At 47.1% G+C, this 57,025-nt stretch carries 55 protein-coding genes, 4 tRNA genes and 1 pseudogene (1 of these 60 only partly in view); 20 read left to right on the top strand and 40 right to left on the bottom strand.

Features of this window, described 5'->3' with window-relative positions; translation table 11 throughout:
* Window positions 1-1,861, top strand: partial view of an efflux RND transporter permease subunit gene (locus ACXAFQ_RS17830; protein ID WP_474824752.1) — the 3' portion only. Its footprint begins 1,433 nt before the window's first position; only the last 1,861 of its 3,294 coding nucleotides appear in the window; its start codon lies off the left edge, out of view; the stop codon is at window positions 1,859-1,861.
* Window positions 1,854-4,940: an efflux RND transporter permease subunit gene (locus tag ACXAFQ_RS17835; protein WP_474824753.1), complete on the top strand. Its 3,087-nt coding sequence runs from the start codon at window positions 1,854-1,856 to the stop codon at window positions 4,938-4,940. Before ACXAFQ_RS17830 ends, ACXAFQ_RS17835 begins: the two co-directional genes overlap by 8 nt.
* Window positions 4,941-5,019: 79 nt before the next feature.
* Here the strand turns inward: ACXAFQ_RS17835 and ACXAFQ_RS17840 are convergent, their stop codons facing one another.
* Window positions 5,020-5,340, bottom strand: coding sequence for a DUF3718 domain-containing protein (locus ACXAFQ_RS17840; RefSeq protein ID WP_070127770.1), 321 nt, complete (start codon window positions 5,338-5,340; stop codon window positions 5,020-5,022).
* A gap of 670 nt (window positions 5,341-6,010) precedes the next feature.
* Here ACXAFQ_RS17840 and ACXAFQ_RS17845 point away from each other — a divergent pair.
* From ACXAFQ_RS17845 to ACXAFQ_RS17875, 7 genes are all read left to right on the top strand, one after another.
* Window positions 6,011-7,240 (top strand): pyridoxal phosphate-dependent aminotransferase, encoded by a 1,230-nt coding sequence (locus ACXAFQ_RS17845; protein WP_474824754.1) that lies wholly within the window; start codon window positions 6,011-6,013, stop codon window positions 7,238-7,240.
* Window positions 7,241-7,298: 58 nt separating this feature from the next.
* Entirely contained in the window at window positions 7,299-7,904 is a 606-nt protein-coding gene (gene yfbR, locus ACXAFQ_RS17850; RefSeq protein ID WP_070127772.1) for a 5'-deoxynucleotidase, read from the top strand.
* 121 nt (window positions 7,905-8,025) lie between these two features.
* On the top strand, window positions 8,026-9,360 hold the full coding sequence (locus ACXAFQ_RS17855) for an anti-phage deoxyguanosine triphosphatase (protein ID WP_474824755.1): 1,335 nt from the start codon (window positions 8,026-8,028) through the stop codon (window positions 9,358-9,360).
* A gap of 132 nt (window positions 9,361-9,492) precedes the next feature.
* The gene (gene msrP / locus ACXAFQ_RS17860) at window positions 9,493-10,500 is read left to right on the top strand and encodes a protein-methionine-sulfoxide reductase catalytic subunit MsrP (protein ID WP_474824756.1); all 1,008 of its coding nucleotides are present in this window, start codon (window positions 9,493-9,495) and stop codon (window positions 10,498-10,500) included.
* Window positions 10,500-11,114 (top strand): protein-methionine-sulfoxide reductase heme-binding subunit MsrQ, encoded by a 615-nt coding sequence (locus ACXAFQ_RS17865; protein WP_474824757.1) that lies wholly within the window; start codon window positions 10,500-10,502, stop codon window positions 11,112-11,114. Before msrP ends, ACXAFQ_RS17865 begins: the two co-directional genes overlap by 1 nt.
* Window positions 11,115-11,251: 137 nt before the next feature.
* Complete coding sequence (locus tag ACXAFQ_RS17870; protein WP_474824758.1) at window positions 11,252-11,611, top strand: deoxyguanosinetriphosphate triphosphohydrolase; 360 nt, start codon at window positions 11,252-11,254, stop codon at window positions 11,609-11,611.
* A gap of 50 nt (window positions 11,612-11,661) precedes the next feature.
* Complete coding sequence (locus tag ACXAFQ_RS17875; protein WP_474824759.1) at window positions 11,662-12,123, top strand: YchJ family protein; 462 nt, start codon at window positions 11,662-11,664, stop codon at window positions 12,121-12,123.
* 6 nt (window positions 12,124-12,129) lie between these two features.
* Here the strand turns inward: ACXAFQ_RS17875 and ACXAFQ_RS17880 are convergent, their stop codons facing one another.
* The 4 genes from ACXAFQ_RS17880 to ACXAFQ_RS17895 all read right to left on the bottom strand — a co-directional run bounded on the left by ACXAFQ_RS17880 (window position 12,130) and on the right by ACXAFQ_RS17895 (window position 13,697).
* Window positions 12,130-12,438 (bottom strand): hypothetical protein, encoded by a 309-nt coding sequence (locus ACXAFQ_RS17880; protein WP_474824760.1) that lies wholly within the window; start codon window positions 12,436-12,438, stop codon window positions 12,130-12,132.
* Complete coding sequence (locus ACXAFQ_RS17885; protein WP_474824761.1) at window positions 12,438-12,986, bottom strand: YaeQ family protein; 549 nt, start codon at window positions 12,984-12,986, stop codon at window positions 12,438-12,440. The genes ACXAFQ_RS17880 and ACXAFQ_RS17885 overlap by 1 nt, the downstream gene beginning before the upstream one ends.
* Window positions 12,961-13,209 carry a hypothetical protein gene (locus tag ACXAFQ_RS17890; RefSeq protein ID WP_474824762.1) on the bottom strand — a complete coding sequence of 83 codons (249 nt, stop codon included), beginning with the start codon at window positions 13,207-13,209 and terminating at the stop codon, window positions 12,961-12,963. The genes ACXAFQ_RS17885 and ACXAFQ_RS17890 overlap by 26 nt, the downstream gene beginning before the upstream one ends.
* 68 nt (window positions 13,210-13,277) lie before the next feature.
* Complete coding sequence (locus tag ACXAFQ_RS17895; protein ID WP_474824763.1) at window positions 13,278-13,697, bottom strand: RrF2 family transcriptional regulator; 420 nt, start codon at window positions 13,695-13,697, stop codon at window positions 13,278-13,280.
* Window positions 13,698-13,814: 117 nt separating this feature from the next.
* Between ACXAFQ_RS17895 and ACXAFQ_RS17900 the strand changes: the two genes are divergently transcribed.
* Window positions 13,815-14,723, top strand: coding sequence for an NAD(P)/FAD-dependent oxidoreductase (locus ACXAFQ_RS17900; RefSeq protein WP_474824764.1), 909 nt, complete (start codon window positions 13,815-13,817; stop codon window positions 14,721-14,723).
* Between the two features lie 121 nt (window positions 14,724-14,844).
* On the opposite strand, the gene ACXAFQ_RS17905 is transcribed toward ACXAFQ_RS17900, so the two are convergent.
* The 17 genes from ACXAFQ_RS17905 to yceD all read right to left on the bottom strand — a co-directional run bounded on the left by ACXAFQ_RS17905 (window position 14,845) and on the right by yceD (window position 29,060).
* The gene (locus tag ACXAFQ_RS17905; RefSeq protein ID WP_474824765.1) at window positions 14,845-15,681 is read right to left on the bottom strand and encodes a nitrate- and nitrite sensing domain-containing protein; all 837 of its coding nucleotides are present in this window, start codon (window positions 15,679-15,681) and stop codon (window positions 14,845-14,847) included.
* Between the two features lie 6 nt (window positions 15,682-15,687).
* On the bottom strand, window positions 15,688-16,839 hold the full coding sequence (locus tag ACXAFQ_RS17910) for a methyl-accepting chemotaxis protein (protein ID WP_474824766.1): 1,152 nt from the start codon (window positions 16,837-16,839) through the stop codon (window positions 15,688-15,690).
* 189 nt (window positions 16,840-17,028) lie between these two features.
* A complete protein-coding gene (locus ACXAFQ_RS17915) occupies window positions 17,029-17,823 on the bottom strand; it encodes a DODA-type extradiol aromatic ring-opening family dioxygenase (RefSeq protein WP_474824767.1) in 795 nt (264 codons plus the stop codon).
* A 126-nt stretch (window positions 17,824-17,949) separates the two neighbouring features.
* Window positions 17,950-18,525, bottom strand: coding sequence for a pyridoxamine 5'-phosphate oxidase family protein (locus ACXAFQ_RS17920; protein ID WP_474824768.1), 576 nt, complete (start codon window positions 18,523-18,525; stop codon window positions 17,950-17,952).
* Entirely contained in the window at window positions 18,515-19,291 is a 777-nt protein-coding gene (locus ACXAFQ_RS17925) for a TatD family hydrolase (RefSeq protein ID WP_474824769.1), read from the bottom strand. The genes ACXAFQ_RS17920 and ACXAFQ_RS17925 overlap by 11 nt, the downstream gene beginning before the upstream one ends.
* Before the next feature lie 24 nt (window positions 19,292-19,315).
* Window positions 19,316-20,206: a DNA polymerase III subunit delta' gene (gene holB / locus ACXAFQ_RS17930; RefSeq protein WP_474824770.1), complete on the bottom strand. Its 891-nt coding sequence runs from the start codon at window positions 20,204-20,206 to the stop codon at window positions 19,316-19,318.
* Window positions 20,203-20,820, bottom strand: coding sequence for a dTMP kinase (gene tmk, locus ACXAFQ_RS17935; protein WP_474824771.1), 618 nt, complete (start codon window positions 20,818-20,820; stop codon window positions 20,203-20,205). The genes holB and tmk overlap by 4 nt, the downstream gene beginning before the upstream one ends.
* A gap of 3 nt (window positions 20,821-20,823) precedes the next feature.
* Window positions 20,824-21,858 (bottom strand): endolytic transglycosylase MltG, encoded by a 1,035-nt coding sequence (gene mltG / locus ACXAFQ_RS17940; protein WP_474824772.1) that lies wholly within the window; start codon window positions 21,856-21,858, stop codon window positions 20,824-20,826.
* Entirely contained in the window at window positions 21,842-22,648 is an 807-nt protein-coding gene (gene pabC, locus ACXAFQ_RS17945) for an aminodeoxychorismate lyase (RefSeq protein ID WP_474824773.1), read from the bottom strand. Before pabC ends, mltG begins: the two co-directional genes overlap by 17 nt.
* Window positions 22,649-22,857: 209 nt before the next feature.
* On the bottom strand, window positions 22,858-24,102 hold the full coding sequence (fabF, locus tag ACXAFQ_RS17950; protein ID WP_474824774.1) for a beta-ketoacyl-ACP synthase II: 1,245 nt from the start codon (window positions 24,100-24,102) through the stop codon (window positions 22,858-22,860).
* Window positions 24,103-24,184: 82 nt separating this feature from the next.
* On the bottom strand, window positions 24,185-24,424 hold the full coding sequence (acpP, locus tag ACXAFQ_RS17955; protein WP_070123232.1) for an acyl carrier protein: 240 nt from the start codon (window positions 24,422-24,424) through the stop codon (window positions 24,185-24,187).
* 190 nt (window positions 24,425-24,614) lie between these two features.
* The gene (gene fabG, locus ACXAFQ_RS17960; RefSeq protein ID WP_070123233.1) at window positions 24,615-25,355 is read right to left on the bottom strand and encodes a 3-oxoacyl-ACP reductase FabG; all 741 of its coding nucleotides are present in this window, start codon (window positions 25,353-25,355) and stop codon (window positions 24,615-24,617) included.
* Window positions 25,356-25,374: 19 nt separating this feature from the next.
* A complete protein-coding gene (fabD, locus tag ACXAFQ_RS17965; protein ID WP_474824775.1) occupies window positions 25,375-26,298 on the bottom strand; it encodes an ACP S-malonyltransferase in 924 nt (307 codons plus the stop codon).
* 49 nt (window positions 26,299-26,347) lie between these two features.
* Window positions 26,348-27,313 carry a beta-ketoacyl-ACP synthase III gene (locus ACXAFQ_RS17970; RefSeq protein ID WP_474824776.1) on the bottom strand — a complete coding sequence of 322 codons (966 nt, stop codon included), beginning with the start codon at window positions 27,311-27,313 and terminating at the stop codon, window positions 26,348-26,350.
* A complete protein-coding gene (plsX, locus tag ACXAFQ_RS17975) occupies window positions 27,310-28,335 on the bottom strand; it encodes a phosphate acyltransferase PlsX (protein ID WP_070123236.1) in 1,026 nt (341 codons plus the stop codon). The genes ACXAFQ_RS17970 and plsX overlap by 4 nt, the downstream gene beginning before the upstream one ends.
* A gap of 17 nt (window positions 28,336-28,352) precedes the next feature.
* Window positions 28,353-28,523: a 50S ribosomal protein L32 gene (rpmF, locus tag ACXAFQ_RS17980; protein ID WP_070123237.1), complete on the bottom strand. Its 171-nt coding sequence runs from the start codon at window positions 28,521-28,523 to the stop codon at window positions 28,353-28,355.
* A 3-nt stretch (window positions 28,524-28,526) separates the two neighbouring features.
* Window positions 28,527-29,060 (bottom strand): 23S rRNA accumulation protein YceD, encoded by a 534-nt coding sequence (yceD, locus tag ACXAFQ_RS17985; protein ID WP_474824777.1) that lies wholly within the window; start codon window positions 29,058-29,060, stop codon window positions 28,527-28,529.
* A gap of 172 nt (window positions 29,061-29,232) precedes the next feature.
* On the opposite strand from yceD, the gene ACXAFQ_RS17990 reads away from it, so the two are divergent.
* Window positions 29,233-29,871: a Maf family protein gene (locus ACXAFQ_RS17990; RefSeq protein ID WP_474824778.1), complete on the top strand. Its 639-nt coding sequence runs from the start codon at window positions 29,233-29,235 to the stop codon at window positions 29,869-29,871.
* Here ACXAFQ_RS17990 and ACXAFQ_RS17995 read toward each other — a convergent pair.
* Window positions 29,857-30,507, bottom strand: a complete 651-nt coding sequence (locus ACXAFQ_RS17995; RefSeq protein ID WP_474824779.1) for an HAD-IA family hydrolase — start codon at window positions 30,505-30,507, stop codon at window positions 29,857-29,859. The two genes, ACXAFQ_RS17990 and ACXAFQ_RS17995, sit on opposite strands and share 15 nt — an antisense overlap.
* Window positions 30,497-31,447: a 23S rRNA pseudouridine(955/2504/2580) synthase RluC gene (rluC, locus tag ACXAFQ_RS18000; RefSeq protein ID WP_474824780.1), complete on the bottom strand. Its 951-nt coding sequence runs from the start codon at window positions 31,445-31,447 to the stop codon at window positions 30,497-30,499. Before rluC ends, ACXAFQ_RS17995 begins: the two co-directional genes overlap by 11 nt.
* 378 nt (window positions 31,448-31,825) lie before the next feature.
* Between rluC and ACXAFQ_RS18005 the strand changes: the two genes are divergently transcribed.
* The 3 genes from ACXAFQ_RS18005 (at window position 31,826) to ACXAFQ_RS18015 (ending at window position 36,440) form a co-directional block, all read left to right on the top strand.
* Entirely contained in the window at window positions 31,826-32,020 is a 195-nt protein-coding gene (locus ACXAFQ_RS18005) for a hypothetical protein (RefSeq protein WP_474824781.1), read from the top strand.
* Window positions 32,021-32,155: 135 nt separating this feature from the next.
* Window positions 32,156-35,380 (top strand): ribonuclease E, encoded by a 3,225-nt coding sequence (gene rne / locus ACXAFQ_RS18010; protein WP_474824782.1) that lies wholly within the window; start codon window positions 32,156-32,158, stop codon window positions 35,378-35,380.
* Window positions 35,381-35,462: 82 nt separating this feature from the next.
* Window positions 35,463-36,440, top strand: a complete 978-nt coding sequence (locus ACXAFQ_RS18015) for a phosphotransferase (protein WP_474824783.1) — start codon at window positions 35,463-35,465, stop codon at window positions 36,438-36,440.
* Window positions 36,441-36,502: 62 nt separating this feature from the next.
* Here ACXAFQ_RS18015 and ACXAFQ_RS18020 read toward each other — a convergent pair whose 3' ends face one another.
* Both ACXAFQ_RS18020 and topA read right to left on the bottom strand, forming a co-directional pair.
* On the bottom strand, window positions 36,503-37,054 hold the full coding sequence (locus ACXAFQ_RS18020; RefSeq protein WP_474824784.1) for a DUF2058 domain-containing protein: 552 nt from the start codon (window positions 37,052-37,054) through the stop codon (window positions 36,503-36,505).
* Between the two features lie 7 nt (window positions 37,055-37,061).
* The gene (gene topA, locus ACXAFQ_RS18025; protein WP_474824785.1) at window positions 37,062-39,695 is read right to left on the bottom strand and encodes a type I DNA topoisomerase; all 2,634 of its coding nucleotides are present in this window, start codon (window positions 39,693-39,695) and stop codon (window positions 37,062-37,064) included.
* Between the two features lie 354 nt (window positions 39,696-40,049).
* Here topA and astB point away from each other — a divergent pair, with 354 nt between their 5' ends.
* Entirely contained in the window at window positions 40,050-41,390 is a 1,341-nt protein-coding gene (gene astB / locus ACXAFQ_RS18030; RefSeq protein ID WP_474824786.1) for an N-succinylarginine dihydrolase, read from the top strand.
* A 78-nt stretch (window positions 41,391-41,468) separates the two neighbouring features.
* Here the strand turns inward: astB and ACXAFQ_RS18035 are convergent, their stop codons facing one another.
* The gene (locus tag ACXAFQ_RS18035) at window positions 41,469-44,027 is read right to left on the bottom strand and encodes an Ig-like domain-containing protein (protein WP_474824787.1); all 2,559 of its coding nucleotides are present in this window, start codon (window positions 44,025-44,027) and stop codon (window positions 41,469-41,471) included.
* A gap of 122 nt (window positions 44,028-44,149) precedes the next feature.
* Between ACXAFQ_RS18035 and ACXAFQ_RS18040 the strand changes: the two genes are divergently transcribed.
* On the top strand, window positions 44,150-45,496 hold the full coding sequence (locus ACXAFQ_RS18040; RefSeq protein WP_474824788.1) for a dicarboxylate/amino acid:cation symporter: 1,347 nt from the start codon (window positions 44,150-44,152) through the stop codon (window positions 45,494-45,496).
* A gap of 68 nt (window positions 45,497-45,564) precedes the next feature.
* On the opposite strand, the gene lolE is transcribed toward ACXAFQ_RS18040, so the two are convergent.
* The 10 genes from lolE to dnaQ all read right to left on the bottom strand — a co-directional run bounded on the left by lolE (window position 45,565) and on the right by dnaQ (window position 51,797).
* The gene (gene lolE / locus ACXAFQ_RS18045; RefSeq protein ID WP_474824789.1) at window positions 45,565-46,800 is read right to left on the bottom strand and encodes a lipoprotein-releasing ABC transporter permease subunit LolE; all 1,236 of its coding nucleotides are present in this window, start codon (window positions 46,798-46,800) and stop codon (window positions 45,565-45,567) included.
* Complete coding sequence (gene lolD / locus ACXAFQ_RS18050) at window positions 46,797-47,483, bottom strand: lipoprotein-releasing ABC transporter ATP-binding protein LolD (protein WP_474824790.1); 687 nt, start codon at window positions 47,481-47,483, stop codon at window positions 46,797-46,799. Before lolD ends, lolE begins: the two co-directional genes overlap by 4 nt.
* A gap of 136 nt (window positions 47,484-47,619) precedes the next feature.
* Complete coding sequence (locus tag ACXAFQ_RS18055; RefSeq protein WP_474824791.1) at window positions 47,620-48,150, bottom strand: hypothetical protein; 531 nt, start codon at window positions 48,148-48,150, stop codon at window positions 47,620-47,622.
* 15 nt (window positions 48,151-48,165) lie between these two features.
* The gene (locus ACXAFQ_RS18060) at window positions 48,166-48,846 is read right to left on the bottom strand and encodes a HupE/UreJ family protein (RefSeq protein WP_474824805.1); all 681 of its coding nucleotides are present in this window, start codon (window positions 48,844-48,846) and stop codon (window positions 48,166-48,168) included.
* 184 nt (window positions 48,847-49,030) lie between these two features.
* Window positions 49,031-49,107 (bottom strand) — tRNA-Asp (locus ACXAFQ_RS18065).
* A 29-nt stretch (window positions 49,108-49,136) separates the two neighbouring features.
* Window positions 49,137-49,213, bottom strand: a tRNA-Asp gene (locus tag ACXAFQ_RS18070).
* A gap of 25 nt (window positions 49,214-49,238) precedes the next feature.
* A tRNA-Asp gene (locus ACXAFQ_RS18075) sits at window positions 49,239-49,315 on the bottom strand.
* Between the two features lie 30 nt (window positions 49,316-49,345).
* Window positions 49,346-49,422 (bottom strand) — tRNA-Asp (locus ACXAFQ_RS18080).
* 249 nt (window positions 49,423-49,671) lie between these two features.
* Window positions 49,672-51,108, bottom strand: coding sequence for a TIGR03503 family protein (locus ACXAFQ_RS18085; protein ID WP_474824792.1), 1,437 nt, complete (start codon window positions 51,106-51,108; stop codon window positions 49,672-49,674).
* The gene (gene dnaQ / locus ACXAFQ_RS18090) at window positions 51,081-51,797 is read right to left on the bottom strand and encodes a DNA polymerase III subunit epsilon (protein ID WP_474824793.1); all 717 of its coding nucleotides are present in this window, start codon (window positions 51,795-51,797) and stop codon (window positions 51,081-51,083) included. Before dnaQ ends, ACXAFQ_RS18085 begins: the two co-directional genes overlap by 28 nt.
* A gap of 139 nt (window positions 51,798-51,936) precedes the next feature.
* Here dnaQ and rnhA point away from each other — a divergent pair, with 139 nt between their 5' ends.
* The 3 genes from rnhA (at window position 51,937) to ACXAFQ_RS18105 (ending at window position 53,938) form a co-directional block, all read left to right on the top strand.
* On the top strand, window positions 51,937-52,401 hold the full coding sequence (gene rnhA / locus ACXAFQ_RS18095; RefSeq protein ID WP_070123253.1) for a ribonuclease HI: 465 nt from the start codon (window positions 51,937-51,939) through the stop codon (window positions 52,399-52,401).
* Between the two features lie 141 nt (window positions 52,402-52,542).
* Entirely contained in the window at window positions 52,543-53,544 is a 1,002-nt protein-coding gene (locus tag ACXAFQ_RS18100; protein ID WP_474824794.1) for a nucleoside hydrolase, read from the top strand.
* 55 nt (window positions 53,545-53,599) lie between these two features.
* Window positions 53,600-53,938, top strand: a complete 339-nt coding sequence (locus tag ACXAFQ_RS18105) for an FKBP-type peptidyl-prolyl cis-trans isomerase (protein WP_474824795.1) — start codon at window positions 53,600-53,602, stop codon at window positions 53,936-53,938.
* Between the two features lie 84 nt (window positions 53,939-54,022).
* Here ACXAFQ_RS18105 and ACXAFQ_RS18110 read toward each other — a convergent pair.
* Window positions 54,023-54,172: pseudogene (locus ACXAFQ_RS18110) on the bottom strand (nitronate monooxygenase); the annotation flags it as partial.
* A 70-nt stretch (window positions 54,173-54,242) separates the two neighbouring features.
* Between ACXAFQ_RS18110 and ACXAFQ_RS18115 the strand changes: the two are divergent.
* Window positions 54,243-54,995: an SDR family oxidoreductase gene (locus tag ACXAFQ_RS18115; protein ID WP_474824796.1), complete on the top strand. Its 753-nt coding sequence runs from the start codon at window positions 54,243-54,245 to the stop codon at window positions 54,993-54,995.
* 7 nt (window positions 54,996-55,002) lie between these two features.
* On the opposite strand, the gene ACXAFQ_RS18120 is transcribed toward ACXAFQ_RS18115, so the two are convergent.
* Complete coding sequence (locus ACXAFQ_RS18120) at window positions 55,003-56,166, bottom strand: alpha/beta hydrolase-fold protein (RefSeq protein ID WP_474824797.1); 1,164 nt, start codon at window positions 56,164-56,166, stop codon at window positions 55,003-55,005.
* 238 nt (window positions 56,167-56,404) lie between these two features.
* Window positions 56,405-56,791 (bottom strand): VOC family protein, encoded by a 387-nt coding sequence (locus tag ACXAFQ_RS18125; RefSeq protein ID WP_474824798.1) that lies wholly within the window; start codon window positions 56,789-56,791, stop codon window positions 56,405-56,407.
* Window positions 56,792-57,025 lie beyond the last annotated feature (234 nt).

Consider the following 57,025-nt stretch of genomic DNA (forward strand, 5'->3'; position numbering starts at 1 on the left):
TGCTCTCGCTGCGTCTTTGATAGTCGCATTAACTTTGATCCCAGCACTGGCGGCCCGTTCACGAAATACCTCGCCCGCCCACGCTGATACCTTTGAGACACCACCAAAGCCGCCACGACAGGGCTTTGTCGCCTGGGCAGTATTTGCGCTAACCTTGCCGTTTCGTGTGGTATTTGTTTATTTACCCTATGTACTAATGACACTTTGCCTGGGCCTGTGGCGGGTAACATCGATGGTACTGGGGTTTATATTTCGACCGCTTACCGCTTTTGTGGCAATAGGCTTTTCTGTGCTTGGACGCACTTACGATAGCATTATTCGTGCAGCACTCAAGCAACCCGTGCTAGTGCTTGGCATTGCTGCCCTGCTCACCGGTTCATCCTTATTGCTGATCCCTGGCATTGGCGTAGAGCTTATTCCTAAAATGTCGCAAGGTGAATTTTACGCAGAAGTAAATTTACCGGCTGGCTCCCGGGTTGAACGTACCGATGCGCTCTTGGCGGAACTGGCTGAGGTGACAAATGCACAACCCCATGTGGCACGTACGTATTCTCTTGCCGGAACCGGTAGTTTGCTAAGTGCTGCGCCCTCGCAAGGCGGCGATCATTGGGGACAGTTAAACGTAGTGATGCAGCCAGGCAGCAGTCAATTAAACATTGATGCCGTTAAACAAAGTATGCGTGTTTTTTTGGCGTCTAAAGCCGGTGTACAAAGCAAGTTTGGCGAGCCAGAACTCTTCAGTTTTGCCGCTCCACTGCAAATACAGCTTCAGGGGTATGAACTGTCACAATTGCAACGTTACAGTCAGTTAATCATGGACAGACTAGCACAAGACTCCCGATTTACCGATATTACAACGACGTTGCAGTCTGGTAATCCCGAGCTCAAAATTGCCTTCAATGAAGCTCGCCTGGCCAGATTAGAGCTCGATGCAAAAGCGGTATCTGATGTTATTGCTGCTCAGGTTGGCGGCACAGTGGCAACACAATACAGTCTTGAAGATCGAAAAATCGATGTATTGGTTCGCAACCAGCAGCGACAACGAGATAATGTAGACGACGTACGCAATATTATTGTTAATCCTGACAGTGATTATCCCGTACCGCTCTCTGCTGTAGCCGATGTTTTCATGAGCACCGGTCCGGGGGAAATTACCCGCGTGAGTCAACAACGTGTGGTGCTAATTAGCGCTAACCTGGCTTATGGCGATCTGGCTGAAGCCGTTAGCCAAGCTGAAGATCTCCTCGCTACAGTGTCACTCCCCTTATCCATGAAGGCCAAAGTAGCCGGTCAAAGCGAAGACATGGAAGAAAGCTTTGCCTCACTACAATTTGCACTCGCGCTGGCAGTATTCATGGTGTACCTGGTTATGGCCTCGCAGTTTGAGTCGCTTTTACACCCCTTACTTATTTTGTTTTCAGTACCTTTAGCCGGTGCCGGCTCCCTGTTCGGATTGTGGCTCACAGGTACCAATGTATCCGTGGTGGTGTTTATCGGTTTAATCATGCTATGCGGCATTGTGGTAAACAACGCTATTGTACTGGTGGACAAAATTAACCAATCGCGGGCAGCAGGCATGCAGAAACAAGCAGCCATTATCGACGCAGGCAAAAGCCGACTGCGCCCCATCATTATGACCACCCTCACCACTGTACTGGGGCTATTACCCATGGCTATTGGTTTTGGCGATGGCGCGGAAGTGCGCACACCAATGGCTGTAACGGTCATTTTTGGACTGGTGTTTGCCACCCTTCTCACACTGGTGTTAATTCCAGTTTTGTATCAATTGTTTGATACCAAAACGTTCCGTACGACAAACACGGAACTGGCGAACGAAAGCGGAGAGCGCACTTATGGATAAGCAAGAAGTACCGTCGCCGCGCAGTTCAGGAGCGGGTTTAGCCAGGTTTGCCCTGAGTCATCCGGTCACCGTGTGTATGTGCTTTTTATCAATGCTGATTTTCGGTGCCGTGGCGTCACGTTTACTGCCACTGGAAAAATTCCCAGGTATTGATATTCCACAAATCGTTGTGGAAGTCCCCTACGAAGATGCCACCCCCGCTGAAGTTGAGCGCATGATCACTCGTCCGCTTGAGGAGGTACTCGCTACCATGTCGGGTATCAAGCGCATACAGGCCACATCTTATGAAAACCGTGCCCAGGTGTTCATTGAATTCGACTGGGATGAGAACATCAAAGCCAAGAGCATCGAGGCCCGGGAGAAAATTGATACCATCCGCAACACCTTGCCAGACGATGTAGAACGCATTCTGGTGTTTAAATTCAACACCAATGATATGCCCGTTTTTCAGTTACGGGTGTCCAGTGAGCGAGATTTGAGTAACGCTTACGATTTATTAGATCGCAATCTTAAAAAGCCATTAGAACGCGTACCCGGCGTATCAAAAGTGGAACTCTATGGTGTACTGAAAAAGCAAATCGTGATCCATCTGAATCCCACCAAATTGGCTGCTATGAACATCGATACGCCAGCATTAGTGCAGCGCTTGCGTCAGGTTAATTTTTCAGCCAGCGCTGGTGCCCTCGGCACAGAAAATAAAGTGTTGGTGAATCCCATGGGCGAATTCACCCACATTGACGATTTCAAGAACTTTATCGTGCGTCCCGGCGTGAAATTAAAGGACATTGCCGACGTTGGACTTGAAAGTCCTGAACGCGACGAAGGGCGTCACCTTGATCGCACTTATGCCGTTGGCTTTAACATTTATCGTGAATCCGGAAGCAACCTGGTTGAAGTGGCCGACAGCGTGATGGCGGTCATTAAAAAAGCAGAAACGGACCCAGAATTTAACGGTATCAACTTATTTGTCATGGAAGATACTGCTAAAAGCGTGAGCTCCTCCCTTGGCGATCTCATTGCCGCCGGATTGCTAGGTGCGCTGCTATCGGTGATTGTTTTGTATGCCTTCCTCAGACAGCTGTCATCTACGCTTATCGTGGTGCTCTCTGTGCCCTTTTCAATTTGTATCACCCTTGGCCTCATGTACCTCATGGGTTACACGCTAAATATACTGTCACTGATGGGTTTAATGCTGGCCGTGGGCATGCTGGTAGACAATGCCGTTGTCGTCACCGAGAGTATTTTTCAGGCTCGTCAGACCGACAGCAACGCGCTGCGCGCAACACAAACCGGCATAAACCGGGTGAGCTTGGCAGTTATCGCGGGTACCGCCACCACCGCCATTGTGTTCTTGCCAAATATTGTTGGCGTCAAAATCGACATCACGATTTTCCTCGAACATGTGGCCATTGCGATTTGTATTTCTCTGTTTGCTTCGCTGTTATTGTCGCAAACATTGATCCCGTTACTGGTGTCAAAAATAAAAGTGCCGGAACAGAAAAGCCTGAGCCAACCTGGTTACATTATCCGCTATGGCAACGTACTAAGATGGTCGCTAAAGCACCAAAAAGTCACCGGGTTGATAGCCATGATTATTTTGATCAGCACGGCTATCCCCATGGGAGCTGTGAGTGGTGACGATGAAGGTAACGACGACGAAGACGGTTTCTGGCTAAACTACCACGTTACCCAGAATTATAGTTTGGAAGAAGTAGAACGCACCGTGGTTAAAATGGAAGAATTTCTGTATAGCCACCAGCAGGAATACCATATAAAGCAGGTTTATAGTTATTTCGAAGCGGGACACGCCACCTCCCGTATTACCCTGGAAGATGATCTGCCGATCCCGGCGTCAGACATTAAAGAAATGATCCGCGAAGATATGCCAAAGTTTGCTCGTGCTCGTCCGTCTTTTCAATGGAACAGCGGTGGTGGCGGTGGTGTTCGAGTAACGTTATTGGGCGATTCCACTACCCGCCTGCGAGAACTGGCTGACAATATCGTCCCCGTGCTCGCATCTATCGATGGGTTAGACGATGTGAAAGCCGACGTAGGTGCAGTAAAACAGGAATATCAAATTAAGGTTAACAGTGAAAAAGCCTGGCGCCTGGGCATAAAACCCAGAGATGTTGCCAGTCTTATCAGCACGGCATTACGTGGCAGTAACTTGCGAACTTTCCGCTACGGCGACAGTGGAGAAATAGGCGTTCAATTGAAGTTTGGTGAGCCTGCTGCAGCGTCGTTACAAACACTAAAAAGCGTTGTGATTAGCCAACAAGATGGTCGCCCAATAACCCTTGATATGGTGGCGAATATCACCATGAAGCCTCAACTTTCTGAGATCCGCCGTTTTTATCGCCAAACCGCTCTATCTATTGGCGCAAACCTCAGTGAAGATCTCACTGTTGAAGAAGCGCGCGAACGCATTGAAAATGCCATGCAATATATTGTCATGCCTACCGGCTATCAGTGGACGTTAGATGGCAGTTTCCGTAGGCAAGACGAAGCGGCTGCAGTGATGCAGATGAACATGCTGTTGGCCATCTGCATGATTTACATCGTTATGGCTGCCCTGTTTGAATCAATCTTGTTACCTACAGCGGTGATCACGTCGTTGTTGTTCTCGTTTACCGGCGTTTTTTGGGCCTTCTTGATTACAGGCACCGCTATGTCGGTAATGGGAATGATAGGGATGCTAATCTTAATGGGCATTGTGGTAAACAATGGCATTGTGCTGGTAGACCGTATCAACCAACTGATTGTTCAAGGTATGTCTTTATATGAAGCGGTCATTGAAGGTTGTATGACGCGTATTCGCCCGGTATTAATGACAGTAGCCACAACAATTTTGGGTCTGATCCCGCTCGCTGTAGGTACCACAAGAATTGGCGGCGATGGCCCCGCTTATTCACCGATGGCGATAGCAATCATTGGGGGTTTGGTGTTTTCAACGCTTACCAGCTTAATTCTGGTTCCACTCACGTATGTGGCGCTATTGCGTATGCGATATCAAGTGGGCAAGATGCTAAGAAGTAGCAAATTGAAAGTGGACAGATTGCTGAGCGCTAAGTCCGAGTAGAGAAAGTTGCGGTGCTATTGAGCAGGGCGAATATCCAACGGAGGAATGGTATTCACCCTGTTCTTTAGCCAACCCACAATTAGCTACGTGAAACCAGGAACTCGTGTACGTCTGATGCATCACGTTTTACTGAGAAATCAACCAGGTTTTCACCGTTACAAGTCAGACCGTCTTCAGCAGTAACCATACGCAGAACTTCACGTTCAGTAGCAGCGATACGACCTACGTTACGGCTCAGGTTAACGCGCAGTGCACGAACGTCGTTAGTTGCAACAGCTTTACAGAAACCAGCAAATTGCGTGTCACCTACAAAACGGTATTCTTTGTCAGCAGCAAGTGCAGGCGAAGATACAGCAGCAACAGTTAATACAGCAGCGATAGATTTTACGATAGCTTTCATAGTTATTTCCTCAGAAGTTTTGGCGAACTTGTTGTTATTGCCTCAAGGACCCTGTGCCCTCTCGACGTTTATATTTATCCTACAAAATGCGCGTAAATGCTGTTGTATTATTGTTTCAGGTGGGTAACAGGTTAGTAAAACCTAATGCGCTCATTTATTCACATTTGTAAGTAATTGAATTTACGAAACAAACAAGAGCCCGATATAACAATAGAGAATATAAAAATTTAATTAATGATAAATAAAATCTAAAAAATATGCTTGAAATGACACTTTTTGCCGTAGCCAAACTGAAAGTTTAACAAAATTTAACGGCTTTTACGGGGTCAAGGACCTATAAATAGCACCAAATTCTGTAATAAAACTACATTTCAACCCTACTTTTGACTAAGTAAAGTGGTATTTTTTTAGGCAAATATGCATCACGAGCGATATTGCCCTGGCTAAATTTTATGCGTTCCTGTTACTTAATTTCGTGTTTATAGCACCACTAATTCGCCCTCTAACGATGAAAGCTATCTGAGTCATTTGCTGGTAATCAAATCAATGGGTAAACACTATTTTGCAATATCAGTATAAAATGATGATAAAGATAACAAAATCCACTTAACATCCCCCTGCTCTATGGGATACCCTGTCTGACCTTATTTCACGACTAATCGATACCGCAATGAAACCTGTAGAACGCTCTCATAAACTGGACAATGTATGCTATGACATTCGAGGTCCAATTGCTGCGCAAGCACGCAAAATGGAAGATGAGGGGCATCGCATTTTAAAACTGAATATTGGTAACCCAGCGCCTTTCGGCTTCGAAGCGCCAGACGATATTCTTAAAGATGTGATTTATAATCTGCCCACATCCCAGGGATACTCAGATTCTTCAGGTATTTATGCTGCCCGTGTAGCGGTAATGCAGTATTACCAGCAGATGAACATTCAGGACATTCGCATTAACGATATCTTTATCGGTAATGGTGTGAGTGAAATGATCATGATGTCCATGCAGGCGCTGTTGAATACCGGCGATGAAGTATTGCTGCCTGCGCCAGATTATCCGCTGTGGACAGCTGCGGTTAGTTTGTCATCTGGCACACCGGTACACTACCGCTGCGACGAAGAAGCGGATTGGTTCCCGGATATCGACGATATTAAAAGTAAGATCACCAGTCGTACCCGTGCTATTGTGTTGATTAACCCGAACAACCCCACCGGTGCTGTTTACGATAAAGCACTGCTGCAACAAGTGGTCGATGTGGCGAAAGAGCATGGCCTGGTCATTTTCTCCGACGAGATCTACGACAAGATCCTTTACGACGGCTATAAGCATACCTGCATTGCGTCGCTAACCGACGAAGTCTTCTTTGTTACCCTTGGCGGGTTGTCTAAAAACTATCGTGTTGCGGGTTTCCGCGCAGGTTGGTTGCTGGTAAGTGGCAATAAGCGTGTCGCTAAAGACTATATTGAAGGGATCAGCATGCTCGCCTCTATGCGAATGTGTGCCAATGTGCCCTGTCAAAGTGCCATCCAAACGGCTTTAGGGGGTTACCAGAGTATTAATGACCTGGTACACGACGGTGGTCGCCTAAAAATGCAGCGTGACGTTGCTGCTAACATGCTTAACGATATTCCTGGCATTCACTGCGTGAAACCCAAAGGTGCCATGTATTGTTTCGCCCGGGTAGACGCGCAGAAATTCAACATCAGCAATGATGAGCAGATGATATTCGACCTGCTGAATGAAGAGAAAATCCTGTTAGTGCACGGTCGCGCCTTTAATCTACAGGAAGGCTGCTATTTTCGCCTGGTGTTTCTGCCCCATGCAGATATTCTGCAACCCGCCCTCGCCCGTATTGGTTCATTCTTTAAACACTATCGTCAGCACGGTCCGGCGGTATGATCGGTTAACGGGGAAAGTCAGTACCCGTTAACGTAACCTTCTTTACGGACAACCTGATATGAAAAAGCAAAGCACCTTCCTGGCCTGGATTTTACGCATGCCGCTGATCAAACGCTGGTCACTCATGCACACTGTGAAACAGGAAAATATAGCCGAGCACTCCCATCAGGTTGCTGTTATCGCGCATCTGCTGGCGGTGATCCGCAATGAACATTTCGGTGGTACCCTAAATCCGGACAGAGCAGCTACCGTAGCCCTGTATCATGAAGTTTCAGAAACCAAGTTATCTGATATTAACCATGTGACCAAATATCATAACCCCCATATTACTCGCGAGTTTAAGAAGCTTGAAGATGTGGCAGAACGGGAATGTATCGCCTCGTTACCAGCCTCACTGCAAAAGCACTTTTCCTCATTAGTCATACAACAGCAGGTTGATCCGGAATACAAAACACTGGTTAAAGCAGCCGATTTAATTTCTGCCTACCTCAAAGCCTGCGATGAAATTGCGTTTGGTAACCGTGAATTTATTCCCGTTCGCGATCGTCTCGACGGCATGCTGGCGCACTTTAAAGAAAAGTTGCCAGAAGTTCGGTTTCTGTTCGATACCTTCACCGATAATTGTTTAGTCAGCGTTGACGAACTGTCCCAGCAAGATATTTAAAACTTTTGCTTTGCCGATTTGATAATGCATGTACAAACCGCCAGTTGGTGTAAACCGTCAATCAGTGGTATGTTTTAATTTTAGCCAATTGCCTGAAAAGCAGTGACAGGTCAGTAACATAATGCTGGATTTTTCTTCTCCCTGGTGTGAACGACGCCTTCCCCGTAACCAATCTCGCGATGGTGATCATCGCAATCCTTATCAGCGTGACAAAGCACGGGTGCTACACTCCGCCGCATTCCGGCGTTTACAGGCAAAAACACAGGTTCTCGGTGCCGGTTTAAGCGACTTCTACCGTACCCGCCTCACCCATTCATTGGAAGCCGCGCAAATTGGTACCGGCATTACCGCCCAGTTACAAGGTAAGTTTCCAAAGCAAACGGAAGAGTTACAACTGGACGCCAGCTTAATTGAAACCCTGTGCCTGGCTCATGATATCGGCCATCCGCCGTTTGGTCATGGTGGAGAAATTGCCTTAAATTACATGATGCACGACCACGGAGGGTTCGAAGGGAACGGGCAAACGTTTCGTATCATTTGTGAACTTGAGCCCTACACCCAAAACCACGGTATGAATCTGTGTCGGCGCAGCGTACTTGGGCTGGTAAAGTATCCGAATTTTATCGACACCCTTACCAATCCAGCCTGTTTAGGCACACGGCCATCTTCATACCGACAATTACAGGCGTCACACTGGCATCCACCAAAGGGCTTGTATCGCTGCGATCAGCCCCTGTTTGACTGGTTACTGGAGCCTCTTGATCATCACGATCGTGAACAATTCATGGGCTTCACCCAATCGGATGTTAAACACGGCAAAACCCGCTTTAAATCGTTTGATTGCTCAATTATGGAACTGGCTGACGACATCGCTTACGGCATTCATGATCTTGAAGATGCCATTGTGATGAAGATGGTAAACCAAAGCACCTTTATGGAAGCCGTTGCGGTGCCATTGAACAAACTTGGTGTGCCTTGGCTTTCCGACAACATTTTATCGCTGACTGAGCGCTTATTCAGTAATACCCATCACAAGCGTAAAAATGCCATCGGCGCACTGGTGAACAGCTTTATCACCGCCATCGAAATTCGTAGCCTAGAGGTATTTACCCACCCTCTGCTGCGTTATCAGGCAGTAATGCCTGAAGACCACTCTGCTGCACTGGCGCTTTTTAAAGACTTCGTTCTTAAATTCGTGATCCGCAAAACCGAAGTACAAATTCTTGAGTTCAAAGGGCAACAAACCGTAATGGAATTGTTCGAAGCATTCAGTGCTGAGCCAGAACGATTATTACCAGACAACACCCGGGCACGCTGGCAGAGAGCGCAACAATTCGACAACGGTTTTAGAGTTATAGCGGATTACATTTCTGGCATGACTGACGATTTCGCAGCACGTATGTATGCTAGCCTGTTTTTGCCCAACCAAACGGCGCAGTTCGACGGATTTAACTAACCTGCCAGCGGTCAAGTCAAAGCTTAGAAGTAGCGGTTTATTCTGGATGACAGAAATTTAATTGAAATTTATCCGGTCTGTTTGTGGTCCATTGAGTATCAATGAGTAAATAGCACAACTAAAGGATTTCAGATGCCTCGCCTTTTCAAGCCATCAGTGAAGCTTACCGACAACGACGTTACCGATGAATCGGTATACGCTCAACGCAGACAGTTATTGAAGTCCATGGGTTTCATCGGACTGGGTTCGTTGATGAGCCAACCCGCATCGGCTTTCGGCTGGTTTACCGACGACGATGAGGAAAAGTCGGTCTTTCAAAGTCGTGATCTCGATTATACCCGTAATGAAAAGTTCGCTATTGATGAAACGTTAACGCCGTATGACAAGGTCAGCTCATTTAATAACTTCTATGAGTTCGGCACCGACAAAGGTGATCCGGTTGAAAACGCACAAGGCTTTAATGTTGATCCCTGGTCGCTCACCATCGATGGTCTGGTAGAGAAACCGCTTACTCTGAACTATGAAGATCTCTACAGTAAGTTCGCGCTTGAGGAGAGAATTTATCGCATGCGCTGTGTGGAAGCCTGGTCGATGGTGATCCCATGGACGGGCTTTCAGTTAAGTAGCGTACTTGCAGCCGTTAAGCCATTATCCAGCGCCAAATATGTCGCCTTCCAAACGTTGTACGATCCGAAACAAATGCCCGGGCAGAAAAGCCGCTTTGTCGGTGGTGGCATCGACTACCCCTATGTTGAAGGTTTACGTATCGATGAAGCTACTCACCCGCTGACTATGTTGTCGGTCGGTGTGTACGGTAAAACCCTTCCTCCGCAAAATGGCGCGCCCATTCGACTCGTTGTGCCATGGAAATACGGCTTTAAAAGCATCAAATCGGTGGTGAAAATTACGCTTACTGACAAAGAGCCCCCTACAACCTGGAAACGACTGGCCCATCAGGAATACGGTTTTTACGCAAACGTGAATCCTGCGGTAGATCACCCTCGATGGAGTCAGGCCAGTGAAAGACGTATCACGACAGGTGGCTTGTTTAACCAGAAGCGTATCCCAACGTTACCATTCAATGGTTATGAGGAAGTGGCAAGTTTGTATACCGGCATGGATTTAACCAGAAACTATTAATGAAAACGCTGTTTAACCGACCCGTCCGTTTAACAAAGTTGCAGGTAAATGGCATCAAGGCTCTTTATCACTGTCTGGCACTTGGCTATCTCGTTTGGCTATTCATGGCTGGGGTGAACGATAATCTTGGCGGCGACCCCGTTGAAGCATTGTTGCACTCAAGCGGCATTATTGCGTTGCTCATGTTGTTTTTCAGTCTTTGTCTTTCACAGCTCGCTCGGCGCCTTCCCTGCGGCGATTTAATAAAATGTCGGCGAATGGCAGGCGTATATGTGTTTGTGTATGGACTGTTTCACCTGTTTACCTATATTGCGTTTGAATTGCAGTTTGATATGTCGCTGGTGGCAGAGGAAATCGTTAGTCGGCCCTACATTCTTGTGGGCATGCTGGCACTGCTTATTCTGTTCGCTTTAACTATCACCTCCCCCATGATTGTGCGTAAAAAAATGCGACAGAAGTGGCAACCATTGCATAACTTAGTCTACCTCGCACTGGTGCTTATTGTGCTCCATTATACCTGGTCGCTGAAAACGGCTTGGCAAGAACCTGTATACTACTGGATAGCCGCAGTACTGCTCATCGCCTTACGATTTACAAAGCTAAAAAAATTTTAGATAAAAAATACCATTAAATCATAACCTTAAAAAACACCGCACAACCTGCGGTGTTTTTTTATGCAAAAAAAACTTGCCCAATATACAAACACAAAGTACTGTACACCTATACACTGTACAAACAAACAGGCATTGTTATGGCACATTCAAATAACGTAGTTCAATTAAGTTTTGCATTCGATGGTGAACCTAAAGAAGTAACCCGCATCCGCGGTTGGTCTTATCTACTTGCCGAATCTGTTGCGTTTAAAAAAGATGTTCCGCACACCATTCGCATGCAGAAGCCCGCCGAAGAACAAGTCCCAGCATGGATCTCCCGGTTGATCACTTCTGGTCAATGCACAACCATATATGTTGAGAACTTAGCATTAGATGAAGCACAACGGGTTATTATTAAACAGTTATGTCAGCGTTATGCGGTTTCTGTGGTTAACCTGAAAGTCACTAATGAAGAAAATGGCCAGCAACGTAAGAACGTTGTTATGGGCCCTTGGTAATTATCAGCCTAGCATGTACACTCGCCCCAGATTCTTCAGGAGTGTAAAACATGCTTTGTTACTGCAACAGTCAACGGGAATATAAGCAATGCTGCGGCCCATTATTAGACGATGGCATTGCCGCGCCTAACGCAGAACAATTAATGCGTTCCCGTTATAGTGCATACAAAGTCGGGCGATTTGATTATGTTCTGGCGACATACAGCCGAGAAAAACGAAGCCAGCTAACCACTCAGGATCTACAGGCCAGTGCAGCCAATACACATTGGTTACATCTCGATGTGTGTCACGCAGACACAGACACAGTGGAATTCAAAGCTTGGTTCAGCGAAGGAAAGAAACTCGGACTCATGCACGAAACTTCGTCTTTTGTGCAGGAAGATGGACACTGGCTTTACCATAACGGTGAAATGCATGACGATACTGGCAGTGTTAAAATGGGCCGGAACGATCCATGTTTTTGCGGCAGTGGCAAGAAACACAAACAATGTTGCATGACCAAGCTGCGGTAGATTTCGTTAGTCGTCAGGTCCTGCAACGGTAAACAACAAATGTCGACGCATATCTCTTAGTACCACACCCTTTTTAAGAAGCATAGCGCTTAGGCATCGTTGCCAGCTTTTCAATTCCGGCTCCGCCGATTGCAGCGCCTCTTCATTTTCAAACTGAAAACGCAACAACAGTGAGCCAGGAAACTGGTGATATTCAACACTGAACCAGCATTGAACAAATCCTGCCAGAGCCGCTCGCCCTTCGGATTCAATGGTATCGCAGACGTCAGCAACAATAGCCTGTTGCTTTAACTGTACTGAGGAGAGTTTTTTCATTACATGTGCTTCTGAATGTCGACTTCCAAACTCTGGCTCGTTTCCGAACCATCAATGGTTAACCACATTTGGCCATCTTGAATGGTAACCTGAATTTGCATTGAACGCTGAACAGCTTCAGCCAATTGCGCGGCCAAGCTTTCAGGCACAGTAAATACCGATAAATTCTTCCGCATTTGCAGTTTGCTGCTTTCTTTTTTCCACCACACATCAAAGCTATTGTCTGCATAGGCATAAATCATCATCTGTTGACTCTGATTACAGCCTTTCTTAATTCTCTGCTCAGACGGCTGACCCAGCTCAATCCAAAGCTCGATTTCATCACTGTAACTTTTCTGCCAGAGATCAGGCACATCGTCGTCAGAAAGCCCTTTTGTAAACTGCAGACGCTCGTGGGCATTAACAATAAAGGCAATCAGCCGCAGCATCATGCGCTCGTCGTTCTCAGAAGGATGTCGAGCAATGGTTAAGTTATGATCGTTATAGTAATTACGGTCCATATCGGTAATCGAAATGTCCGCTTTAAAGATGGTCGCTTTCAGTGCCATGGTATGTCCGAATAAGTGCTGATCCGGGCATCATAATTGGTTGATATTCTTGCCCGGTAATGTCGCCGCGTATAGTATCAGTAAAACTCAAGGTGCGCTGTAGTCGATTTGTTTTGATGAATTGCTGATGGCTTGGTTGAATCGCGCCGGTAAATTCGGAGGCGGGTTTGGTAGCGTTGAACGATATTTGAACGTTCATGCTCTCGCCCTGAGAAGCGGACATCCTGTTCACCTTGAATGGCTAGTCAATATAACCTAATTTCTATCGGTTGTTCGAGTAGGAAACAATAGTTAAGAATTAGGTTCAAAATCTTTACCCAACTCTGCTAACGTCACCTCTCCAAATCGCTGAAGGAGAACCGCTTCTGCATCATGCATAGCATCCGCTAATGCACGATTTACTGCATGCTCAATCAAACAATTATTGTGCTCATCAGTAAGACCGATTGTAAAAACGCTGCTTTCACCTAATGCCAGGTGTATATCCAATAAGGTAATTTCCGCTAGTGGACGATTCAGCGACCATCCACCATTGTGCCCTTTAATAGATTCAACATACCCGCACTTCCGCAATAGAGCCATTGTACGGCGAACAACGACAGGGTTGGTTGTGAGCATTTTTGCAATGCTCTCTGACGTCACTGGATGCTCATGCACATCCAGGTGAATCAACACATGTAGTACGCGTGAAAGTCGACTGTCTTTTCTCATTCTTGTTTCTCTTTGATATGCAGACAAATCTTAACACGAAACTTTTAAAGTTACATGAGTCATGTTAGCCTATCTCAAGTAACAACAATTGTTACATTAAAATATTGGAGCTTAGTAATGATGTATGACGTGATTATTGTAGGGGGTAGTTTTGCTGGTCTTGCCGCAGCTATGCAGTTAGTTCGTGCACAGCGAAAAGTCTTGGTGATTGATACCAACTTACCAAGGAATCGCTTTGCCACTGCATCGCACGGTGTATTTTGCCTGGACGGAAAAACACCTGCCGAAATTCGTAAAACTGCTCTAGAGCAACTTCTCGTTTATCCTACTTTCGAATTCTGGCAAGACGCTGTAACTACTGTCGAACAACAAGAAAACCAGTTTTCGATTCAAACGCAACAAGACATGAGAGCCAAGGCCAAACGGTTAATTCTGGCTTGTGGGATTACTGATAAATTGCCTGAATTGACCGGGCTTCAAAAGTATTGGGGAAAAAATGTAGTGCATTGTCCGTATTGTCATGGATATGAGTTGCGGAACACGGCGTTAGGTGTTCTGGCCACATCAGAATTGTCGATGCATCAAGCCGCGATGATCCCTGATTGGGGAGATACCACTTTGTTTACTCAAGGAGTTTATTTTCCGGAACCGGCTTTCGAGATGTTTCTACGTGGGCGCAATGTGAATTTCGAGCACTCGCCTGTTGTTGCGGTAAACGGCAACGATGAAAAGATGGAGTCAGTAGAACTCGCTGATGGAAGGATAATTCCACTAGGTGGATTGTACGTCGGCCCCAAGATACAGATAACCTCCCCTCTAGTGAATCAATTGGGTTTATCTTTGTCAGATGCTCCGCTAGGGAAAGTTGTCGAAGTGAATGAATTAAAAGAAAGTTCTGTAAAAGGCGTCTACGTTGCGGGAGACCTGTCCAACCCGATGCAGAGCGGTACACTAGCAATAGCATCTGGTACTGTAACCGGCATAAGCACACATCAATCATTGATTTTCGAAGGTTTAGGGCAATAAACTTATTCAGGGATAAACAACAAGTGATAGTAAACCGTCCAACCGGTGGTTTATGGTTTTAAGCTGCTATCACAGAGCGAATAGCGATTTCCGCTATTCGCTCAAACTAGCCCCACAACCACTACTGCCCCTTATTAATCAACGCGGTTATCTGTTCATCCAAAATTATATTCAGCTCGTCCATCACCAAGGTGGCGGTTTCAAAATAGGTTTTGGCAGGTACCGTCGTTTTATCACTGTCGATAAATTCGCGCTTAATGAGGGCGAGGAAATCATTGCAGTTTTCTCTTGCGTGACGCACCTGGCTTAAGTTTTCTGATAGAGATCGTGTTTCAATTTGCCGGAAAACCCGATCGGTAAGGTTGGCTATTTTTTCTTGCAGGTAGCCAAGTTTCACTTTATCAATTTGCGTGCTACCGCCTTTAGTGGCGACAGCCGAACCTGTTGCCCTGGCCTGCCCGACGAACTCAATGGCGAATGGAAAATCATGCCACACAAACTGGCTGAGTTCCGGGTCTTGCTCGTTTGAAAGGAACTGAAATTCTTCGGCTACATCTTCAAGAATGTACAGCAGGTTTTCGATTAGGTTTGTATGTTGTAAAAAACTGTTTGGTACCGTGAGTGTCATATAGGTACCGCTCAAGCGCTGCCAATGGTCCATGTAGCTTTGCCATCGGGATTGCTTAATAAGGTCGGTGGATGTGCTCAATCGTTGAATGGTTTGTTGGATGCTTTCCTGCAGCGCGATGATATGTTGTTCCGACTCGGCATTTCCTTGCAGAAACGTGGCGGTGTGCCCTCTGTGCTTTTGCGAAAACCCTATCAGACTTTTCACATCTCTTGCGTAAATCAATACTTGCTGAGCCCGCTTTTTATCTTCCCTTTTACGATACTGGCGCTGAAACACAATTAAGGCCACCAGAAGTAAAACCATAAACGCGATAATGGCAATTAACATAGTGCATCAGTCCTTTAAAGCGAGTGAACGGAGGTATTCAGCAACGGCTGACGTCTGTTTTGCCAATTGTGCGTTATCATTCGAACTTTCTACTACCTTCTCAATATTCCTGGATATCTCTTCGGTTGCCAGGCTTTGTTGACTGGTAATATCTGCAATATCCGCAACTTGCTGCTGCACTATTTCTGATTCGTGGCTAATACTGTCTAAAAGTGTACTGGCCTCTTCGGCTTTAATAAAACACGCCCTCGCCCGTTCAGTCACCGATTCCATGCTTGCCAGTACCAAATCACGCTCGTTAACCAATTCTCCCACTCTGCTGTTTATAACTTCAGCCGATTGGCGGCAATCTTCTGCGAGGTTTCTCACTTCATCTGCCACCACGGCAAAACCTCTTCCGGCTTCTCCGGCCCGGGCGGCTTCGATAGAGGCGTTCAGGGCGAGTAGATTGGTTTGCTCGGCTATTTTTTGAATAGAGCCGGTAAGCTCCATTACTTTTTCCATACTGTTGTTCAGTCGTTCGAGTGCGCCTTGCGTATTAATTACGTCAGATTCCACCTGAGCAAACTCAGTGGTTAACGATGCCACCCGCTTTTTACCGGCTTCGGAATGGGTTCTGGCGTTAATAGCAGCCCGATTGACTTGCTCAAAGGTATCAACAACGCCAGCGAGGGATTGGGTTAACTCATTCACAGCTGCAGCGGTAGAGGTAGTTGCGGCTGACTGTGTAGTGGCATTATCGGCCACTTTCATCACTGAAGTGATCATCTGGTCGGCGGAATAGCGCATTTCAGATAAGAACTCTTCAAGATGCTCACGCTTACGACTCATCTCTTTAAGTACGTCAAATATTACTTTCACATGAGCCGGCAATAGCCATTCGTTGGCGGGTAAGTTCCGATAACTTTCAGGATCACTCTGTGTGCTTGTCAGTAAGTTGTCCAGGGAATGAAGCTGATTAGCGAGTAAAAATGAATGAGAAGCACTGAGCCAAATCATCAATACAGCGCAAATTATAGGGGCAAAAAGAAAGTCAGGCGGGGCGATAAGAATAAACACAAAACCCGCCGCGATGATAAAAGAAACCAATGCTGTGGCGTGTTTCAGACCAAATCCATTAATAATGGATTTGCTCGGCCACAGTAAAAATGTCGGCATAGGCAAAGGAAACCTGTAATGAGAAATTTAGCACTACTGCAATGCAGCAATTGTCATTCCAGATCAGGGTGTCAAAAAAACCTTTAAAATCATCAAATAAAAATACAGCGAATGCTTTTATTAATATCAATGCACTAACATGGACATACTAGTGCACTGAAATGATACTGAAAGTTTAACCGTTTTCGTTTACCAAAGCGCTAAGGTGGCCGTTTTGCCTGCAATATCTGTTTGTTCTACCCTACTCGCTTTTCGGTTAGCTAGGCCATAACACACATGCAGCGGCAATAAATGCTCTTCTCTGGGATGGCAGAATCGGGCATGGGGCGCTGTGGTCTCCCAATTGATTAATCGCTCAGCACGCTGCCCTTCGGTCAGTGATTCGCTTTCAACGGTTTCTTTAAGCCAGTGTTGGAACGCATCGTTTTGTTCATCGGCACCGGGTATGTGTCTAAAAAACGCTTTCATGTTGTGAAAAGAGAAGCCAGAACCAATCACCAGGGTATCAGTCAGGTCGGCAGCTTGCAGCGCTTCACCCAGCCGCACATGCAACGACGCATTCAGACTGGCAGCCAGCGAAAGCTGCACAACCGGAATATCTGCATCGGGATACATAAGTTTTAACGGCACAAACATACCGTGATCGTAACCTCGCTTCGCATCGATGGCTATCTTCGTACCACTTTTCCAGGCCGCCTCGCTTAATGCTGCGGCAAAGTCAGGATCACCTTTTGCGGGATACTGGATGCGATACGCTTCCTCAGGAAAACCGTAATAATCGTAAATCAGCTCGGGCTGCGGATTACCGGTAACGGTAAAACTGGATTCTTCCCAGTGCGCACTGATCAACAAAATTCGCTTCGGTTTCGCTATCGTTGCGGTTACCGCTTTTAACTGCTCTACCATATGCTGGTGCGATGGCTCACCGAGCAAGGGAAATGGGCCGCCGCCGTGGGATAGATAAAGAATATTTGATGGCGTCATTATCATGGTGTTACCTCATGGTTTAGCTGATCCACATCAGCCTGTTCATGTAACAAATGATACGCCACTGATGACAATTGTCTTTGTCCTAAAATCGGACATAAAAGTCTATTTAATGGAATGATGTCAGGGAATGACAGACACTGAAGACCACTGCCCGTCTTGTAATTGATGAAGTTCTCGATACTGCGGGTTAGCTTTTAGATTAAGGTAATCAACTTCGGCAACATGAAAGTTAATCTGGCAAAAATGCGGCGGTGGAGACGAATTGTCTGGCACAATAGCCTGCAATGGGCCGTCATCCACACGAAGCGTTCTAGGCTCGCCCCAAAGAAATTGCTTTTTCCCCTGCGCTGATAGCGCCTTCCACTGGGAAGTGAGATCCACACCATTAATACCGTGCACCAAAATGGTAGTAGAACAAGTGAAACGGAATTGCTCTCTGCTGCGGGTGAAATACCAGCAAATGGACGCACGCGGATCGCCCTTCAATTCTGCGATTTTTGGTGTACGGTGATCTGAAATCACCGACAGCACAGCGCTGTCGGCATCTAAAGAACGAAAAACCAATGTACGGTTTTGTGGCACACCAGACTCATCACTTGTCGCCACCTGGAGAAAGCGACTTTCCGGTATGTCTTTACTGATCTGCAAACTTTTTTGCAATCGCGTAGCCCAAAGCGGTTGGGTATTAATCAGCACGTTGAGTCCGGTTGAACAAGCGGTAAAAGTTTTCAGTGGTCTGACGGGCCAATTCTTCTGCCGTTACCCCTTTCAGTTCGGCGATAAACTCAGCCACTTCTACCACATAGCCAGGCTGATTCTGTTTACCACGATGCGGCACCGGAGCCAGCCAGGGTGAGTCGGTTTCAATTAATAACCTGTCTAGCGGTAATGCTTTCACCACTTCACGCAATTCATCGGCAGAATTAAACGTAACGATGCCTGAAATCGACACATAGAAACCCATTTCAATAGCTGCTTGTGCCATTTCCAGGCTTTCGGTGAAGCAATGCAACACGCCGATGGTGTCAGGATCTTTATATTCCTTTAGAAGATTCAGCGTATCTTCCCTGGCGTCACGAGTATGAATGATCAAAGGCTTTTTGAGCGCGTTAGCCACTTTGATGTGGTCGATAAACGAACTGAGTTGTACTTCACGGGTATCGGCGCTGTAAAAGTAATCCAGCCCAGTTTCGCCAATAGCGACAACTTCAGGTTTATCAGCTTTTTCTAATAGCGTCTGATAATCGCAGGCATCCTCCTGATGAAGCGGATGCACACCACAGGACACCGATACATCGGGATACCCTTTTACCTTGTCATACATGTCGTCGAAATCGTTCACCGCTACGCAAACACAAAGAAAATGCTCGACGCCACGCTGGCGAGCGAATTTCAGGGTTTCTCCAAGCTCAGCATCGTCCATTTTTAAACGGTCTAAGTGACAGTGAGAATCTACAAACAAAATGACTTACCTTATTATAAAAATTTAAAGAGGATTTACCGCGAATACATCCAGCACGCCGGTAAGAATAACGGTTTTATTCACACCCGGGTGCTCAAAATGTTTCAGCGCCTGCTGACAGTAAGAATACGCGTCGTAATCGGCTGGCAAATAACTTTGTACGTACTTTTCATGGGCAGCGGATTGCAGCCAACTTACCACTTGCTTACCACTATCCTGCCATTTGGATGCGAGCTGCACAGACGAATCAGTCCCCGACATCAACCTACCAATGCCTTCCTGGAATTCACTGAATGAGAGCCCTTTTGACTCATCTTCCAAACTGGCTTTCACTAAAAACGGCGCATTGCCATATGCTTTTATTGTGGCAGGCGTGACATCGTTGTGCCCCTGCCCGGCTAGCCAGCTCAGTGTTTCACCTTCTGCTGGTAACTTGAGTATGTGCTTCTCAGAACGACTAAGAATTGTGGGTAGCAACGCATTTAATTTACTGGCTAAGAGTATGAGATAGGTATTAGTGGTCGGTTCTTCAAGGGTTTTTAACAAGGCATTTGAAGCGGCTTCTGTCATGGTATCGGCGTGATGTATGACTAGTACCTTGTTGTGACCGAGCTGCGCGGTGCCTGAGAGTTTTGCAATGCCGCCACGAATGGTATCTACCCCAATTTGCTTTTCACTAACCAAAGGGTGAAAGTCTGGGTGGTTCCCGGCAGCAAACAACTGACAGCTTTGACACGCGCCGCAACTGCCCTGCGCAGTTAATTGTTTACACAGCAGTGATTTGGCCAATTCATCGGCCAATGCAGCCTTACCCAATCCTACTGGACCAGAAAGTAGTAACGCATGGTGCAATGTCTGCGACTGAAGACGACGTATAAACTGCGAATAAACCGATTGGAACCAGGGCAGCATCATGCCAATCGAGCCTCCAACGCGGCAACCACATCCTCGTGTACCTTTGCCATAGGCTGCATGGCATTAATTGTAACGGTACTGGAAGATGCTTGCGCGAGTTGCAAATACTTGTCACGGGTTCGCTGGAAGAAATCCATACCCGAACGTTCAATACGATCGAGTTCACCACGGCCCCGGGCACGTTTCAAACCTTCTTCGGGCTCGACATCAAGATACAATGTTAAGTCTGGTTCAAAGCCCTGCAAACACAATGTACGAAGTGCCATCAATTTATCTTCAGGTATTTGTCTGCCACCGCCCTGATAAGCCAATGAGCTCATATCGTGGCGGTCACCGAGCACCCATTCGCCTTTGGCCATTGCCGGATGAATCACATTCACCAGCAACTGTCTGCGAGCGGCATACATCAGCATCAGCTCCGTTTCTTCGACAACGGTTTCCTGCCAATCGCCTTTCACGCACTCTCGAATGGCTTCAGCCATAGGCGTGCCGCCGGGCTCACGGGTGCAAACACACGTTTGACCCAGTGCCTGAATAAAGTTGCGTACGACCTCAATAACAGAGCTTTTACCTGCGCCTTCTAGGCCTTCAATGACAATAAATTTACCTGACATAGTTTACTTACTACTCATGTTTCGTTGATATTCGTTCACGGCCTGATTGTGCTGCTCTAACGTGGCAGAAAAAACATGAGTGCCATCGCCTCTGGATACAAAATACAGCGCATCGGTCACAGCAGGATGCAAGGCTGCATCAATCGCGGGTTTACCTGGCATCGCGATGGGCGTTGGTGGCAAACCACTTACCGTATACGTGTTATAGGGGTTTTTCTCGCGCAGGTGTCGACGGGTTATGTTGCCATCGAAGTTATCACCTAATCCATAGATCACCGTGGGGTCGGTTTGCAGCCGCATATCTTTCTGTAAACGGTTGATAAACACCCCGGAAATAAGCGGTCGCTCGTCTGCAACAGCGGTTTCCTTTTCAATAATAGACGCCATGATTAGCGCTTCATACGGCGTATCGTACGGCAGTCCTGGCTGACGTTGTTCCCATGCAGTTTGCAGGTATGCAGACATGGCGTTATTTGCACGTTTCAAAATACCGGAAACCGAAGCACCTGCGGTGTAATGATAGGTATCGGCAAGAAACAGTCCTTCCGGGTAACTATCAACCGACGCGCCCTCTGAAGTGACAACGTCTGTGGCTGCGACTAATCCGCTCACCTCGTCAACCGAGGCAATGTCTTGCTTAAGCGATGGCACATTCTCTAGTACGGCTAACCATTGCTTGAGTGTAAAGCCTTCGACAAGTCCTACGGAAAACTGAAATTCCTCGTTACGCGCAATCAGATACAGGGCATCGAGTAGCGACATATCAGGCTGAAGCTGGTAGGTACCGGCTTTAACGGCGCGGGCCTGCTCATCAAGCTTCAACCAGATTTTGGCCACCACTTCCGGGGTATCAGCATAACCTTCGTTATCCAGCTTTCGCACTACCGAAATAGCAGAACTGCCTGGTTCCACAACAAATAATGCAGGTTCGCTAACGGTGAGCGGCGCATTCACAGATTTAAGCACCCAGAATGCCAGCGCAGAACCAAATGCCAGCAGCGTAAACAATATCGCTGTAATACTAATCAGTCGCTTCATTTTCCCTCTCGTAAGCGGCTTTAATCTTGTCTTGTAAATCTAATACAGGCGACTTGTCGAAACGGGTTAATGTAGAGTGATGCTCGACGGCATTGACGGGCACAACCCCCATCAAGGTATTACAAAGAAACACCGCAGATGCGTGCGCCAGTGATGCAACATCAAAATGACCGGTTTGTACTGCAGTTCCCTGCGCTTTAAGTACATCAAGAACAAATGCCCGGTACACGCCAGCAACACCGCATTGGTCAAGGGCGGGCGTCACCCACTGACCGTCCATCATCCAGAACAAATTGCTGGCACTGCCTTCTATGAGGTGATTATGGATATCGCACACAATGGCATCATCACACCGCATTTGTTGCTTAATTAATACTTGCTCGAGCCGGTTCAGATGTTTTATCCCCGCCAGCAATGGTTGTAAGCCGAGCTTAACCTTGCTCACTTCGGTAGTGATGCCCTCAGTTCGCCATTTCGCGTAATGGGCCGGTACAGCATGCTCTGAAAGACGATATTGCATATCCGGATGTTCAGGTCGTGCGTAACCTCGGCCACCCACGCCAGAAGAAATATGTAACTTGAGTACACCGTTACTAAGCTGGTCAGCTGCTGCTGCAACGTTTTGCGATAAATATGATAAATCGAGCTTTAAACCAAGACGAGAACTGTCGTGCTCTAAACGCGCCAAATGATAACGCCAAAGGCTCACCCTGCCGTTTTCCACTCGCATGGTGGTAAATAATCCGTCGCCGTAATGGAATGCCCTGTCCTGATATAGCTTTTGCGTCATTTGAATGTGAAATAAATAAATATGGGAGGGAGTATATCAGTACAAGCTGTTAATTACAGTGTGCGGAGTAGGCAATCAAACCGATGGCACTGAGATTGATGTTACTTCCCACTGAATGCATCAGGGAGCGGCGGAGAATGGTTACGCATAACCCATTAAGGTACAAAAAAGGCAGCGTTTAGCTGCCTTTCAATGCTTTCGCCTTTAAATTAGTCGTCGAGACGTTTAAAGACCAGTGAGCCGTTCGTTCCGCCGAAGCCAAACGAGTTACACAGTGCCAGTGATTCATTGAATGCTTTGGCTTTGTGAGGCACAAAATCCAGGTCGCACCCTTCACCTGGATTGTCCAGGTTAATCGTTGGCGGTGCCATTCTGTCGCGCAGCGCCAGTACGGTGAAGATAGCTTCAACAGAACCTGCCGCACCCAGAAGGTGACCCGTCATGGACTTGGTAGAGCTAACCAGCACCTTCTTGGCGTGGTCGCCGAATACACGCTTAACCGCAGCAACTTCTGCGATATCACCTGCAGGCGTAGAGGTACCGTGGGCATTGATATAACCAATGTCTGCAGCATCGATGTTGCCATCACGCAGTGCATTCTCCATAGAGCGTGCCGCGCCATCACCGTCTTCCGGTGGCGACGTCATGTGATAGGCATCGCCGCTCATGCCAAAACCAACCAGCTCAGCGTAGATTTTTGCACCACGGGCTACTGCCGAATCATAAGATTCCAGCATCATCACACCAGCGCCCTCGCCCATGACAAAACCATCACGGTCTTTATCCCATGGACGGCTCGCTTGCTGTGGCGCGTCATTGTTTGAAGACAATGCACGGGCTGCAGCGAATCCGGCAACACCTAACGGTGTGATAGACGCTTCAGCACCACCGGCCAGCATGGCATCGGCATCACCGTAAGCGATGGTACGGGCCGCAACACCAATATTGTGAACACCTGTAGTACACGCTGTCACGATATTCAGGTTCGGACCTTTCAGACCTTCCATAATAGACAGAAAGCCAGAAATCATATTCGTAATCGTAGAAGGCACAAAGAATGGCGAAACGCGTTTTGGACCGCTGTTCGTCAGCTTAGTGTGGTTCTGTTCGATTTGTTCGAGACCACCAATACCTGAACCAATTGCTACACCTACACGGTATGCATTGTCGTCAGTGATTGCTAAGCCTGAATCGGCCAAAGCTTGTTTACCCGCTGCAATACCCAGCTGAATAAACCGATCCATCTTTTTTGCTTCTTTTTTTTCGATGTAATCTTGCGGGTCGAAATCGTTGACCTGACCGGCAAAACGAGTGGAATAGTTACTGCAATCGAATAAGGTGATATCACCGATACCGCTTTCGCCTTTTAACAGACGAGCCCAGGTTCCTTCAACAGAAGAATCCAACGGTGACAGCATACCCATGCCAGTAACCACTACGCGACGTTTTGTCACAAAAAGCCCTCGTATTGGATTGAACGTTAGATACGAAAACGGCTCTTAACAGAGCCGTTTTCGCAAATCTCAAGACAGCTAATTAAGCGTCTTTGTTTGCGTTGATGTAATCTACAGCAGATTGAACGGTAGTGATCTTCTCTGCTTCTTCATCAGGAATTTCAGTATCGAACTCTTCTTCTAAAGCCATTACCAGCTCAACAGTGTCGAGTGAATCTGCGCCCAAATCATCAACGAAGGAAGCTTCAGCTTTTACTTCTTCTTCTTTAACGCCCAGCTGTTCTACGATGATCTTTTTTACGCGCTCTTCGATGTTACTCATAATTCTAGGTTTCCCTTAACGTCACTAGATAAAAAAGTGCCGCTAGTTTATTTTGCAAGGTCTCTCCTTGCAAGTACCAAGTCATGTAAAAACTGTGGTCAAACCAGCAACTAACCAATACTTATACAAATTTTTAACACCAACACCCTGTTAAAACAAGACCTTGGCTCGAAAATGCTGCAAATGCAGCTTAGTTCATATACATTCCACCGTTAACGTGGATTGTTTCGCCAGTGATATAGGCAGCGCCATCACTGACTAAAAAAGCAACCGTTGATGCAATTTCTTCAGGTGCGCCCAGACGGTTCGCCGGGATGTCCTTAAAGATCGCTTCTCGCTGGTCATCTGTCAATGCTTTCGTCATATCTGTGTCGATAAAACCAGGGGCAACCACGTTAATCGTGATACCACGGGAAGCAACTTCACGGGCCATCGACTTAGAGAAGCCAATCACACCGGCTTTCGCTGCCGCGTAGTTTGCCTGTCCGGCGTTACCCGAACTACCTACAACAGAACCTACGTTCACAATGCGGCCATAACGCTTTTTCATCATGCCGCGCAGCACTGCTTTAGACAGTGTGAAAATAGAGCTCAGGTTAGTATCAATGATATCCTGCCACTCGTCATCTTTCATCCGCATTAGCAGGTTATCGCGGGTAATGCCCGCATTGTTGATCAAGATATCAATGCCACCAAACTCGTCAGCAATCGCTTTCAGAGACGCTTCTACAGACGCTTTGTCAGTCACATTCAGCGCCAGTCCTTTTCCGCCACTGGCAGCCAGGTACTCACTGATAGCCGCTGCACCGTTTTCACTGGTTGCGGTACCAATTACGGTCGCCCCCTGTGCAGCAAGTGCTTCGGCAATCGCTTTACCAATGCCGCGGCTCGCACCTGTTACCAGGGCAATTTTTCCAGATAATTGAGTCATGTTTTTCCTACATGTCAGATTATAGATCAGCCAGTGTTTCTGGTGTATTCACCGCTACACTGGTCAATGCTTTATCGATGCGTTTGGTCAGACCGGTAAGCACTTTACCCGGGCCGACTTCAATGATTTTTTCAACGCCTTGCGCCGCTAGAAACTCTACAGTACTGGTCCACTGTACCGGACAATAAAGCTGACGCACCAATGCATCTTTAATAGCAGCTGCTGAAGATTCAACGCTCACATCAACGTTATTAACCACCTGAATAACAGGCTCGCTAATGGTAATGGCAGCCAGTGCATCGTCAAGCTGATCAGCAGCAGGACGCATTAATTCACAGTGTGAAGGCACGCTCACGGCGAGTGGTAAAGCGCGTTTAGCCCCCGCTTCTTTACACGCATTGGCGGCTTGCTCTGCGGCTACTTTCTCACCGGCGATAACCACCTGACCTGGTGAGTTATAGTTAACTGGAGCGACTACATCACCCGTAGCGATAGCCGTTTGCTGACAACAATCCGCAATGGTCTCGTCGTCAAGACCGATGATGGCGTACATAGCACCCGCACCTGCAGGCACTGCCTGTTGCATGAACTGTCCACGAGCTTCAACCAGTTTAACGGCGTCTTTGAATTCAATGGCACCGGCACAAACTAGCGCTGAATATTCACCCAAGCTGTGACCAGCCAGGTAGTCAACCTCTATACCCTTCTCCTGAAGAACACGCCAAATTGCGAAACTCGCTGTCAGCAATGCGGGTTGAGTAATATGGGTTTCGTTCAATTTGCCATCGGCATCGTTCTGAACCAGATCCCACAGATCATAACCCAGCACATCTGAAGCTTCAGCAAAAGTCTCGATAACAACTGGGTAATTTTCCGCCAGTTCTTTTAACATGCCTACAGATTGGGAGCCTTGTCCCGGAAATACACAGGCTGTACGAGTCATAAAGTTTCCTTATTCTTATCGTTATATCAGCAGGATATGTTGCGTGGGCTCAATATCTGACAAGTGCAGAAGCCCAGGCAAAACCGCCACCAAACGCCTCAAGCAGTAAATGCTGGCCACGTTTAATGCGGCCATCTCTGATCGCGGTATCTAATGCAGTGGGTACCGTCGCTGCTGAGGTATTGCCATATTTTTCTAGAGTAAGCACGACCTGGTCAAGAGACATGTCCAGTTTTCTTGCCGTGGCTTTAATAATTCGGAAGTTTGCCTGATGTGGTACTAACCAGTCCAGATCAGATTTAGCCATGTTATTGGCCGCCAGTGTCTGTTCTACGGTTTCAGATAACTTGGTAACGGCGACTTTGAAAGTCTCGTTGCCTTTCATAGAACACCAATTTTCTTCTACAGACGCCGCATTACCACGTTGTGGATTACCGGCATACAGCAGCTCTCCGTATGACCCGGCAGCATGAATATGGGTAGATAAAATGCCTGGCTCATCACTGGCTTCGATGATTGTTGCCCCCGCACCATCACCGAATAAGATAATAGTACCGCGATCGGTGGGGTCCATCATTCGAGTAAGGCAGTCAGTACCAATTACCAGAATGCGCTTTGCCATGCCTGTTTTGATGTACTGGTCAGCAACACTTAACGCATAGCAGTAGCCTGCACATGCCGCTGCTACGTCAAAAGCAGGAATACCGTTGATATCTAACATAGCCTGAATTTCACAGGCTGTACTTGGGAAGGCATGGGCACCACTGGTCGTGGCACACACTATCATATCAATAGATTTGGGGTCGATTTGCGCCGCTTCGATGGCGTGCTTACTGGCTTCGAATCCCATGGTGGCTGCAGTCTCGTCTGCACCAATAATACGTCTTTCTTTTATGCCCGTGCGTTCAGTGATCCATTCGTCACTGGTATCGACCATTTTTTCCAGGTCGGCGTTGGTTCGCACTTCACTTGGATAATAACTGCCGGTCCCGATAATTCGTGAATAATTGCTCAAAGCTGCTCCAACAATACCGTTTCTATTTTACTTTTTATTTTCTCAGGGATGCCCATTTTGGCTTCACGCATACCCTGATGAATCGCGTAGTAAAAAGCGTCAGCGGAAGCGTTTCCGTGACTCTTGATTACAATGCCGCGCAATCCTAACAGACTCGCCCCATTATACTGGTCGGGGTTCACCCTGTTGTAGATGCTTTTGAGTAGCGGCAACGCTATTCTGGCCATCAAACGACTCAAAAGGTTCATTTGAGATTGCCTTTTTACTTCATTTATAACCAGTTTTGCTAAACCTTCGGTAGATTTAAGCGCCACATTGCCGGTAAAACCGTCGGTTACCACTACATCAGCATGGTCAGTAAAAATATCATCGCCTTCTACATAGCCAATGTAATTCAGCGCTTCTGCATCGCGGAACATCTGATCTGCAATTTTAACCTGCGCATTGCCCTTAATGTCTTCTTCACCCACATTCAGCAACGCGACTCTGGGCTTTTCAATGCCCGACACTTCCTGAGCCAGTACGCTGCCCATCACCCCATATTGAAACAAGGTTTCTGAGGTACAGTTTACGTTCGCGCCGAGGTCGAGCAAAAACACCTTGTGCTGGCTTGCTGTGGGCATGGCCGATACCAGCGCGGGTCTGTCGATGCCCGGTAATGTTTTAAGGAAGTAATAAGCCAGTGCTAAAAGTGCACCGGTATTTCCCGCACTCACACACGCGTCGGCTTCACCAGATTCCACCAGCTCGATAATGCGTCGCATCGAAGAATGTTTTTTATTACGTAACGCAAAAGCGGGGGCATCACCCATTTCGACCACATCTTCACAATGCTCGATGGTGACTCTGGCACGTTGCTCAGGCAATAGATCGGCTACAACAGGTTCAATAATTTCCTGCTTGCCGCAAAGAATGAAATTAAAATCTGGGTGTTGCCGGATGGCTTTGAGGGATGCGGAAAGGATAACAGGGGGACCATGATCGCCCCCCATGATATCTAACGCGATGGTTAGCTTAGACAAAAGTTGTCACCTACTGATTAGCGGGCGATTACTTTTTTGCCTTTATAGTAACCGTCTTCGGTCACGTGATGACGACGGTGTGTTTCACCCGACGTTGAATCGACAGACAAAGTCGCGCCTGTCAATGCATCGTGTGAACGACGCATGCCACGCTTAGAGCGTGTTTTACGATTTTGTTGTACTGCCATAACTTACTCCTGGTCTCGCTTAAGTTCTTTCAAAACCGCGAAAGGGTTTGGTCGCTCATTAGCCGGGTCGATTTTACCAAATGTCATATCGTCTTCACCCACTTCGCAATCCTCCTCTGCATGAAGGGCTACGATAGGTAATGAGATAATCAATTCATCTTCAAATAATTGAAATAAATCAACTTCTCCGTGGTCGTTGACCTCTACCGGTTCATAAGCTTCGGGTAATGCATCTGCCTGTTCCTGATCTTTCCCCTGCACCGGGCTAAAACAGAATTCAGTATAAAGGGAGTGGTTAAACTCGCCATTACACCGTTGGCAGACAAGTGTTACCTGTGTATCCAGATGACCGTGAAAGACAGTAAGACCCTGCGCGTCTTTTTCGAACTGTACTTCGGCGTTCACCCATTCATCACAGCTGACAACAGCTTCATTCAATCGTTCCAACTCTTTGGTGGCGATAACGCCTCGATAATCGGAGCGTTTAACGGCACTTTTGACCGGATCGACGGTATGAGGTAATTTCACTTTTTGCATAGGGCGCGCATATTATAGATTTGGTTAGTCTGTGTCAAAAGATTAATCGCCAATCACCGCTATTAACCACGGTTCCAACGGGTTTTGCATGTTTACAAAGCCCAATATTAGCAATAATCCATGAAATATGGCCTACTAGCGGCCTGTTAACTAGTTTCTTTCCCGGTCTGCTATGCCCTCGCTAACAACAAAACAATATCCGAATTTTATTCTTGCTAGTTCATCGAAATATCGTCAGGCACAGTTTGCCTCGCTAGGTATTACCGCTGAAGCCATTGCCCCAGACATCGATGAATCTGCCCATGATCACGAATTGCCACAGGCATTAGCGGAAAGACTCGCGAACGTCAAAGCGGCAAAAATTGCAGGCCATCATGCCGATAGCATTATTATAGCCAGCGACCAGGTTGCTGTGGTTTGCGTAAACGATAAGCTTCATCAGTTAGGTAAACCAGGCAGCTTTGAAAAAGCCCGCGAACAATTACAAATGTGTAGTGGACGTTGCGTTACCTTTTATTCAGCATTAACCGTACATCATGCCCAAACGAGTAAAGTTATCACCGATACCGATGTGACACAGGTTTGGTTTAGGGAACTGAGCGATGCACAGATAGATGCTTATCTTCACAATGAGCAGCCTTACGATTGCGCTGGCAGTTTTAAATCCGAGGGCAAAGGCGTGCTGCTGTTCGAACGCATCGATTCAAGAGATCCCAATGCGCTTATTGGGCTTCCGGTTATGCTACTGCGTGACATGCTGGCCGAATTTAATATCGACCTGCTGACGCTGGCCACATCAATGGGCCAGTAGATACGCTTGCAGTTCACCTAAGCTGTGAACAATGGTTTGAGGGGCATAATTTTCTAAATGCACCTGGGCATGTACGCCGAAAGAAACACCAATGCGATCAACGCCAGCATCACGGGCCATTTGCATATCAAACGTAGTATCGCCAATCATTACCGCCTCTTCCGGCGCTACGCCCGCTTCCGCCAGTAATTGGAGGATCATATCGGGTGACGGCTTAGATGCAGCGTCATCGGCTGTGCGCGAATAGCTGAAATAGACGCCCGTGCCGGTATTATTCCAACAACGATCAAGCCCTCTTCTCGCTTTGCCGGTAGCCACAGCCAATGTGCGATTGTCTGCTTTCAATGCTGAGAGCAACGTATCTGCGCCATCAAACATGGGGCTTGGCGTTTGATCTTGCTCGATAAAGGTATTCTTATACGCTTCAAACAATTGATCCGTTAGCACCTCGTCGGTGGTGTTAAACAGTTTCTGAATGGCTGGGCGCAAGCTAATGCCAATAATGCCCCCCACCTCTTCTGCAGAAGGAATAGCGACACCACATTGTTTTGCAGCCAGCTGCATACAATTTACAATCTTGGCCGCCGAGTCCATCAGCGTGCCATCCCAGTCAAAAATAATAAATTTATACTTCATTTAACTGCTTTAGTGCGTTGTTAAGTTGAGCATCTAATGGGGCTTGAAAACGAATTTGTTCTTCGGTGCCCGGATGCAGAAACTGAATACTTGCGGCATGCAGGAAAAGGCGTTTTAGCCCAGCCCGGTTCATTTGCTGGTCAAAGTCCGCATCACCATACTTTGGATCGCAAGCAATGGGATGACCAGCGTGCAAGCAGTGCACACGAATTTGGTGCGTACGGCCAGTTATAGGCGATGCTTCTACCAATGTGGCATTTTCGTAGCGGGTTAGAATGCGATAGCGAGTTTCCGATGGCTTGCCGTTTTCGTTTACACTTACCAGACGTTCACCCGATTGCAGCACGTTTTTCAATAGTGGTGCTTTAACCTTAAAACGGTTTTCAGGCCATTGCCCGGCAACCAGCGCCTGATAACGTTTATCCATTTGGCCTTCCCGCAGTTGAGCGTGAAGGTGGCGCAATGCCGAACGTTTCTTGGCGATGAGAATACAGCCGGAGGTATCGCGGTCGAGTCGATGAACCAGTTCCATGAACTTGGCATCGGGGCGCAATGCACGCAGCCCTTCAATAAGCCCAAAACTAAGTCCGCTGCCACCATGAACCGCCGTACCGGAAGGCTTGTTGATGACTAAAATACGATCGTCTTCAAACAGGATACAGTTTTCCAGCTCGGCCACTTTTTCCAGTTTTGGATTAGGCGTGTCTTTCTCTTCCGCCACCCGTACAGGTGGAATACGAACCAAATCGTCTGCCTGCAGTTTATACTCAGGTTTTACACGACCTTTATTTACCCGCACTTCGCCTTTTCGCAAAATACGGTAAATCATACTTTTGGGCACACCTTTTAACTGAGTGCGCAGGAAATTATCGATACGCTGACCGGCGAGATCGGACTCGATGGTCACAAAGCGTACTTTTTGAGGAAGTTCTTCTTTCATGGGCGGCAGTATACCTGAGCCCCCCGACTTACGCTAAAGCTAAATAGCAGACAGTATTAAAATGTTACCCGTCGAGTGAGCAATCCAGATATTTCACCACGGTCGCAAGAATCATTATTCTTTCATTTAGCTTCCTCTTTAAACTCACCTCATCACATGAATCAAATGTCATAAACCTGTTCAAAACGTGGTTTATTTACGCCCCTTATAAAAAACCACACTTTAAATGCTGGTTTTTAGTACAAAAGCAGCATAACTGTGCTTGCTAATATCGTGAGTATGGTGAGATAATCACGAGGATTTTGCAGTACACTTGCTTAGCAAAATCCGGTTCGAACTTAAGTAATGAACCATAATAGTGTGCGGACAACTGAATAAATGCATTCGTCCGGTTCCATGGGGGCAGCACAAAACCTCCAGAACCTCAGCACAACTGATGAAAATAAAGTTCGCCGTTTAGCAAACAGAATTGAATTGACCTTCGCCCCTGGCAACAAAAGGGGTGAGAATATAAAAGACAGTAAGGGCTTGTCGTTCCCGACACTCGCAATTATCCGTCAGGCACCTGAATAACCTGTGCCGACAATATGAGTAATACGGCGAAAACAACAAATCCCGCACACAGCCGTGAGGCTGGGTGACGCGTATTTGCACGTGTCATTTTGATTTTGTGTCTAAGCGGCTGTTCAAAAAACAGAGTTAGATACAATGAAAAGAATGTTGATTAACGCAACTCAGCAAGAAGAGTTGCGCGTTGCCCTGGTAGATGGGCAACGGTTATATGATCTTGATATAGAAAGCCCGGGGCATGAGCAAAAGAAAGCTAACATTTACAAGGGTAAGATTACCCGTGTTGAGCCAAGCCTCGAAGCTGCCTTTGTAGACTACGGCGCAGAACGTCATGGTTTCCTCCCTCTAAAAGAAATTGCCCGCACTTACTTCCCGAAAGGTTACAAATTCGAAGGCCGTCCAAACATCAAAGAAGTGATCAAGGAAGGTCAGGAAGTTATTGTTCAAATTGATAAAGAAGAACGTGGCCAGAAAGGCGCCGCCCTGACGACTTTCCTGTCATTAGCAGGTAGTTACCTGGTACTGATGCCAAATAACCCTCGTGCCGGCGGTATTTCACGTCGTATCGAAGGTGACGAACGTAACGACCTGAAAGATTCACTAAGCCGCCTCGACTTGCCAGACGGTATGGGCTTAATTGTGCGTACCGCGGGTGTAGGTAAATCATATGAAGAACTTGAGTGGGATTTACGGGTTCTGCTTAAGCATTGGGACGCCATTTCTGAAGTTGCTGAAAATCGTGCTGCACCTTTCCTTATTCATCAGGAAAGTAATGTCATTGTTCGCGCTATTCGCGATTACTTGCGCCGTGACATTGGCGAAATTCTGATTGATAAAACCAGCATTTATGAGCAAGCACTGCAGCACATTGAGCTGGTTCGCCCTGATTTCGCAAACCGCGTAAAACTGTACAAAGGCGATGTGCCGCTGTTCAGCCATTACCAAATCGAAAGCCAAATTGAATCCGCGTTCCAGCGTGAAGTGCGTTTGCCTTCCGGTGGTTCAATTGTTATCGACCCAACCGAAGCGCTTACCTCTATCGATATCAACTCTGCCCGCGCAACCAAGGGTGGCGATATTGAAGAAACCGCACTGAACACCAACCTTGAAGCTGCAGACGAGATTGCTCGTCAGTTACGCTTGCGCGACCTGGGTGGTCTGGTAGTTATCGACTTTATTGATATGACTCCGGTACGTCACCAGCGCGAAGTTGAGAAGCGCATGCAGGACGCGGTGCGTTCTGACCGTGCCCGTGTTCAACTGGGTCGTATCTCACGCTTCGGCCTGCTGGAAATGTCCCGTCAGCGTTTACGTCCGTCTCTGGGTGAATCTGCGCACCACGTGTGCCCTCGCTGCTCTGGTCATGGGACTATACGTGGTACAGAGTCTCTTGCACTGTCTATTCTGCGCATCATCGAAGAAGAGAGTATTAAGGACAACACCGGTCAGATTGAAGCCCAACTGCCGGTACCGGTGGCCACTTACCTGCTTAACGAAAAGCGTAAGTCCATCAACGTTATTGAGAAACGTCACGGCGTTTCATTGCTGCTGATCCCGAATCCGCATCTTGAAACACCACATTATGAAGTGATTCGTCACCGCCCTGACGAAGTCATCACCGACGCCAGCTATGATGTTGACCTGAAAGAGCCGGAAGAAACTGAAAAGTATCAGCCTGTTGCACAACCAGCTAAACGTGAAGAGCCGGCACTTAAAGGACTAGTTGCACCAACTCAGGCGCCACCTACTCCCGTTGCAGCCGCTCCTACCCCAGCCGCGCCACAAACCCCGCCAACTGCAAATGGTGGCAACCTGTTTACCAAACTGGGTAAGTGGATTTCTTCCATTCTGGGTAGCGACGAGAAAGAAGAAGTTAAAGAAGAGTCAACAGAGAAGAAGACATCTTCACGACCGCCTCGAAATAAAGACAACCGCAACCGCAAGCCACGCAACAACCGTAACCGCCGTGGTGGAAAGCAGCAGTCTGATAACAACGAGCGTGGTGAGCGTACCGACCGCAATGAACGCAATGTAAACGATGAAAACAAGTCGCAACAGAAGCGTCAGGATGACAAGCGTAATCGTACTAAGAGCCGTCGTAAGCCTCAGGAAAACAAGCAGAGTAAACCAGAGCAGCAGAATGCCGCTGTGGAAAATGCTGACGACAATCAGGAGCAGCCAGAACGTAAGAAGCAGGTTGCAGAGCGTCGTAAGCGTCGTGACAAGCGCCGTAGTGTTCGCGTAAATAAAGATGGTGCGCAACACACTCAAAATACGGAAGAGACGCCAGCTATTGCAGCAGAAGCTAAATCTGCACCGGTTGACGCAGTTTCAGAAGTAAAAACCACTGACGCGCCAAACGTTGAAGAGCATAAAGCACCTGAAGTGACTAAAACTCAGGAAAAATCTGCTGTAACAGTCGAAGGTGACACGACAACAGACACGACAAATGGTGAAGAAGCGGGTCAGAAACGTGAAAGCCGTGGACGTTCACGCCGTTCTCCACGTCATGTTCGTGCTGCCGGTCAACGCCGTAAGAAAGAGCAAACGCCTGTTGATGATGCAGAGCAATCAAGCGCTGCTGAAAACAACGAGCAAAATGATGCTCCTGTAGTTCCTGTTGTGACTGAGCAAGCTGAAGAAACAGTCAACGCTGAATCAACTAGCCATGTTTCTGGCGACAGCAAGCCTGCGAACACTGAAGTTCAGGAAAAACAAGACAACGTTAAAGAAGCGGTAGCTGATGCGCCTGCACAGGACCAGCTTAACTTTGAACTTGCTCATCCTGAAACTGAAGAGAAGCCTAAATCAGCTAAACCACGCGTGCGGGTTGAAGGTGATAAAGTTGTTTCTGCGGATGTGTCGCCAGAACAGGTAGAAATTAACCTGAACGACAATGCTGAAGCGGAAGCTAAAACCGAAGCAGTTGAAGAAGCGCGTGTCGCAGATAAAGCGGAACAAGCTGCGCCGTCTGCAGTCGTTGAAGCAGAACCAGAAGCCACAACCGAGGTTAACGAAGTTGAAGCTCCTGCAGAAGAAGCGACAGCAGCGCCAAAAGTTGCTGAAGCAGAAGTAAAAGCAGAAGCTGAGAAACCGGTGGTAGCAGAAAAGGCCCAACCTGCTTTCGTTGCCACTTCCAGCCGTGGTCGTAAGCACGTTTCTCATCCGATGACGTTACCTGCGTCTGTTGATGCCGTATTCAATGATGTTGCATTGACGGCAAAAGCAGATGATGCTCGCCCTGCCCTGATGGTTTCGGGCAAAGCCGCATCAATCAGCCAGGCAACATCTTCTGCCTCTGCAGGCATGACATTGCCAGGTCAGAGCAAAGCAGAAACAGCGGAAGAAACAGCTGAAGTATAATTACCTTAACAGTTGAATAAACGCGATAGGGCCGTACTCTTAGTAGTACGGCTTTTTTTATTTGTTTGTCAAAGTGAGCAGTATGTCTGATAGCCCTCTTTTGCCCTTCCTGAACTGGCTAAATCAAGTTTCTGATCTAGAGTTCGAAAACCCACAACATATCCAAACACTTTGGAGCGGCTACGGCGCATGTTTCCGCGCATTTTCAGTACAAAACCATGAACCGGTTGTCATTAAATGTGTAAAGCCAGAGCAGGCATCCTCTCATCCGAAGGGGTGGAAAACATCTGCGTCTCATGAACGAAAGTTGCGATCGTTTGAAGTTGAACACCATTTCTATAAGCATTTACAAAAGCACACAAATAACCAGTGTCGGGTTCCTGATTATGCAGGCGGATGTCAGGAACAGGATTCCCATTTAATAATCCTCGAAGATTTAGATGCAGCCGGGTTCAGCCGCCGCGAAAGTGTTTTATCAACAACGCAATGTGAAGTGGTACTTATCTGGTTGGCTGAATTTCATGCCAGCTTCCTGGGCCTGGAAGACGAACACGTATGGGAAGAAGGGACATATTGGCACTTGAATACCCGGCAGGATGAATGGCATGCGATGGAAGCTGGCGAGTTAAAAGACAAGGCATCTACCATTGCCAGCGCACTGAAAAATGCAAAATATCAGACGCTACTGCATGGCGATGCCAAAGTCGCGAATTTTTGTTTCACCGAAGATTTATCACACTGTGCAGCAGTAGATTTTCAATACACAGGTTACGGTGTGGGTGTGAAAGATGTGGCCTATTTTATTGGTAGTGCGTTGTCGGAACAGGAACAGCGCGATACAACAGCACACTGCCTCAACGTTTATTTTAACGCATTGCAGCAGACATTAAACAGAAAACACCCCTCGGTGGACGCTTCGAAATTAATCACTGAATGGCGAGGTTTATACAACCTTGCGTGCGCAGATTTCTACCGATTTCTGGCCGGTTGGAGTCCAGACCACTGGAAACTAAACAGGCCACTCAGCGATGCTTGTAAAAGCGCACTGAATGGCCTGTGATGAATTGAGAATAGTTGTAACAGTAAACAAAGACGAGGCGATGAATACCGTCAATTGAACCTTTACCAGGTTAAATCGTCCGGAATTTCATAATCCGCATACCAGTCTTCTTCGTCTTCTTGTTTACCGTCAACGTCTTTGGTATCCAAAACGGCGCGATAAATCACAAAGCTCTCGTCACGTTGCGCAATCTTATCTGCAACGGGTGTTGGAACCAGCTCATATGCTTCATCGAGTAACACCACAACCAAGCGGCCTTTTGTGACCTGACGATGCATTTCTTCACTCACGTACATGCGTTTTACCACATTGTCGTGAGTGAAGTTTAATACCACGTCGCCTTTACGCTCTTGCTTATTCACATTAATAAGCTGTTTAATTTGCGCAATCACCGAACGCTTTTCGCGCTCTTGTTGCTGTTCAGCATTCAGGGCGCGGTCTTTCGCTTTTTTCTCTTCCGCTGCTTTTTCGGCAGCAATTTTGGCGGCATCCGCTTCAACTTGCTGATTTTTATTTTTCAGCTTTTGTTTTTTGCGCTTATCCGCCCGGGCTTGTTTGGCTGAACTTTTGTTCGCCAAACCCGCTTTCAATAGTTGATCTTGTAATGAAGCCACGAATCACCTACTTCTTTTTCTTGTCCTGATCGACCCACTTGCCACCTTCATACCATGAAGACCAGCCCGTAGATTTGCCCTCGCTGTTTTCAGACATGACATACTGCTGTTTTGTCTTTCTGCTAAAGCGAACAATGGCTAAATTACCGTCTGGATCTGCTTTAGGCGCATCGGCCAGATATTGGAATTTCGGCGAAATTCTGTCACGGAAGCGAGCAAGTTCCTCCACTTTCGGCGCACGAGTCTCCCTGGATTTAGGGAAATTATGGGCCGCTAAGAAAATACCTGATGCACCATCTCGCAGCACAAAATGCGCGTCAGATTTTTCGCAGGGCAGCTCGGGTAAATCTACCGGATCTTCCTTCGGTGGCGCGGCTTCACCGTTACGCAGCAACTTACGGGTATTCTTACATTCTTCGTTGGTACAACCAAAATACTTGCCGAAACGACCGTTTTTGAGTTCCATGTCGCTACCGCATTTATCGCATTCGATAACCGGACCGTCATAGCCTTTAATTTTGAACGTGCCTTCCTCGACGTACGTACCCGGACAGGTTGGCGTGTTACCACACACATGCAGCTTACGTTTTTCATCAACCAGATAACTGTCCATCGCCGTACCACAAATGTCACAGCGACGTTTAGCACGCAGCGCTTCAGTTTCCATTTCCTCTTCGTTGTCTACTTTCACCACTTCTTCACCCGGAGTCAGGTTCATGGTGTTAGTACAACGCTCTTTCGGCGGCAGGTTGTAACCTGAACAGCCAAGGAATACACCGGTAGAAGCCGTGCGCACATTCATCTCGCGGCCGCACTTGTCACAGGTAATACCGGCAGGCACTGCCTGATTCGGACGCATACCGCCCTCATCAGCATCTTTCTCTGCTTTCAGCAGTTTGCCGTAGAAATCGGTGTAGAAGCTATTCAGCACTTGCTTCCAGTTTTCTTTTCCTTCGGCGATATCGTCGAGGTGCTGTTCCATGTTCGCGGTAAAGTCGTAACTCATCAAATCGTCGAAGTTTTCCATCAGACGATCGTTAACGATTTCACCCATTTTCTCAGCATAGAAACGTTTATTTTCAAGACGCACATAACCGCGATCCTGAATAGTAGAAATGATACTCGCGTAAGTAGACGGACGGCCAATTCCACGCTTTTCCAACTCTTTAACCAGCGATGCTTCGTTAAAGCGGGCAATAGGCTTAGTGAAATGCTGTTTTGGATCCAGTGCTTTAAGATCCAGGGTATCTCCCTGCTTCACATCGGGTAGCAGTAATTCTTCTTCGCCTTTCTTGCGGATTTGCGGCTGTACCTTAGTCCAACCGTCGAATTTAAGTACGCGACCTTTTGCCGTTAATTCATAATCGCCAGCGGCAACACGAATCGTTGTGGCATCGTATTTAGCGTTTGTCATCTGACATGCAACAAACTGACGCCAAATAAGCTCATACAAGCGCTGTGCGTCTCTCTCCATGTCTTTCAGAGATGCTGCCTGTACTTTTACGCTTGAAGGACGAATTGCTTCGTGAGCTTCCTGAGCGCCTTCTTTGCTGCCGTAGCGAATTGGCGAAGCAGGCAGATACTTAGCACCGAAATTCTCGTCGATGTACGCGCGGCAATTATCCAGTGCTTCCTGACTCAGGTTCGTGGAGTCGGTACGCATATAGGTAATGTGACCGGCTTCATATAAACGCTGGGCCAGCATCATGGTTTTCTTAACACCGAAACCCAGACGGGTACTCGCCGCCTGTTGCAACGTCGATGTAATAAATGGCGCGGAAGGCTTGCTCTGCGTTGGTTTGGATTCGCGGCTTTCCACCACGTACGCTGCATTTTCTAAATGGCCAACCGCAGTATCCGCTTCTTGTTTGTTCTTCGGCTTGAAAGGCTGGTCCTGGTAGCGGGCCACCAGCATACGCAGTTGCTGTGCCTTGCTAGCTGCAACATCGGCATGAATATCCCAGAACTCTTCCGGTACAAAAGCCTTAATTTCGCGCTCACGCTCAACCACCAACCGCACGGCGACCGACTGTACACGACCGGCTGACAAGCCACGGGCAATCTTTTTCCACAACAGTGGCGACACCATGAACCCCACAACCCGATCAAGAAAACGGCGGGCTTGCTGCGCATTCACGCGGTCAAGATTCAATTCACCAGGATGAGAGAAAGCTTCCTGAATGGCATTTTTGGTGATTTCATTGAAGACTACACGCTGATACGTTTTGTTTTTCTCACCCAGAAGTTCCCGCAGGTGCCAGGCGATAGCCTCCCCTTCGCGGTCCAAATCCGTTGCGAGATAGACAGTGTCAGCATCTTTCGCCAGCTTTTTAAGTTCGTTAACGACTTTCTCTTTTCCCTGCAATACCTGGTAGTGGGCATGCCAGTCTGCTTCTGGATCGACGCCCATGCGATCGACCAGTTTGCGGTACTCGTGTTTGCGCAGGTATTCTTCCCGCGCTTTGTCGCTCATCGTTTTTAGTTCTTTTGCCGGTTTTTTCGGTTCGACATTACCCACCGCCTTGGTAGGCAGGTCGCGAACGTGGCCAACAGAAGATTTTACGATAAAATTTTTACCGAGATATTTATTTATCGTTTTAGCTTTTGCTGGTGACTCGACAATAACCAGTGATTTTGCCATAAAAATTGATTAAACCTGTTCGTAATCAGAGACTTAAATCGTCTCAATGAATATTTAGGTGTAGTGAGTGGCGATGGTGCACTACCCTTTCTTTTTTTAACATATATCTACAAAGTGAATGGAAAACAAGATCTTCTTAATAGTTATTCTGTCGCTTGCTTCAAATACCGCCACAAACTGTTCATTATTTAGCCTGCGACGTTGGCAAGCCTAGTAAAAACCGTATAATGCCGCCAATCCAATAGCCAGAAAACCCGCTTTATCCGTTGCTTTGCCTGCATTATCAGGGTGAATCGCTCAAATTCAAGCAAGCATCGGTAAGAAACGGAAATCTATGAGTTAAGAGGCGTAAATATGCAGCAATTCGAAGTAAACTTTGACGGCCTGGTAGGCCCCACCCACAATTATGCGGGACTATCTGTCGGCAACGTGGCATCACAAAGCAATGCCAATGCTGTAAGCAATCCAAAGGAAGCGGCCAAGCAAGGTCTGGCAAAAATGAAAGCGCTGGCTGATATGGGTATGCAACAAGGTGTACTCGCGCCGCAGGAACGCCCGGACATGGCCATGCTCCGTCGTCTTGGCTTTTCTGGCACCGATGCTCAGGTTTTAGAGAAAGCCGCCAAACAAGCGCCACAGGTCTTTCTTGCGTGTTGTTCGGCTTCAAGTATGTGGACCGCAAATGCTGCCACCGTATCACCTGGCGCAGATACAGCCGACGGCAAAATTCACTTCACGCCAGCGAACCTGACCAACAAATTTCACCGTTCGCTAGAACCTGAAGTCACTGGCAATATTTTAAAGGCCACCTTTGCCGATACGGCCCATTTTGCCCATCATAAACATCTGCCAGATAACGAACATTTTGGTGATGAAGGTGCTGCGAATCACACGCGTTTGTGCTCGCAGTATGGCGAAGCGGGAGTAGAACTTTTTGTATACGGACGCTATGCCTTCGACAGCAGTAAACCTGCCCCGACACGCTACCCTGCTCGCCAAACAATGGAAGCCTGTCAAGCCGTAGCGCGTTTGCATGGTCTCGATGAGCAACGTGTTGTTTATATTCAGCAAAATCCCGACGTGATTGACCAAGGCGTATTCCACAACGACGTTATTTCTGTGGGTAACCAAAACGTGCTGTTTTATCACCAGCAAGCATTCTTAAATACGCCTGCGGTACTCGATGAAATAAAAGCTAAATTTGGTGACAACCCGTTGCACTTTATCGAAGTGCCCACCAGTGCAGTTTCTGTTCAGGATGCGGTAAGCACCTACCTGTTCAACACGCAGATCATTACTCTTCCTGAAGGGCATATGGCCATTATCGCGCCTTCAGAATGCGAGGAAAATGCGGCGGTTTCAGATTACCTGAAAACCCTTACCACACTGGGCTCTCCTATTAAGGAAGTGAAGTTCTTTGATGTGAAACAGAGCATGCGTAATGGCGGTGGTCCTGCATGTCTGCGCTTACGTGTGGCAATGAATGACCAACAGCTTGCAGCAACTAACCCAAATACATTGATGAATGACGCACTATTTACCCGTTTAAACCAGTGGGTAGACAAGCATTATCGCGATCGCTTATCCGAACAGGATCTCCGCGACCCGCAGCTGCTTATTGAAAGCCGTACAGCATTAGATGAACTCACCCAGATCATGCAGTTAGGTTCGGTTTATCCGTTCCAGCAGGGCTGATTTTCCAGTTCACTGAATGTCAGATAAAACAAAGCCGGGGCACTGTGAGGTGACCCGGCTTTTTATTTGTAATGCTAGTTAGAAGAAGTCACTACAGTCAGAAGATGTTCCGAAAGGACTGTCGGGTGGAGATACACTCTCGTTAGTCAGGTCGGTAGATAACACCTCGTAATCATACAGAATTGATTGCTTAGACTCGCTACCCGTAGATTGCGCATAAATGGTAATCTCCGACTCATAAAATGCACCATATTCTCTTGGGTATCTCACCTCTAGTGTTGCTTGGCCATTCGCATCGGTAGTACTCACACCGTCTTTGAACGCTATGGAGCCGACAATACCAGGCGTTAGGAATGTATCGCCATTATCGTCTTCAAGAGGGTCTAGCATACCGTTATCGTTATCATCTTCATTAGGGCATGATATTGTGTAATTCACTCGCCATAGCGTACCATCCCACGTCCAGTCACCTTTGTGATATTGTCCGCTAAAAGCGGTAGGTACCGGGACCAACGATGCCGTTAACTCAATGTTTTCAATCGGACGTCCAGCAGAATCAGTCACAAAAACAGCAAATTCTTTCAGGAAAATGGTGTCATCAGGGGCGCCTAACAAGTTCCCTGTTCCAATTGACACATCAAACGCACGATTTCCCACTGTCATTGAAACCTGTGCCGTCACTTCTGGTTCATCTAATACAGTCGCGGTGATTAATACAAACTCTTCACTCGTTACTGCTGCAGATGTGAATACGGTAGATGCAATACCGTTACTGTCAGTGGTGGCTTGCGAAGGTGAAATCGTACCGGTGCTCGTATCATTTACATTGAAACTAACTACCTTGTTTTTAACTAGATTACCTGCCGGATCGCGAACAATGGCGGAAATAGTACTTGTTTGACCATCAGGACCAATGATATCCGGCGATGCATCTACGTACATGATGTCAGTATCTGTGGCGATAAATTCTATTTCAACCGTTGCAGTGACTTCATTACCTGCACCGTCATTACCAGTTGCGGTAATTTCAGCAATGCCAGCATTCGTCGAAGCGATGTCGAATGAAATTTCGCCTGAAGCATCAGTGGTACCGGTTTCGTCACCAGGCCGAATATCGCCGCGTGAGGCTGTGAAAGTCACATTACCACCGGCAAAAACGGCGTTGTCTTTACTCCAGGAAACGGTCAAGGTGGTGTAATCACCAGCTTCATAAGCATTATCTGGTGCTACCGGTACTTCTTCGGTTGGCACTGTTGTAAAAGCAAAATCATCTTCTTGAACAGTAACCGTAAATGTTGTTGTTGACCCCAGTGCAGTACCAGAAATTGTCGCCGTTCCAGATTCAGAGCCTGTAAACGTTACGGAAGCCTGACCATTGGTGCCTGTGGTCACTTCTGTCGCAGACAGCGTGCCGATATCAGTACTTAATGAGATAGATTGGTTTGGAATGTTTGTGCCATCAGAGTCCTGAACACGAAGTGTAAGGGTCGCAGAATCGTTAATCGTAATTGAACGGGAACCATTAATGGTGACTTCTGTACCGTCTATTTCAATTTCAATGGTGCGCACTACGTCGCCTGCTGTAGCGGTTACGGTGACAAAGCGGTTACCTGCATTATTACTGGTGCTCAATAATGCTGAAGCAGTACCATTTTCCAGCGTGGCATCGTCTACTTGTTGAATTTCTACGCCAGCGGATGCAGGAGCAGAAAAGCTCACCTCAACGCCTTCCATAAGCACACTTTGAGAGTTTTTAACCAGAGCAATCAGTTCAACGCTATCAGAGCCACTTGAAGGTAAAAGCACTGAAGAGGCGTAAAACTCCATTTCAGCTGGCACTTCAGTAACAACAGAGGCGCCCGCAGATGAAAATGTGGTGGTTTGAGTAGATCCATCCGGCAAGGTAGCAGTAACTTGGCCATCGCCCGCGGAAGAACCCACGAGCAACCCAATCGTTGCTTCGCCGCTGTCATTAGTTCTAGCAGTGCCAGTGTCGTTAGAAAACTGTGCAATATCGTCATTTGACAGGGTAAAAGTGATGAGTGCGTCAGTTAACGGATTACCGCTAGCATTTACCGCCGTAAAATTAAGGGTAAGCGGATTTTCAGAAGATAAATCACGGTCAGCTTCCCCTCCAGCATTGGCTAACGATAGTGTCACCGTATAGTTGTCTGATGTTGCGCCTGTCCCTGTTGCCGAAAACGTCGTCGTGCCTGTGGTGCCATCAGGCGTTGTTGCCGTAATCTGGCCATCACCACTGGCGGTGCTGGCGGTTAAGTTGATGGTAGCGACACCGGCATCATCCGTTCTGGCGGTACCCGTATCGTTGCCAAACGAAGCCAGGTTTTCATTAGATAGGGAAAAAGTAACGAGAGCATCAGCTAGTGCTGCGCCGTCTTGATCCACCACCGTCGCTGTAAGAGTCAGCGGATTTTCTGAAGATAAATCACGGTCAGTTTCGCCAGCCTGATCGGTAAGCGAAAGCGTTACTGTGTAAGTGGGATCTGTGGTGGTGCCCGTGTCTCCGCCGGTGTTACCGCTGCTGGTTTCGCGCTCAAGTGAGCCTCCGCCGCCTCCGCAGGCAAATAACATTAACAGCATACTGAACAACGTCAGAGACTTGGAAAGTGTTTTCATAGTTGTCTTCCTGGACCTCTAGTAAATGACATTACTGAAATATTTCTCATTTCAATCTGATAAGATTCTGGCAAACTAGCGCTATAACAAAATCAAGAATCATCTGATGTTAGGGAACCTTCATGTCTCAATCTTCTAAAAAGCTAAGTTTAACTGCCAGAATCTTTATCGGCATGGGTGCCGGAATCATTACCGGCGCATTACTTCAGCTTCTGTTCGATGATAGCGGAGATTTACGCTTTTCGATATTCGGCTTCGAGTTTTCCACGTATACCTTTTTAGTAGATGGTATATTCTCAACTGTCGGCGCCATCTTCATCGCCAGCTTGAAAATGTTAGTGGTACCACTAGTGTTTATCTCGCTTGTATGCGGTACATGCAGTTTAACCGACCCCAGTAAATTGGGTCGATTGGGTCTCAAATCCGTATCGTTATATATACTCACAACCGCCATCGCAATTACACTGGCTATCAGTCTGGGATTAGTGGTCAGCCCTGGTAGTGGCGTATCCATGCCCACCAATGCAACCTATGTCGCCAAAGAAGCACCGACTTTCAGTCAGGTGATTATCAACATGTTCCCCACCAACCCGATTAAATCGATGGCGGAAGGCAACATGCTGCAAATTATTATCTTTGCCGTGCTGTTCGGCGTTGCAATGGCAATGACTGGCGATGCTGGTAAGCGTTTGGGCGCAGTATTTGAAGATTTGAATACAATCATCATGCGCTTGGTGACGATTATTATGAATCTTGCACCGTACGGTGTGTTTGTATTGATGGCGAAACTGTTTAGCACCATTGGTGCTGAAATGTTGGGAAGTTTAGCGAAATATTTCTTCCTGGTGATTGTCGTGCTTATTTTGCATGGCATTGTAACCTACTCCGTCATGCTGAAACTCGCGACCGGCCTAAACCCTGTTATCATGCTCAAGAAAATGCGTGATGCTGCCTTATTTGCCTTTACCACATCAAGCAGCAGTGCCACCTTGCCTGTGACTATGGAAACCGCTCGTAACAAACTGGGTGTGGGTAAATCGGTTTCATCTTTCACCCTGCCGCTGGGATCAACCATTAACATGGATGGCACCGCCATTATGCAAGGTGTGGCAACCGTGTTTATCGCGCAAGTTTACGCTGTCGATTTAACCCTTGGCGATTACATCATGGTTGTGTTTACCGCCACGTTGGCCTCGGTGGGTACCGCAGGCGTGCCTGGTGTTGGCCTTATCATGCTGGCAATGGTACTCCAACAAGTTAACCTGCCAGTTGAGGGAATCGCACTTATCATTGGTGTCGACCGCTTACTCGATATGACCCGCACAGCGGTTAATATCACCGGCGATTGCATGGTGTCTTGTGTGGTAGCAAAAAGCGAAGGCGAGCTTGATGAAGCCGTGTTCAACGACCCTGATGCCGGTACAAAAGAAGAAACCATCGACTTCGAGCACTTTGATAAAAACCGCTAGTTAGATGATTCAAAAGAAAAGGGGCGCATTTTACCAATGCGCCCCTTTTTTATATTCAATTCGAACTGTTAGCGGTTCAGTGCCTGGGCAGGATCAACATTCACAGCCCGTCTTGCCGGATACCAGGTTGCCAGCAAGCAAAGTGTAAATGCCACTACGACCGTAAGAATGACATCGGTCCATTGCAGTTCCGAAGGCAAAAAATCAATAAAATAGATATCGCCGGAAAGCAGTGTAATGCCCGTCCATGACTCAATGGTTGCGACAATGGCTGACAGATTCGGAGCAATCACCACTGCTGCTACCGTACCGCACACAATGCCAATGACACCGTTAATCATGCCTTGCATCATGAAAGTACGACGAATCAGGCTGTCAGGCGCTCCCATGGTACGAAGAATAGCAATTGCCCCCTGCTTTTCGCGCACCGACATAACCAGTGTGGAAACAATATTAAAACAGGCCACCGCAATCACCAGCGTCAGCGCAATCATCACAACAACACGCACCAATTGAATGTCGTTGTATAAGTGACCTTGGGTACGCATCCAATACGAGATATACACGGGTTGGTCAAAGTTATAACCGATATCCCGCATCGTTTCATAAGCGCTGTAAGGATCTTTAAGCATGAAACGTAACCCCTGAGCCCCGGTGATGACACCGGATTCCGTTGAGGCTGTGGCCAGGTGCATCATGGCCAAGTAATTATCCATTTCACCGCCAACTTTGAGCCTGCCAGCAACAGTGAGATGCATGAGGTGCGGCGCTTTAAACGACAAATCTTCCGTGGCGGTAGGAATGAGTACGCTAATGCGATCTCCCGCTGCGAGTTCAAGCTTGTCCATTAGCCCCTGACCAATCAGCACTGAATCTTCGTCTGCCTTGAATTGTTGCCAATCTTCAGCCGAGACCTGATTTAGCCAACGATCGTGACTCGCCCGGCTCGTATCAAGTCCGGTGAGTTCTACAGCTCGCAGATTCCCTTTGTGCTGTAACATGCCAGTAATTCGGGTGTAGGGCTCAATGCTTTCGACTCTGTCATCTTGTTCCAACAACGCGATTTCGCTTTTCCAATCGCGGATCCCTTCACTGTTTACTGAATAAAGTTCGCCGTGAGGAATGACGGCTAAAATCCGGTTTAAAAGCTCACGTTCAAAGCCATTCATGATTGATAGCAGCACAATGAGCACAAAACAACCGAGACCAATTCCCAGTGTTGAAGAGAATGAAATGAACGAGATATAGCCGTTTGTCTGTTTAGCCCGGCGAAAACGAGAGGCTAATTGCCACGCAAGACTCAAGCGCTAGCCTCCCCATGAAGCACGCCATCTTTGATGCGTAGAATACGGTCCATTCTCGCTGCTAACGCGTTATCGTGTGTTACAACCACAAAGCTGGTACCTAAACTTTCACTGAGTGATGTGAGCAGCTGATAGATCTGCTCACCGGTTTTATTGTCGAGATTGCCAGTTGGCTCATCGGCCAGCACCAAAGCAGGACGATTCACCAATGCGCGCGCAATGGCTACACGCTGACGTTCACCACCAGACAACGCAGAAGGCTTGTGCTGCATACGGTGAGACAACCCTACTTTTTCAAGTATTTCCTGGGCTTGCTTCGTTGCGTTGGTCGGATTTTCGCCACCAATCAACAGTGGCATGGCCGTGTTCTCAAGTGCGGTGAATTCAGGTAACAAGTGATGAAACTGATAGATAAACCCGATTTTCTGGTTTCTCAGCGCAGCAAGTTGCGCCGATTTCATCGAGGTAATCGATTTTCCTTCAAACCACACCTCACCTTCCGTAGGCTTGTCTAAACCACCCAGTATGTGAAGTAATGTGCTTTTACCAGAGCCCGAACTGCCAAGAATAGCAACATGTTCAGACGGTTCTACAGATAAGGATACGTTTGACAGTACAGGCGTGTCAGTCTGTCCGTCGTGATAGATTTTTGTGATCCCGCGACAGGCGAGTAATGCTTCCATTTATTTAGCGCTTCTAATTTCGTTTCTGACAGTGCAGATACTATCGCGCCTGTGATGAATGGCAAACAAAGAAGCGTTTAAATTGCAGAACGGCAGGGAGAAACCGCTCAGAGCGGCTGTTTTCTTCAAATTTGATTTACTGTTTTAATCCGATAACCGTGTACTGACCTTTTACATAGAGTTTAACCACCACAGGTTCCCCACTGTAGTTCCGCCAATACCAACCATGGCTACCCGCAAAAGGTGCAGTAAAACTTCCTTTCATTTCGGTGGATGTGGATATCGTGTAACTCTCAAAATATCCTGTGGTATCACCCTCTGGCTCGCCGTGTAAGTCGAAATACAATGGTGTTCCATCGGTTATCCATTCGTAGGTCATTTTCGCGTACTGTGGCATCGAGAATTTATACTCCACGCCCTTTCCTGCCGGAACAGTAACTTTAATTGCCTCGAAGCTATCGCTAACTGCTATCTCATTCTCCCTCTGTACAGGCTGAGCTATTTCTTCACTTCCCGCGAATACAGTTAGCCCAAGTGCCTTACCTACGCCAGTAGGGTCAATGTTGTACTCAGCAGGAAGAATAACGGTCAAAAGTGTTATCGCAGCGAGGAGCAATGCGGTTAATGACGCTTTAATCAGTGTTTTTGAACTAACGGTATGTTCCATAATGCTCTCTGTGCGTTAACTGAGGAAATAGCCGGTAAGCTGGTAACCCATAAGCATAAGTCCGGCACTCATTAGCAGTGTATTGGTGATAGTTGCAAAATGTTGAAAAGACGGCAATTTACGCCAGGCAGTGATCAAAATCAAAATTACAGCCAACGCGCTAAATTGCCCCACTTCCACACCGAGGTTAAAAGCAACGAGGTTCGCAAACAGGCCGTTTTCAGATAGTTCGAATTCTTGCAGTTTAGTTGCCAGCCCAAAACCATGACATAAACCAAAGATAAAAACCGCTACGCGGGCGTCGGGTTGCCAATTAAAACAACGTTTAAAGCCAGCTAAATTATCAAAACCTTTGTAAACAACAGACAAGCCGATGATGGCATCGATGAGGTACGCATTAAACTGAATGTGCATCAGCACACCCAGTAACAAGGTGGTACTGTGGCCGATGGTGAATAAGGTAACAAAAAGCAGGATGTCTTTACTGCGATACAAAAAGAATATGACGCCGAGTAAGAATAGCAGGTGATCGTAACCGGTCACCATGTGTTTAGCGCCGATATAAAGGAACGGGATAAATTGAATGCCTTCACTCTGCTGAAGGAAAGCGCGAGTGTTGTTATCTACACCGTGAGCAAAAACGTCTGTACACCACAATGTGGCTGCTACGCTAAAGAAAAGAATGCAGCATCTGATAAATGCAGCTGGCACTTGCCCGCTCCTTAATACTTTTATCTTTTATATTAACAACGGAGTTTTACAAATTATCAAACAGATAGCGAGATTTATTGGTGAATAGACTCAATAACGAAGGCGTATTTTAGAAGAAAAATCTGATTACTAACGAAATTGGAAATAAACGATAAAACAAGAAGGGAAATGGCGGAGCGGACGGGACTCGAACCCGCGACCCCCGGCGTGACAGGCCGGTATTCTAACCAACTGAACTACCGCTCCAACGGCATTTTTTGTTCTGAACTCTTGAATGGCGGAGCGGACGGGACTCGAACCCGCGACCCCCGGCGTGACAGGCCGGTATTCTAACCAACTGAACTACCGCTCCACACAAGAGAAAGCGCGAAACTAAATGGCGGAGCGGACGGGACTCGAACCCGCGACCCCCGGCGTGACAGGCCGGTATTCTAACCAACTGAACTACCGCTCCGAAGAACCATATTAGTTTTGCTATTGAAAGTGGCGGAGCGGACGGGACTCGAACCCGCGACCCCCGGCGTGACAGGCCGGTATTCTAACCAACTGAACTACCGCTCCACTTTTTTCAATTTTTTCAGCAGCTTGCAGAATCTTTATTCAAGTCTCTGCCCTGACTGCGGCGCAGATAATACGTATTCCCTATGGTCGAGTCAACGGTTTTTTTCGATAAAGTAGGTCAATTCGTTCCGTTTGACTGAATAATCGCCACAATGCTGCAATATAAATCAAATAGACTATCAGAGCAGCATTTTCACTGAGAAACAGATGCATAAGCTTTACTTTTTATGCGCCTCGAACAGTACCGATTTAATCGCTACTAGCCTCAGGTTCTTTCTTTTTCTTAAATTTAGCCAGTAAACCCGCCAGAAATCCCGGTTTCTTTTCAACGGGTTCTGCCGTCGCCGAAGTTTGTTCGTCTTTAATGGCCAACTTCTTCGCCGCGCGTTTTCGTCGCCAGATGATAATAATCACCACAATCGCGCCAATTAAAATGATACCGCCGTTGACTGCGCCGATGAGCAAATAAAGTGTCGCATCATCCATCCCCTGCTCTTCAGGTGGTGTTACTGGCATTTCGGGCGCGTTCATTTTATCCATCAGCTGCGCTTCGAGATCGACAGGCGCATCGCTGCCGTCGCCTTCCTCGGCACTGTCTGGTGCTTCTCCACGAAAAGTATACTCAGGCACATCAAGGATCACGTCTCTGCCATCTACCGTAGTGGCGTAGGCAGTAATTTTCACCCTGAACAAGCCCTCACCGTAGGCTAATATGCGATGTAGCCTGGGTTCTGGGGATGGCTCCGTAATCGAGAAATTCTGCACGTCTCCATTAGGGAATCGCACTTTACCGTCTATTAATAACGACGCTATATCGATTTGGTCTCTTACCACATCTATATAAAGATCGTGATAACCCTGTTGGCCATCATTCAGCACTTCACGCATGGTAACCGGGTTTTTATGTAACATGATGACCGGGTCAACTTGCTCCCGGGAAAACATAGGGGTGCTTACGGTGAATACTGGGCGCCACTCGCCTGCGGGAATAGCCAGGTTAAACTGACCAGTGAACACACCATCTTCTGGTGCCTCATCCATGCCTCGGCCGTTGTCTTCGAAGCGAGCAATTTGTTCGACGTTAGCGCCGAAATTATCGTAATTCGGGTTATTCGTACTGCGCAACTCAATGGACACATCCACTACATCACGGAACTGCGAATAATCGATGGGTTTGTCACCATTGGTAAGATAGGCCGTTTGCTTAAGCACTTCTCCAGAGAATATGACCGCCGGCAACGGGTCGGCATGCAATTCTATTTCTGAAATCACCATCACGCGGCTTTCAGGCATTACCTGCCCCACCGCTTGCCATGGGCCGGGTACCGGATTTTTAATCTTTATCATGTCGAAGGTGTCATCATCGAACCATTCGACGTTATTCTTTTCAGCCTGACTGCTAAAAATTTTCGACCCATCAGGCCGCACGAGCACGACGGGGGCTGAGCCAAACTTACGGAAAAATATCAGCGTGACTTCATCGACTTCGTGGTCAATGCGAAAACGATTTTGAAGCAGAATGATGGAATTTTGGTAGTCGTCGCCCAGTGAGGTAAGCACGCTGGTATCGACGGGTTCAGCCGCAGGCTGAGACTGCTGTGCGGCAGATAAAGGAATATAACAGGCTATCGCGGCAACGATAGCCAGGGAAATTGAAGTTATTGATTTTCGGAAGCTGGTCGCCACAAACACTTTCCACCGCTTTTTTGCACGATATCCAGACGTGCCTCATGTTGTTCTAATTCATCGGCGGAGGCACTGATAACCTTTAATTTATTTCCGTTTCGCTGCACTCTGCGAATGGCGCCGTCGTCACCACTGCCACTGTTTTGTCCCGCCAGGTTCAATTTTGTCTGACCGCCGGTCATTAACAGATAAACGTCAGCCAGGATCTCGGCATCGAGTAATGCGCCGTGAAGTTCACGGTGACTGTTATCTATGCCATAACGACGACACAATGCATCGAGGTTGTTCTTCTGGCCAGGATGCATTTTTCTGGCAAGCAATAACGAATCAAGAACAGTACATATTTCTGCCGTTTTCACCGAACGCGTTGCCGGGTTCATGGCAAATTCATGATCCATAAAGCCCACGTCGAAAGCCGCGTTGTGAATGACAAGCTGGCCGCCTCGGATAAAGTCGATGAAATCCTGTGCCACATCGGCAAATAAAGGCTTATCGGCGAGGAATTCATTGGTAATACCGTGAACCTCAATCGCTTCCTGCTCAACAATGCGCTGCGGATTAATATAAACATGGAAATGATTACCGGTGAGCTTACGGTTTATCACCTCGACACAACCTATTTCGATGATACGGTGCCCTTCTTTCGGCTCGATACCCGTGGTTTCCGTATCCAGAACAATCTGACGCATGTTTACAACACCTTGTTTTATTGCACAATAAAGAATGGTTGAAGGGATTTTCAGTTTTCGCTGGTAGAGCCCTTGTCACTTCATTAGTATACCAAGCCAATCGCAGAGAAACACAATCTGAAGTAAAAAAGGCCTCACTATGGCAAAGAAAAAAATCGCTATCTTCACCGATGGTTCCTGTCTCGGGAATCCCGGCCCCGGCGGATACGGCGCATTGCTGATTTATGGTAAGCACGAAAAGGAACTCAGTGAAGGGTTTAACATGACTACCAACAACCGTATGGAGTTGATGGCCCCATCGGTCGCCTTAGAATGTTTGACGGAACCCTGTCAGGTAGACATCACCACTGACAGCCAGTACGTGAAAAACGGCATTAACCAGTGGATCAAAAACTGGCGCAAGAACGGCTGGCGCACCGCAGACAAAAAGCCAGTAAAGAACGCCGACCTTTGGAAGCGTCTCGACGAAGCAGTGAAAAAGCACGATATCGACTGGCACTGGGTAAAAGGCCATTCTGGACACCCAGAAAATGAACGGGTTGATGATTTGGCCCGTGCCGCGGCGGAATCCCCTACGCGAGATGATGACGGTTTTAGCGGATAAGGCCTTTGCGCTGGTGGCGAAGTATGCCAGCAGCGCTGAATTATCCATAGTCTGGAGCTATGAACCCACAATAATTAACTATTTGATAACATAGTGCCTATTAAGCAAATATAACGCTAAATTATTTCACTGATTTATCCTATGAAATCGTTAACACGTTATTTTGCCATAGCTTTATCCCGTATCTCCTTTACAGCCATTGTCGCTTTAATTCTCATCCCAGCGTCTTTTGCTGCATTTGCAGAAAACAGTGAAAACGAGAAATTCATTAAACAAACCCCGTCATTTCGGATAATTGTCGATAACGATTTTGCCGGCGATCCCGATGGCTTAGCGGCGCTCGCTCACCAGTTACTCTCACCAAAAACATCGGTTCGACTGATCACATCAACGGCGTTGAATCCCAGATTTGCTGAGGCCAGTTTCGGGAAACAAAACACGGCAATAGTCGGAAAAGAAAAAGCGCAAATACTGTTAGCCAAGCTGAACCTCAATGCCATACCCGTGCATGAAGGTCGCGACTATATCAATGCGCAAAATCAAACTTCCCCCTCACCTGCAGCCATGGCAATCGTGAAAGAAGCGATGCGTGATGACCCCTTACCGCTGGTAATAACGATTGGTGGACCGCTCACAAACCTAGCAGAAGCACTGAAACTTAAACCGGAAATCGCAAATAAAATGGAAGTGGTGTGGATTGGCGGTGGCGACTACCCATCAGGCGGTTGGGAATATAACCTCTCAACCGACATAAACGCCGCCAAGTACGTATTTGAGCAATCAAAAATACCGGTAACCCAGATCCCTGTTTCTGCATATCGACAAATGCAGTACTCAGTGGCTGAAATGAGAGTCGATTTTCGGCCTTTGTCTGATACAACCCAGTGGTTGTATTCGTTGTATACCGAATTACCTGACTTTGTGGAAATGGGCGGTTCTCTGACCATGGGCGATCATCCCCTGGTACTACTGACAGCCTTGTTTACGGAAAGTAGCTATTCTGAGAGTGTTAACGCAAGAGCTATCCTGCCTGATTCGGCGTACGGGGATATTCTGCACGACAGGCCCATCAAGGTTTATACGCGTTTAGATGCACGTTTGACCTTTGCGGATTTTCTCGCCAGGTTGAAGCTTAATCGATAAACATCAAGGGTTATTTGGGTTACTCTTCTACTATAGAATATTGAAGAGAATAACAATGACTGACGAAATTAAATTTGAAGACTCCGTAGTAGGAGAAGGCAAAGAAGTGAAAAAAGGCGCGCTGATCACCGCTCATTATCGCGGACTGCTGGAAGATGGCACAGAATTCGATTCATCCTACGCAAAAGGCCGCCCGTTTCAGACCGTATTATCAAAAAACAAAGTTATCCAGGGCTGGTTTCAAGGAATTCAAGGTATGCGCGAAGGTGGTATACGAAAGCTTTGGGTACCTGCGTCACTGGGGTATGGTGAACGAGAGATTGGCAAGATCCCGCCAAACAGCAATCTCTATTTTGAAATTGAACTGATTGAGGCTTTGAATCGGGATGACTAAAAACACCGCAAACGTGGCAATATCATTCGGGTAAATATAAATGGGGTCGTGATGATCCCATTTTTATTTGTATCCCGTGTAAAACAACCCGAGCTCACTTATTCCTAACGAGCCAAGTGCACCGGCATTTGAAACTGCAGCAGCCAACGCTGGCGTTGACACACCCGCCATTGGAGCCTGAATAATTGGATACTGAATGCCTACATCGGAGCAAAACCTGTTCTGCTTATACATACACTTCCCGTTTATTTCTCATTGAATATGTTATTTTAATTTCCTCGATATAACGATCCAGAGAAAATTAATGGATGATTCAAAAATCGTTTTAGTCACTGGTGGCAGTCGCGGTATAGGCGCTGCTACTTCCAAATTGTTTGCTGCAAAGGGATATACGGTTTGTATCAATTACAAGTCCAATTCAAAAGCGGCTGAAGCTTTAACCCATGAAATCAACACGCTGGGTGGTCGTTGCTTTGCCGTTCAGGCCGACGTCGCTCAGGAAGCTGACGTAATGAGACTATTTAAGCGAATTGACGATGAACAGGGATATTTATCCGTTGTTGTAAACAATGCGGGCATTTTGCGTAAGCAATCACGACTCGAAGAGCTTACAGCTGAAAGAATCAACAGTATTTTGATTAACAACGTAACCAGTTATTTTCTTTGCTGCCGGGAAGCAGTGAAGCGCATGTCGACACGTCGTGGCGGACAAGGAGGCGTTATTGTAAATGTCTCTTCAGGTGCCTCCCGGACCGGTTCGCCGAATGAATATATCGATTATGCAGCATCTAAAGGAGCCATTGACACCTTAACCAAAGGGCTATCACTGGAAGTTGCTGCTGAAGGCATTCGGGTAAATTGTGTCCGTCCGGGTTTAATAAACACAGAGATGCACGCTGACGGCGGTGAACCTGAAAGAGTCGAGCGATTAAAGAGCATTATCCCCCTTCAACGCGGCGGTGAACCAGAAGAAGTGGCTGAAGCCATCTATTGGCTCTCGTCTGACAAATCTTCATTCTCGACAGGCAATTTTTTAGACCTTTGTGGTGGGCTATGAAAGCGAATTAATTCGCTTTCTTTGTGCTTTTCAATTTGTTTTCTAAGCGCTGTACATTCTCAACAAAATAATCGTAGTAAGGAATATCTTCTGTAGCGACAGCCAACGCTTTTTTCGCGTACGTCAGCGCTTCCCTGAGTTTGTTTTGTCCTTCATAGCCATACGCAACACCGGCAATTGCATCAGGGTTTTCAGGATGATGAGACATATTATGCTTATACAGCATCATGGCTAAATGGGGCTTTTTCTGCCAGTCAAAGTAGTAACCCAATTCGCGAACCACATTTTCTGGTGGCGTTGAGTCTATACCCCATTGTTCACCTAACCGCCGATAGTAATCGTCGATCACTTGCATATTTGCAGTCACTTTCTCCCTGGGAAATGTTTTACTTAGGAAAAATGATTGATAAGCGTTAAAAATGCCAGCCGCCGATGTGAGCCCGTGAGAAACGCCAGGGTGCTCATTTACAACTAAACTCAAATGGGCGTTTTCATGCACTGAAAACGCCGTTAACAACTCGTCGTAATAAGGTCGCATGGGTAGCCCCTCATTCCCCATATTCATATAAACATAGGCAGATTCAGAAGGTTTAGTAGACAGCCACTTTTTGGTCCGTTCCACCATCGCACCCGCGTTCCACCAAACCGCAGGACTATAAGCGATATGCGCATTGAAAAGGCCCGGGCGCTGTTGCATGGCATACAAACTAAACACACCAGCAGCTGATGCCCCGGCGATAATTCGGGTTGAATGTGTGCGATACCGTTTTTCCACATCGGGGATCAGTTCTTGCTCGATGAACGTAAGAAAATTTTTAGCCCCGCCGCCAATACCAACCGGGCCATTTCTGTCCTGATTAACTGTGGGATACATGTCGTGGAGTCTGTCGGTATTTTCAATCGCAACGATGATAACGCCGGGAGCGGCGTCAGCTTCTTGTAATCTGCCTAATACCTCTTTCATCAGAGGAATATTCTCAGCGCCGTCAAGCCGGTAAATTACGGGATAATTTTGCGATGTGGAGAAATAATCCTCTGGCAGTAAAACCTGATATTGCCGCCGTTCGTCCAATACCTCTGAATCTATGTTCACCACTTCGTAATCATTTGCCAGACTTTGAAACGAAGACGCAAGCAATGCCGCAGTAAACAACCATTTGAAATACTTCATACTTATCCTTGTAATTTTTCTTCTACCTTAACAGCTTTTCAGTGCATGTTGCGGGTTTTCTGTCATATTATTTTCGTAGAAGTTTACGTGATCACCTTCCTGTGAGTATGAAATTATTTAGTATAGATGTATTGCCTGCATCTGAATAAAGGACATTCAAAATACAATGCAGGCATGGCTCCGTAGAGCGAATAGAAGAAATGGGTTCGAATATCTCGGGCCCAGTTGGCTAGCCATCTTATGTTGCTGATACATAAGACGAGACCTCAATCAGGTTGTTGTCGGGGTCTCTGAAATAGAAAGATTGGATCGGGCCTACTGCACCAGTACGAGCAACGATGCCTTCGATGATGTCCACACCTTTAGTTGATATTTCTTCGAAAGCCTCTTGAATTGGCATGTTGGTGATAAAGCATAAGTCGGCCGATCCAGGTGTAGGGAAATTAGCTTTTGGCTCGAACTCTTTGCCGAATTGGTGGAGGTTGATTTTCTGTGAGCCAAATTTCAGCGCTACTCTACCTTCTCCAAAGACCTCTTTCTCCATGCCTAGAATATCCGTATAGAAACGAACCGCATCGGCAATACTTTTAACTGTGAGTACCAAATGATCAAGGTTGGAAATCATTGCTAATTCTCCTGGCTACATAACCGCTTATTACTGAAACTTTATAGTAACACCCGTTTACCATGAAAAACTATATACGGTGTTTTCATTGGAAAAATGTAATTGTCTGCTTCTGAACAATATCGGAGATTCAGTCATTGAATTCTCAATGACTGTTTTAGACAAACAGCGGACATTTAACGCTAAGCTAGTGGGCAGTAACGTAGCGGCATAAGCGCGAAGCGCCGCTGCGTT

Source organism: Alteromonas sp. ABH2_165 (assembly GCF_056159945.1).

What these genes read in the sequence shown, in the direction of transcription:
- ACXAFQ_RS17835 (WP_474824753.1), top strand. Translation starts at nt 1,854, where the DNA reads ATGGATAAGCAAGAAGTACCGTCGCCGCGCAGTTCAGGAGCGGGTTTA.
- ACXAFQ_RS17840 (WP_070127770.1), bottom strand. Translation starts at nt 5,340, where the DNA reads ATGAAAGCTATCGTAAAATCTATCGCTGCTGTATTAACTGTTGCTGCT.
- ACXAFQ_RS17845 (WP_474824754.1), top strand. Translation starts at nt 6,011, where the DNA reads ATGAAACCTGTAGAACGCTCTCATAAACTGGACAATGTATGCTATGAC.
- yfbR (WP_070127772.1), top strand. Translation starts at nt 7,299, where the DNA reads ATGAAAAAGCAAAGCACCTTCCTGGCCTGGATTTTACGCATGCCGCTG.
- ACXAFQ_RS17855 (WP_474824755.1), top strand. Translation starts at nt 8,026, where the DNA reads ATGCTGGATTTTTCTTCTCCCTGGTGTGAACGACGCCTTCCCCGTAAC.
- msrP (WP_474824756.1), top strand. Translation starts at nt 9,493, where the DNA reads ATGCCTCGCCTTTTCAAGCCATCAGTGAAGCTTACCGACAACGACGTT.
- ACXAFQ_RS17865 (WP_474824757.1), top strand. Translation starts at nt 10,500, where the DNA reads ATGAAAACGCTGTTTAACCGACCCGTCCGTTTAACAAAGTTGCAGGTA.
- ACXAFQ_RS17870 (WP_474824758.1), top strand. Translation starts at nt 11,252, where the DNA reads ATGGCACATTCAAATAACGTAGTTCAATTAAGTTTTGCATTCGATGGT.
- ACXAFQ_RS17875 (WP_474824759.1), top strand. Translation starts at nt 11,662, where the DNA reads ATGCTTTGTTACTGCAACAGTCAACGGGAATATAAGCAATGCTGCGGC.
- ACXAFQ_RS17880 (WP_474824760.1), bottom strand. Translation starts at nt 12,438, where the DNA reads ATGAAAAAACTCTCCTCAGTACAGTTAAAGCAACAGGCTATTGTTGCT.
- ACXAFQ_RS17885 (WP_474824761.1), bottom strand. Translation starts at nt 12,986, where the DNA reads ATGGCACTGAAAGCGACCATCTTTAAAGCGGACATTTCGATTACCGAT.
- ACXAFQ_RS17890 (WP_474824762.1), bottom strand. Translation starts at nt 13,209, where the DNA reads ATGTCCGCTTCTCAGGGCGAGAGCATGAACGTTCAAATATCGTTCAAC.
- ACXAFQ_RS17895 (WP_474824763.1), bottom strand. Translation starts at nt 13,697, where the DNA reads ATGAGAAAAGACAGTCGACTTTCACGCGTACTACATGTGTTGATTCAC.
- ACXAFQ_RS17900 (WP_474824764.1), top strand. Translation starts at nt 13,815, where the DNA reads ATGATGTATGACGTGATTATTGTAGGGGGTAGTTTTGCTGGTCTTGCC.
- ACXAFQ_RS17905 (WP_474824765.1), bottom strand. Translation starts at nt 15,681, where the DNA reads ATGTTAATTGCCATTATCGCGTTTATGGTTTTACTTCTGGTGGCCTTA.
- ACXAFQ_RS17910 (WP_474824766.1), bottom strand. Translation starts at nt 16,839, where the DNA reads ATGCCGACATTTTTACTGTGGCCGAGCAAATCCATTATTAATGGATTT.
- ACXAFQ_RS17915 (WP_474824767.1), bottom strand. Translation starts at nt 17,823, where the DNA reads ATGACGCCATCAAATATTCTTTATCTATCCCACGGCGGCGGCCCATTT.
- holB (WP_474824770.1), bottom strand. Translation starts at nt 20,206, where the DNA reads ATGATGCTGCCCTGGTTCCAATCGGTTTATTCGCAGTTTATACGTCGT.
- tmk (WP_474824771.1), bottom strand. Translation starts at nt 20,820, where the DNA reads ATGTCAGGTAAATTTATTGTCATTGAAGGCCTAGAAGGCGCAGGTAAA.
- mltG (WP_474824772.1), bottom strand. Translation starts at nt 21,858, where the DNA reads ATGAAGCGACTGATTAGTATTACAGCGATATTGTTTACGCTGCTGGCA.
- pabC (WP_474824773.1), bottom strand. Translation starts at nt 22,648, where the DNA reads ATGACGCAAAAGCTATATCAGGACAGGGCATTCCATTACGGCGACGGA.
- acpP (WP_070123232.1), bottom strand. Translation starts at nt 24,424, where the DNA reads ATGAGTAACATCGAAGAGCGCGTAAAAAAGATCATCGTAGAACAGCTG.
- fabG (WP_070123233.1), bottom strand. Translation starts at nt 25,355, where the DNA reads ATGACTCAATTATCTGGAAAAATTGCCCTGGTAACAGGTGCGAGCCGC.
- fabD (WP_474824775.1), bottom strand. Translation starts at nt 26,298, where the DNA reads ATGACTCGTACAGCCTGTGTATTTCCGGGACAAGGCTCCCAATCTGTA.
- rpmF (WP_070123237.1), bottom strand. Translation starts at nt 28,523, where the DNA reads ATGGCAGTACAACAAAATCGTAAAACACGCTCTAAGCGTGGCATGCGT.
- yceD (WP_474824777.1), bottom strand. Translation starts at nt 29,060, where the DNA reads ATGCAAAAAGTGAAATTACCTCATACCGTCGATCCGGTCAAAAGTGCC.
- ACXAFQ_RS17990 (WP_474824778.1), top strand. Translation starts at nt 29,233, where the DNA reads ATGCCCTCGCTAACAACAAAACAATATCCGAATTTTATTCTTGCTAGT.
- ACXAFQ_RS17995 (WP_474824779.1), bottom strand. Translation starts at nt 30,507, where the DNA reads ATGAAGTATAAATTTATTATTTTTGACTGGGATGGCACGCTGATGGAC.
- rluC (WP_474824780.1), bottom strand. Translation starts at nt 31,447, where the DNA reads ATGAAAGAAGAACTTCCTCAAAAAGTACGCTTTGTGACCATCGAGTCC.
- ACXAFQ_RS18005 (WP_474824781.1), top strand. Translation starts at nt 31,826, where the DNA reads ATGCATTCGTCCGGTTCCATGGGGGCAGCACAAAACCTCCAGAACCTC.
- rne (WP_474824782.1), top strand. Translation starts at nt 32,156, where the DNA reads ATGAAAAGAATGTTGATTAACGCAACTCAGCAAGAAGAGTTGCGCGTT.
- ACXAFQ_RS18015 (WP_474824783.1), top strand. Translation starts at nt 35,463, where the DNA reads ATGTCTGATAGCCCTCTTTTGCCCTTCCTGAACTGGCTAAATCAAGTT.
- topA (WP_474824785.1), bottom strand. Translation starts at nt 39,695, where the DNA reads ATGGCAAAATCACTGGTTATTGTCGAGTCACCAGCAAAAGCTAAAACG.
- astB (WP_474824786.1), top strand. Translation starts at nt 40,050, where the DNA reads ATGCAGCAATTCGAAGTAAACTTTGACGGCCTGGTAGGCCCCACCCAC.
- ACXAFQ_RS18035 (WP_474824787.1), bottom strand. Translation starts at nt 44,027, where the DNA reads ATGAAAACACTTTCCAAGTCTCTGACGTTGTTCAGTATGCTGTTAATG.
- ACXAFQ_RS18040 (WP_474824788.1), top strand. Translation starts at nt 44,150, where the DNA reads ATGTCTCAATCTTCTAAAAAGCTAAGTTTAACTGCCAGAATCTTTATC.
- lolD (WP_474824790.1), bottom strand. Translation starts at nt 47,483, where the DNA reads ATGGAAGCATTACTCGCCTGTCGCGGGATCACAAAAATCTATCACGAC.
- ACXAFQ_RS18055 (WP_474824791.1), bottom strand. Translation starts at nt 48,150, where the DNA reads ATGGAACATACCGTTAGTTCAAAAACACTGATTAAAGCGTCATTAACC.
- dnaQ (WP_474824793.1), bottom strand. Translation starts at nt 51,797, where the DNA reads ATGCGTCAGATTGTTCTGGATACGGAAACCACGGGTATCGAGCCGAAA.
- rnhA (WP_070123253.1), top strand. Translation starts at nt 51,937, where the DNA reads ATGGCAAAGAAAAAAATCGCTATCTTCACCGATGGTTCCTGTCTCGGG.
- ACXAFQ_RS18100 (WP_474824794.1), top strand. Translation starts at nt 52,543, where the DNA reads ATGAAATCGTTAACACGTTATTTTGCCATAGCTTTATCCCGTATCTCC.
- ACXAFQ_RS18105 (WP_474824795.1), top strand. Translation starts at nt 53,600, where the DNA reads ATGACTGACGAAATTAAATTTGAAGACTCCGTAGTAGGAGAAGGCAAA.
- ACXAFQ_RS18115 (WP_474824796.1), top strand. Translation starts at nt 54,243, where the DNA reads ATGGATGATTCAAAAATCGTTTTAGTCACTGGTGGCAGTCGCGGTATA.
- ACXAFQ_RS18120 (WP_474824797.1), bottom strand. Translation starts at nt 56,166, where the DNA reads ATGAAGTATTTCAAATGGTTGTTTACTGCGGCATTGCTTGCGTCTTCG.
- ACXAFQ_RS18125 (WP_474824798.1), bottom strand. Translation starts at nt 56,791, where the DNA reads ATGATTTCCAACCTTGATCATTTGGTACTCACAGTTAAAAGTATTGCC.